The organism is Kitasatospora sp. NPDC004531 (genome assembly GCF_053602195.1).
The window spans coordinates 1-45049 of the sequence record NZ_JBSGDD010000065.1 but is presented as its reverse complement, the minus strand read 5'-3'; the positions used below and the strand labels follow the sequence as shown (position 1 = coordinate 45049).

Below are 45049 nucleotides of genomic sequence, written 5' to 3'. Positions count from 1 at the left end.
GGGGCCTGGCTCGGTGGTCCCTGTCCCCGGCCTGCTGCGCGCCGATTCCGTGTCGGGCGCGGTCGGGCGAAGCCCTGGCGCGCGGGGCGTGCCCGCCGGGGGCCCGGCTCGGCGGTCCCGGCCCCCGGCCTGCTGCTGCGTGTCGATTCCGTTCCGGGCCGCGCTGTCTCTCCGTTCCTCTTCCCTCGCGCCCCGTCGGTCCTCGGTCCTTCCCCGGGTCAGGCCGCGAAGCGGGTGATCCCGGCCGGGGTGATCACCGCGTGGACCGGGAGGTCGTGCGGCTCGGCGGGGACGGCGGGCAGGAGCTCGTGCGGGTAGAGGAGGGTGGCGAGCAGGGGGCGGGCCCCGGCGCGGGCGAGGCGGGCGAGGACGCGGTCGTAGGAGCCCCCGCCGCGGCCGAGGCGGATGCCGCGGGTGTCGACGGCGAGGCCGGGCAGCAGGACGACGTCGGCGGTGCGGACGGCGTCGGGGCCGAGGCGCTCGGCGAGGGGTTCGAGCAGACCCCGTCCGGCGGGTGCGAGCCGGGCCTCGCTCTCGTAGGGGGCCCAGTCCAGGTCGTTGTCGGGCAGCAGGACGGGCAGCAGGACGCGGGCCCCGGCGGCGGCCAGCGCGGCAAGCAGCGGCCGGGTGCCGGGCTCCGCGCCGACCGAGACGTACGCGGCGACGGTGCCGCCCGCGGGCACCAGCTCCGTCGCGTGCGCCGCGATCCCCGCCGCCGCCGAGGCCCGCTGTTCGGCGGTGAGGGCCCTTCGTTCGGCGAGCAGCCGTGACCTCAGCGCCGCCTTGTCGTTGGACAGCTGATCCGCAGACACCACCCGTATCCCTTCAGCTCTGTCGTTCGCAGTGACACGAGCCTGACACGTCGAGGCCGCCGCATGTCCACCCCGCTCCTGCTCCAGGCCCTGGCCGTGCTCGGCGCGGCCGCCCCGGTCGCCGCCGGCGTCACGGTGCTGCGCCGCCGCCGGGCCGGGGGCGGGTGCGGCGGCCGGGAGGCGGAACTTCTGGCGAAGATCGCGGAACTGGTGGCGGAACGGGACGAGTTGCGCCGCACCGCGTCCTGCGACCCGCTCACCGGGGTGTGGAACTACCGGCACCTGCAGCTCACCCTCGACCAGGAGATCGAACGGGCCCGCCGGGCCGAGGCGGCCGCCGCCGAGCCGCGCCCGCTGTCGGTGCTGATGGTGGAGCTGGTCGGCTTCGAGGCACTGGTCGCCGAGCACGGCCGCTCCCGCGCCAACGGCATGCTGCGCGACCTCGCCCAGCGGCTGGCCGTGGAGATCCGCAGCAGCGACACGCTGGGACGATACGGCGGCGAGGAGTTCCTGGTGCTGCTGCCCGACACCGCCCCGGAGGGCGCCGCGCAGGTCGCCGAGCGGCTGTGCTGGTCGGTGCGCCGCCACCGCCTGACGGACCGTCACCCGGGCGAGCCCGCCGACCCGGAGGCCCGCAGCGGGCTGACCGCCGCGATCGGCCTGGCCGTGCTGCCCCGGGACGGCGCCCACGCCGCGGTCCTGCTGCGGGCCGCCGACCGCGCCCTCGCCGAGGCCAGGGCTGCCGGCGGCGACTGCTGGCGCCCCGCGCCGCCCGTCCCGCCCGGGTCGAGCGGCTCGGACGCGTCATCCGTGCCCGGTAAGGTGTCTCTCGGCCCCGCCGGGGAGCCCCTCACCCCGCGTGCGACCACCGTCGGCCCCCTCACGACCGGTGACAGGCCCTGAGAACCGATTCACCCGCCTCTCAGCAGGGTGGAATCCCTGCCTTAGTAAGGTCGACGCATGACGAACAAGCACGCCCGCACGCCGGTCACCAAGGCAGTCGTCCCCGCTGCCGGCCTCGGCACCAGGTTCCTCCCCGCCACCAAGGCCACGCCGAAGGAGATGCTCCCGGTCGTCGACAAGCCGGCCATCCAGTACGTCGTGGAGGAGGCCGCCTCCGCCGGCCTGTCCGACATACTGATGGTCACCGGTCGCAACAAGCGTGCTCTGGAAGACCACTTCGACCGCGCCTACGAGCTGGAGGAGCTGCTCACCCGCAAGGGAGACCACGACCGCCTGCGCCGCGTCCAGGAGTCCGTGCAGCTGGCGAACATGCACTACGTCCGCCAGGGCGACCCGAAGGGCCTCGGCCACGCCGTCTCGGTCGCCGAACAGCACGTCGCCGGCCAGCCGTTCGCCGTCCTGCTGGGCGACGACCTGATCGACCCCCGGGACCCGCTGCTGGCCCGCATGATCGAGGTGCAGCAGGAACTCGGCGGCTCCGTGGTCGCGCTGATGGAGGTCGACCCCGCGCAGATCCACCTCTACGGCTGCGCCGCCGTCAAGCCCAACGGCTTCGGCGAGGACGTCTTCCAGGTGACCGACCTGGTCGAGAAGCCCGACACCGCGGACGCCCCGTCCAACTACGCCGTCATCGGCCGCTACGTGCTCGACCCGGCCGTGTTCGACGTGCTGCGCGAGACCCCGCCCGGCCGCGGCGGCGAGATCCAGCTGACCGACGCCCTGCGCGAACTCGCCACCCGCGACGAGAGCGCCGGCGGCCCGGTCTACGGTGTGCTGTTCAAGGGCCGCCGCTACGACACCGGCGACCGCGCCGACTACCTGCGGGCGATCGTCCGGCTGGCCGCCGAGCGCGACGACCTCGGCCCCGAATTCCGCACCTGGCTGCGGCAGTTCGTGGCCGACGAGATGCAGGGCTGACCCACCACGAAGGCGAGTGTGAGGCGATGACCGGGAAGCACGACCCCTGCGACGAGGGCGCCGGCTCCCCGGCCTCGCCGCGCCTGTGGAGCGTCGACGAGCACCTCGCCGACGTGCTGTTCGCCGCGGCCCCGCTGCCGCCCATCGAGCTCAAACTGCTGGACGCCCAGGGCTGCCGGCTCGCCGAGGACGTGCGGGCCGGCGCCGACCTGCCGCCGTTCGACAACAGCTCGATGGACGGCTACGCGGTGCGCACCGCCGACACCGTGCGCGCCACCGAGCAGTACCCGTCGGTGCTCGCCGTGGTCGGCGACATCGCGGCCGGCACCGGCGAACTGCCGAAGGTCGGCCCCGGACAGGCCGCCCGGATCATGACCGGCGCCCCCGTCCCGCCCGGCGCCGAGGCCGTCGCCCCGGTCGAGTGGACCGACGGCGGTGCCGGCACCGGGCAGGCCGCCGACGCCATGGGCACCGGCGAGGGCGGCGACGGCGGCGCGGAGGTGCGGGTGCTGCGCCCGGTCGCCGAGGGCGCGTTCATCCGCCGCCGGGGCAGCGACGTCACCGCCGGAGACACCGTGCTGGAGGCCGGCGCCGTCCTCGGCCCCACCCAGCTCGGCCTGCTGGCCGCGATCGGCCGCGCCACCGTCCGGGTCCGCCCCCGCCCCCGGGTGGTGGTGCTGTCGACCGGCAGCGAACTCGTCCAGCCCGGCGAGGAGACCGGCCCCGGCCTGATCCACGACTCCAACTCCTTCACCCTGACTGCCGCCGCGATCGCCGCCGGCGCGGTCGCCTACCGGGTCGGCGGCGTACCCGACGACGCGTCAACTCTCCGCGCGGTACTGGAGGATCAGCTCGGTCGGGCCGACCTGATCGTCACCAGCGGCGGGGTCTCGGTTGGCGCGTACGACGTGGTCAAGGAGGTGTTCGCCGACTACGCCGGAGTGGACTTCCGGCGGCTGCGGATGCAGCCCGGCAAGCCGCAGGGCTACGGCCGGATCGGCGGCGACCGGGGCATTCCGCTGCTCGCGCTCCCCGGAAACCCCGTGAGCGCCTACATCTCCTTCGAGTTGTTCGTCCGCCCCGTCATCCGCACCATGCTCGGCGCCGCCGACGTGCACCGCCCCGTGGTGCGCGCCGCCACCACCGCCTCGCTGCGCTCCCCGGCCGGACGCCGCCAGTACCTGCGCGGCCGCTACCGCCCGGCGGACGGCACCGTCAGTCCGGTCGGGGGCGAAGGATCGCACCTGGTCGGGGCGCTGGCGCAGGCGGACTGCCTGATCACGGTGCCCGAGGAGACCACCGCCCTGCCGGCCGGCAGCACCGTCGATGTGGTCCTTCTCACGGACTGACCCGTACGGGGCGGTACCGTAGCGCGAGATTCGCACCGTGTTACTGGAGCCCATTCGTGACCGACACACCCCCCGGCGACCGCCTCACGCACGTCGACCACACCGGCGCCGCCCGGATGGTCGACGTCTCCGAGAAGGCCGCCACCACCCGGGTCGCGGTGGCGGCCGGACGCGTCCGGGTCGCCCCCCGGGTGGTCGAACTGCTGCGCGGCGAGGGCGTCCCCAAGGGCGACGCGCTCGCCGTGGCCCGGATCGCCGGCATCATGGGCGCCAAGCGGACGCCCGACCTGATCCCGCTCTGCCACCCCATCGCGCTCACCGGCACCACCGTCGACCTCGCGGTCACCGACACCGCCGTCGAGATCACCGCCACCGTCCGCACCGCCGACCGCACCGGCGTCGAGATGGAGGCGCTCACCGCCGTCGCCACCGCCGCGCTCACCGTCATCGACATGGTCAAGGCCGTCGACAAGGCCGCCGCCATCGAGGACGTCCGGGTGCTCAGCAAGACCGGCGGCAAGAGCGGCGACTGGGTGCGGGAGGGCGAGCAGTGAAGGCGCTCGCCGTCACCGTCTCCAACCGGGCCGCCGCCGGCGTCTACCAGGACCGGGGCGGGCCGCTGCTGGTCGCCGGCCTGCGCGAGCTGGGCTTCACGGTCGACGGCCCGACGGTCGTCCCCGACGGCGACCCCGTCGAGGCCGTGCTGCGCGAAGCCGTCGCCGCCGGGTACGACGTGGTGCTCACCACCGGCGGCACCGGCATCTCCCCGCAGGACCTCACCCCCGAGATGACCGCCCGGGTGATCGACCGCCCGATCCCCGGCATCCCCGAGGCGATCCGCGCGTACGGCCGCGAGAAGGTCCCCACCTCGGCGCTCTCCCGGGGCCTGGCGGGCTGCGCCGGACGCACCCTGATCGTCAACCTGCCCGGCTCCACCGGCGGCGTCCGCGACGGCCTCGCCGTCCTCGCCCCGCTGCTGCCGCACGCCGTCGACCAACTCGCCGGCGGCGACCACCCGCGACCCGCGGGCGGTGCGCACTGAACGCGGGCTGGCCGGTCGAGCTGGCCGAGGGAGACATCGTGCTGCGGCCCATCCGCCGCCGCGACCAGGCCGAATGGCAGGAGGTCAGCCGCCGCAACCGCGACTGGCTGCGCCGCTGGGAGGCCACCGTCCCGCCCGTCCCGCCCGGCCGCGCCCCGCTGCCCCGCCCCACCTTCCGGCAGATGGTCCGCTACCTGCGCGCGGAGGCCGCCGCCGGCCGGATGCTGCCCTTCGTCGTCCTCCACCAGGGCCGCCTGGTCGGCCAGTTGACCGTCGGCGGGATCACCTGGGGCTCGATGTGCTCCGCCAACGTCGGCTACTGGGTGGACGAGGCCGTGGCCGGCCGGGGCATCATGCCCACCGCCGTCGCGCTCGCCGTCGACCACTGCTTCCGCGACCTCGGACTGCACCGGGTCGAGGTCTGCATCCGCCCCGAGAACCGGCCCAGCCGCCGGGTGGTGGAGAAACTCGGCTTCCGCTCCGAGGGAATGCGCCCCCGCTATCTGCACATCGACGGCGACTGGCGCGACCACCTGGTCTACGCGCTCACCGCCGACGAGGCCGCCGACGGGCTGCTGCGGCGCTGGCGCTCGCTCAGGAGCGGGCCGGCACAGGGAAATTGAATAAGTGTTCGAAAAATAGATATCGATATGGCATCGGTGGGCCTGCCGGGCCGGGGCGAGCCGTCACAAATACCGGCAAAATAGTCTGAGAATCAGCTTGATCGGACGACACGCCGTCCCAAATTGCTGCAGCGCCTTACCCCGCGCCCGTACCGTGTGAAACGTGAGCAGCAGCGGCCTTATCTACGCGGTCATCGTAGGGGCCTGGGCCGCCTATCTGGTGCCGATGTGGCTCCGCAGGCAGGACGAGCTCAACGAGTCGCGTCCGACGGAACGCTTCAGTACCGCGATCCGCCTGCTGGCCGGACGATCGGCCATGGAACGGCGCGCGGCCCGAGCCCTCGGCGAACAGACCGCCGACCAGCAAGACCCCGCCGGGGAACCGGACGGGGCCGTCGTCGATCCCGCGGAACCGGAGCCTGCGTCGGCTCCGGCCGTGCCGGCTGGTCCGGTCGTTCCGGCCGTCCCGGCTGCTTCGCCGGCTTCGGTGGCGGAGACCGCGCCGGCTGTCGAGGCGGGCGGGAATCGCGGGCGCGAGCGGGGGGAGCAGGACGAGCGGCGCTCCGCCGAGCGGCGGGCCCGCCTGCTGGCCCGGCGGCGGCGGATGGTCACCCTGCTGTTCCTCGCCTTCGCGCTCGGCGCGGTCGTCGCGGCCGTCGCCGGTTTCGCGTTCCTCTGGGTGCCGGCCGTGCCCGGCATCCTGCTCACCCTCTACATCGGGCACCTGCGGCGGCTCGAACGGCAGCGCTACGAGGTCAAGTTCGACCGGGCCCGGGCCGCGCAGGCCGCCGAGCGCCTGCGCGAACGCGAGCGCGCCCGCGCCGCCGAACCCGCGACCGCGCCCCAGCCCACCGACGTGGCCACCGAGCCCGCCACCCGGGCCAGCGCCCTCGCCGACGCGACCGAGCACGAGGAGTGGGTCGACGGCGTCCGCGAACGCGCGGCGGCCGGGCCCGACTCCTGGGAGCCGGTGCCCGTTCCGCTCCCCACCTACGTCACCGCCCCCGTCGCCCCCCGGGTGCCCCGGGGCCTCGACCTCTCCGGCCCCGGCACCTGGGACTCCGGGCGGCCCGCCACGCCGCTCTTCGACCAGTACGGCGAGACGGGGGCGCAGGCGGCGCAGGAGTACCGGCCGCCGCGGGCCGCGAACGAGTAGGGCCCCTGCGCCCACCCACCCACCCGTGCACCCGCCTGCTGAGGTGCGGCCGGGACGGACGGTGCGCGCGGGTCGGTGGTGGGGCACTTTCCGAGGCAGTGGGGGTCGGGCCGCAGGCGAGATGAGGGTGCAGGCGGTGGCTGGCCCGCCGGCGGGCTTTCGTTTCCGTGTGGGCTCGCAGCGGCCAGGTGCCGGGGACTCTCGCGATGGCGGGGGGTTGGACGGCCGCTTGCGATGGCTCGCGGCACGCGGCGGCCTCGGTGCGGGCTGGTCGTCCGGTGGCCGGCCACGGGCTGTCGCCGTTGCGAGGGTTCGCCCGCCGCAGGCGCGGTCTTCCGGCGGCTTCCCCGCGCTCGCTCGGTCTGGGCGGGGCAGCTGGGGCGGGGGTCGAACGTGGTGTCACGGGGTCCGGCGACCATGGTCATGAGTACCTCTCCAGGGGTGATAGAGTTCTTTCTTGTTGGGGCTGTGGCGCAGTCCGGTAGCGCACCTCGTTCGCATCGAGGGGGTCAGGGGTTCGAATCCCCTCAGCTCCACCAACAGAAGTCCCGCCCGGGTTACCGGGCGGGACTTCTTGCGTTGTCGGGGCGAATCGGGCGGCGGGCGCGGCGTCGGCCTGGGGCGGGAGATGTACGTGATCTGTCTGTCTCGGGCGGGCGTTCCCGGGGTGGGTGGGGTGGCGTGGGTGGGCTGACGGAGGGGGGTGTGCAGGCTACCGTTGGCGCGTCAGGTGGGGTGCGGCGCGCACGGTTTTGAGGGGTGGGCATGATCGATCCGCTGTCGGTCACGGCGGTCGCGGGGGTGCTGAGCGCGGTCGGGTCGGCGATGGCCGGGGAGGCCGGGAAGTGGGCGTGGGAGTCGATCGGCAACCTTGCTCAGCGGGTCACCGGCCGCCAGCTCGCGCTGCCCTCGGGGGACGAGGAGCGGGAGGAGCTGGCCCGGCTGCTGGTCGAGGGCGCCCGCCGGGATCCGGCGCAGGCCCGGGCGCTGGCCGCCTGGCTGAACGGCCTGGCCGACGGGGACGAGAAGGCCGCGCAGGAGGCGCCGCGGCTGCTGCCCGCCTCGACCCGGTACTTCACCGACCGCAAGGGCCCGCTGACCGCGCTCGACAAGGAGGCCGGGCGGAAGGCCGACGGGCGGCCCCGGCAGGTGCTGCTGCACGGCCCGGACGGCATCGGCACCAGCGCCGTCGCGATCCACTGGGGCGGCCGGGAGGCCCACCGCTTCCCCGACGGGCAGCTGTACGCCGACCTGCGCGCCGCCGGACCGCAGGGCGCCGCCGACCCGGCGATCGTGCTGCGCCGCTTCCTGCAGAAGCTCGGCGTGCCCGCCGACCGGATGCCCGCCACCGTCCAGGACCGCGCCGAGCGCTTCGCCCAACTGGTGGGCGGCAAAAGGATGTTGGTGGTCCTGGACCACGCTCACACGGCCGCCCAGGTGCGGCCGCTGCTGACCGCCGCGCCCGGCGTGGTCACCGTCGTCACCGCGCGCCGGCCGCTGGCCGGGCTGGACATGCTGAACGTCCCCGTCGGGCCGCTGGCCGACAAGGACGCCCGCCGGCTGCTCACCGACCTGGCCGGGAAGCACGCCGTCGGCGCCGCCAAGGCCGCCCTGCCCGGGGTGCTGGAGCGCTGCGCCGGCTCGCCGTTCGCGCTGCGGGCCGCCGCGCCGGTGCTCGGCGACGCCGTGCCCAGGGCGCTCGGCGGGGCGTTCCCGGCCGACCCGGTGCAGGCCGCCACCGCCGACCGGTACGCCCGGGTCGCCCCCGATTCCGCGCTGGTGTACCGGAGTTGCGCGCTGCGCCGGTGGCCGGCGATCGGACCGGCCGCCGCCGCGGCCGCCAGCGGACTGACCGAGTCGGCGGCCGCCGAGGCGCTGGCGGAACTCGCCGACGCCGGACTGCTGGAGACCGCCCTCGACGGCCGTCACCGCTACCGGCCGGCCGTCCGTCGGCACGCCGAGGAGCTCGCCGTCCGGGAGGACGGGCTGGCGGCCTGCGCCGGGGCCGTGCGGCGCACCGTCGAGCACTACCTGCGGCTCGCCGTCCGTGCCGACCACGCGGCGCTGCCGCAGCGTTGGCACCTCGGGCCGCTGTACGCGGAGCTCGGGCCGGACGGCTACCCCGGGGAGGCCGAGGCGCTGGCGGCGCTCGGCGCCGAACTGCCCAACCTGGTGGAGGCGGTGGCCGCCGCCGAGGAGTTCGCCGCGCCCGAGCTGGTCTGCCAGCTGGTCGAGGCGCTGTGGGCGGTCCAGTTGAAGGCGGGTCGGCACGACGAGCTGCTGCCCGCCCTGCGGGCCGGGGCGCGGGCCGCTGCGGACGGCCGGACGGCGGCCCGAATGCACGTCCAACTCGCGCTGGCGCTCACCGAGTTGCAGGAGTACGGCGAGGCCGAGCAGCAGCTCGAACTGGCCGCCGAGGCCGAGCGGGAGGTCGGGCACCTGCGCGGGCAGGCCACTGCCGTGGAGACTCTCGGGCTGCTGCGGCTGCGGCAGTGGCGGTACACCGAGGCGCTCGCCTGTTTCGAGGAGGCCGCCGGGCTGCTGGACGGGATCGGGGCCGGGGACAGCGGGCGGGCCGACCTGCCGCGGGCCCGCGCGCTGCTCGCCCGGCACCGCGGCCGGGCGCTGCGCGGGGCGGGACGGTTCGAGGAGGCCCGGGCGTCGATCGAGCAGGCGGTGGCGTTCTTCCGGGGCACCGGCGAGGACTACAACGCCGCCCGGGCGCTGACCGACCTGGCGCAGACCCTCCTCGACCAGGGCCGCGGGCCGCAGGCGCTGCCGCTGCTGGACGAGGCCGGGGCGCTGCTGGAGCGTGGCGGCGCGGTGTTCCACCTGATGCCGATCGCGGTGCTGCGCTCGCTGTGCGTCAACGAGGGCGAGTGACCGTCACCCGGTGAACCGCCCCGCCGGTGCGGACCGTCAGCACCCCCGGGGCGGGGCCGGCGGCGAGGAGCGCGCAGGCGGCGGCGAGCGGGTCGAGGCCGTCGAAGTCGGTGCTCAACTCCAGTTCGGCGCCCGAGCGGTGGCGGACGGTGCAGGTGGTCGGGCCGGTCGCCTGGACGGCCAGCGTGCAGCCGCCGTGCCGGGCCAGCGTCCGCTTCGCCCAGGCGAGCGGCGGGCCGAGCCGGGGGTCGGTCGGGGCGCCGTGCCGGACGATCACGTCCGCGAGGGGCAGCACGCTCGGGTCGAGGGTGTCCTCGTGGACGACCAGTAGGCCTGCGCCGGGGCCGTCCGGCTCGTGGCGGGCGCCCGCGAACCGGCGCACCTCCACCGCGCCGTCCGGCAGGACGCGGGTCAGCGCGCGGACGGGGGCCGTCACCTCGGACGGCTGGTGGTCGGGCAGCGCCAGCAGGTCGAGCAGGGCGGGCGCGGGCGGCTCGGGCAGGTCCAGGCAGCGGTAGAACAGGGCGCGGAGCAGGGCCGCCGACCCGCCCGGGCAGGAGGTGGTCGACTCGGCCGGGCCGACCGGCACCCGGCCCCGTTCGAGCAGCCGGGCCAGCTGCGGGCCGAGCGCCGCGTGCGGATCCAGCTTCGGGGCGTCCCGGACGAACGCGGCGACCTGCGACCCCTCGTCCAGCACCGACGCCCCTGCCGCCGCCAGCAGCACCGGGGTGCCGAGCGCCGCCGCGTAGTAGCTCACCGAGCCGAAGTCGCCGATCACGGCGTCGGCGGCGATCAGCGCCTGCCGCCAGTCCGCGACCGGATCGACCAGCGTCAGCCCGGCCCGGCGCGCGCCGTCCAGCCACAGGCGGACCTGCCCCGGGCCGTGGCCGTGCCAGACGTTGGGGTGCAGCACCACGGCGACGCGGTACTCGTCCAGTGGCAGCTCGGGCAGCCGGGACAGCAGCAGCGGCAGGACGTCCTCCGGGCCGCCGTCGCCGAACAGCGAGGACGGGTTCCAGGTCGAGTTCAGTACCAGCAGCCGCCGGCCCGTACGCACTCCGAACGCCCGGCGGAACGCCTCCCGGCGGGGGCGGGCCGCGAGGATCCGGTCGAAGCACGGGTCACCGCCGAGCACCGCCGTGTGCGCCGCCTCCGGGCAGGCCGCCGCGAGTCGGACGAACTGGTCGGGGTGGGACAGCACCAGCGCATCGGCGACCGGCACGCCCTCGTGCAGCAGCCATTCCCGGGACATGCCGAACGTCGGCACCTCGGCCGTCCGGTGTCCGGTGTCCGGTGTCCGGTGTCCGGTGTCCGGTGTCCGGTGTGGCGAGCTTCTTATTGTAGCCAACGCCGTGCGAGAGGACGGCCAACTGTCCATTCAATTCGTGGAGTTGGCCGCCGAAGCTGGCCGATATCGCCAACTCGGGCGCGAGCGACAGCGCCTGCTCCCAGGGGACGACCGGGATGCCCAGCGCGGTGAGGAGTTCGGACAGGCCGGCGCGGAACGGCGAGCTGCCCGGGCAGGTGGCCAGCAGCTGCACCCGCAGGTCGTCGCGGAACAGGCCGACCACGTCGAGCAGCCGGGTCGCCGCGGTGACGTTGTGCACCACCAGCAGGACCCGCCGGCACTCGCCCCGGGTGGTCCACCGGGCGGAGTCGTCGCCGACCGGCACCCTGATCCACTCGCCCTGCAAGCCGTTCCTCCGTGATCGCTCCACCGCCGCCCCGGCAGCTTAGCGACCGGCCGTACGCCGACGGCGCGGTTCCGCGAACCGCCCGGACGAACGCGGCTACCGGCGCAGCAGCAGACCCAGGCGCGGGGCCAGCAGCGGGCGCAGCGGGCGGGTGACCGGGGGAGTGGAGAGCAGCAGGGCGAGTGCGGCGGCGCCGGCGGTGAGGGCGAGCCGGCCGGCGGGGGAGGCGAGGAACCCTCCGGCGTAGGCGCCGCTGTGGACCATGGCGAGCTGCAGGAACGGGTGCACCAGGAAGGCGGACATGCCGGCCGCGCCGAGGGCGGTGAACCAGCCGCGGCGGGTCGGCGTGAGGGCGAGGAAGGCCGCGCCGAGCAGCGCCCCGGCGGCGTTGACGGCCAGCGAGAGGGCCGCCCAGCGCAGGTAGCCGGAGTGCAGGCCGGCGGCGCTCGCGCTGCGGTACAGCCAGGCGGCGTCCAGGCGCGGCGCCGCCCAGTACGCGGCGACGGCGGCGAGCGCGAACAGCACGGCGGCTGGCACCCGCAGGGCGCGGCGGCCGCGCAGGGCGAGCACCCGGTCGCGGTCGAGGGTGAGGCCGGCGACGAAGAACGGCAGGAACTGCAGGGTCCGGCCGATCGACAGCTGCGGGGTCAGCGGGAGCGCCCCGGCGAGCAGCGAGATCGCGACGGCCACGGTGACGGGTGCGCGCACCTGCCGCCACAGCGGGGCGCTCAGCCGCCACAGGAACAGCGACAGCAGGAACCACGTCACCCAGGCGGGCGTGAGCAGGTCCGGTGCGAACGGGCGGCCGTCCAGCCAGGACGTGTACCCGCCGAGCAGCGTCGTCCACAGCAGGTAGGGCACCAGGACGCCGCCGATCAGCCGGTTCAGTTGCTGCGGCCGGGCGGTGAAGGAGCGGGAGAACCAGCCGGAGACGAACACGAACACCGGCATGTGGAAGGCGTACACCAGCAGGTACGCGGCGTGCACCGCCCGGTTGCCGGGCTGCCGGGCGAGCGGCTCCCAGAAGTGCCCGCACACCACCAGGACCAGGGCCAGCAGCTTGGCGTTGTCGAAGAACGCCTCCCGGCCGCCGGTCCGCTCGCCCGTGGCGGGCGGCGAGGACGGCGCGGCGGACGGTTCGGCGAGCAAGGAGACCTCCGGGTTCGGCGGGCGGCGACCTTCAGACTCTACGAGCCCGGGGCCGCCGCGCCCGTCAGCGGCCCGTCAGCGCTTCAGGTAGGCGAGCACGGCCAGCACCCGGCGGTTCGCGTCCGGCGTGTTGTCGATCCGGAGCTTGGCGAAGATCGCGGCGGTGTGCTTGGCCACCGCGCTCTCGCTGATGTGGAGTTCGGCCATCACGGCGGCGTTGGAGCGGCCCTCGGCCATCAGCCGCAGCACGTCGAGCTCGCGGGGCGAGAGTTCGGCGGTGGTGCCCCGGGCGGTGGAGCGGGCCATCAGGCGGGCGATCACCTGGGGGTCCATCACGGTGCCTCCGGAGGCGACGGTGCGGACGGCGTCGATGAACTGCGCGGTGTGCGTGACCCGGTCCTTGAGCAGGTAGCCGACCGCGCCCTGCCCGTCCGCGAGCAGCTCCTGCGCGTACAGCTGCTCCACGTACTGGGACAGCACCAGCACCGGCAGCGCGGGCCGCTCCCGGCGGACGGTCAGTGCGGCCTGCAGGCCCTCGTCGGTGTGGGTGGGCGGCAGGCGGATGTCGACCACGGCCACGTCCGGGTTCAACTCCCGCAGGGCGCGCAGCAGTTCGGGGCCGCTCTCGACGGCGGCGGCGACCTCGAAGCCGTGCTCGGCGAGGGTGCGGCTCAGGCCGTCACGGAGGAGGAAGAGGTCTTCGGCGAGGACGACGCGCACGGGAGCTCCAGGGTCGCGGTGGTCGGTCCGCCCGGCGGGCTGACCAGGGCGAGGGTGCCGTCGAAGGCGGCCAGTCGGCGGCGCACCCCGGCCAGGCCGGTGCCGCGCTCCGGGTCGGCGCCGCCGCGGCCGTCGTCGGTGACGGTGGCCCGCAGCAGGTCGCCGGTGCAGCGCAGCCGGATCCGCACGGTGCTGCCGCCGGAGTGCTTGCCCGCGTTGGCGAGCAGTTCGGCGATCGCGAAGTAGGCGGCGCCCTCGACGGCGGCGGGCAGCCGGCCGGGCAGTTCGGCGTCCACCTCGACGTCCAGGAAGGCGTCCAGGGCGAGCGAGCGGAGGGCGTCGGGCAGGCCGCGGTCGGCGAGCACCGGCGGCAGGATGCCGTGCACCAGGTCGCGCAGCTCCTGCAGGGCCCGCTGGGAGCCGGCCCGGACCTCGCCGAGCAGCAGGCGGGCCGCCGCCGGGTCGCTCTCCAGCAGGCGCTCGGCTCGGTCGATGGTCAGGCCGAGGGCGACCAGCCGGGCCTGCGCGCCGTCGTGCAGGTCGCGTTCGATCCGGCGCAGTTCGGCGGCCTGGGTGTCCAGCGCGTCGGCCCGGCTGTCCGTCAGCTCGCCGATCCGCCGCTCCAGCCGGGTCGCGTACGGGTCGCCCAGCAGCCGCCCGGTCCACTTGCCGTAGCGGACCAGCAGCGGGACGGCCAGCCACAGGCCGGCCGCGATGTAGCCGAGGCCGAGGGCGACGGCGGCGAGCATGGCGCCGGTGGAGCCCACCGGCAGGAATCCGTACTGGTTGCCCGGGCCGAGGTGCCGCCACACGAACGGCTCCACCAGCACGCCGAACAGGCCGTGGCCGACCAGCGTCGGCGGGACGGCGACCAGCAGGCCGGCGCTGCACGGGCCGAAGCAGCACCAGGCGAGGTCCCGCCAGAACGCGGTCGAGCCGAGCACCGCCGCGGCCCGGCCGGTGACGGTCCACGCGTCGGGCGGCGGCTCCGGCGCGTCGAGCACGGTGCCCGTCCAGCGGGCGGTGCGCTCGCGCTCCTGGTCCGCGGCCCGGCGCAGCATCCGGGCGGTGGGCGGCAGCAGCCACAGGCCCACGCCGACCGGCAGCAGGGCCAGTGCGCCGAGCACCGCGAGCGAGCGCAGCGACGTCACCAGGGAGGCCAGCGACAGCCGCGAGCAGCGCCAGAGGGCGACGGGCGGCCCGGCGAAACGATTCTGTCGATCCGTCATGTCGTGGCGAGCCTATCCGTGTGCGCCGGGCGGCGGTCGGCCAGGACCCAGGGCAGCGCGACCAGCACGCTCGCCGCGCCGAACAGCACCATCGGCTCCACCGCGCCGGACTCCTCGTCCAGGAACAGCAGCATGCCCAGGTTCACCAGGGTGTGGAAGCCGCCGGCGAGCAGCAGCCGGTGCGAACCGATCCGCTCGCAGGCCAGGCCCAGCAGCACCGACATGGCGACCGCCGCCGCCAGGAACCCGACTGCGAACGCCGGGGCCTGCGTGAACACCTGCACGTGCCAGGCGCCCCACAGCAGGCCCACCGTCACGGACGAGGCGATCGGACCGAAACGGGTGCGCAGCAGCGGCTGCAACAGGCAGCGCCAGCCGATCTCCTCGCCGCAGGCGCCGAGCAGTTGGGCCGCGACGATCACTCCGAACGGCGCGGCCAGCGCGCCCGGATCGCGTGCCGCGACGCCGCCGTGCAGCAGCAGTGCGCCGGCCACCGCCAGCGCCGTGATGGACAACGCGCTGAGCAGCAGCTTGCCGCGCGGGCCGCGAGGTCCGCCCGCGTGGCCGGCCGCCAGCAGGCTCCGCACCTGCGCGGGCCGCCACAGGGCGACCGCGGCCACGCCCAACGCCGGTCCGAACTGGGTCAGTTGGAGGACCTCGTCGGGCAGGCCGGTGTACGGCTGGAGCGAGCCCAGCATCCCGGCGGCCGGGAAGGCCACCGAGAGGAACAGGGCGGCCGGACCGAACCAGGTGGGCCGTTCTTCGTGCATCGGAGTTCGCCTCTCGGGACGGATCGTGGTGTCACCCACGACGATCCCGTTCCGGCGCGTCCGTTCCACTGCACCCACCTGCCCGACCGGGGTGCAGCTGGGTACACCCCTTGATCGCTACGCGGCCTGCGCGGGCAGCCGGGACGCCAGCAGGGCGAGCTGCACCTGCGAGCTGACACCGGACTTGGCGCGGATCCGGCGCAGATAGGTGTCGACGGTGTGCGGGCTCAGCCCCAGCCGGCGGGCGATCGCCGCGTAGCTGGCGCCTTCGCCGACCAGGTGCAGCACCTGGAGCTCACGGCGGCTGAACTCGACTTCGGCAACAGGGCGTTGGACGGTGACAGCGTGCATGGGAACTCCCGGGGGCGAGGGGGCGGAAACGGGGGGACTACTGCCAGGGCTCGCAGTGCGGGGTCTCGCAGGCGCCGCCCCACGAGGTGTCGCCGTTGAGCACGGCGTCCGCCGGCACGACCGCCGCCGGCCCCTGCGGGGCGGACCCGGCGGTGGCCGAGGCCTGCGGGACGACGGCGATCAGGGCCGCGGCGGCGACGGCGGCGAGAGTGAGGGCGCGCTTCATGAAGGCCTCCGAGGGCGAGGGTGGTTGCGGGGTGCCGGGGAGCGTGGCCTGCGTGCTCCGGCCTGCATCCAGCATGTCCGCGTCGATCGCCCCTGGACCACCGGCAGCCCACCTCATCAACTGCGTTGGCAGCAAGGTGAACCGAGATCAAAAGGGATTTCGCGCAGCAAATCGCGGCAAACGGAGCCCTGTTGGATGCGGACGATACGCTTCGCTTGGTGTTCGAAGCATCGAACTGCGGTGCGGGGAGACGGGAGACGCAGCATGGGGGACCGCATGGAGGCATCCGGATGAGCGACTGGCATCCGCCGGCGCCGCCCGGGCTGCACACCGGCCCGTTGCGGCGGCGCTCCGCGCTCGGGCTGTGGCTGCAGTTCGGGCTGCAGTGGTTCTGGCTGCCGATCCGGATCACCTACGACTTCCTCAACGGATCGTCGGCGTTCGACGGCACCGCCGAGCCCGGCGCCTCCAAGTTCGTGCTCACGCCCAGCCGCTACCGCCTGGAGCGGCACGGCACCCGGGAGGAGTGGGAGGCCTGGGCCGCGCGGGCACTCGACCGGGGCATCGAGCGCGGACTGGGCGTGGTGCGGCAGAACCTGGACTTCAACAAGGCCAAGTACCGCTACAAGTTCAAGGGCAGGGCCCTGGTGCCCACGACGACCGTGCACCGGCGCTACTACCGCGGCATCGGCCTGGAGGGTCTCGCCGCCCTCGCCGCCGCCCGGGGCTGGCAACTGGAGTGGAACAACGTGGACTTCGGGGAGGCCACGCTCAGCATTCGGCAGCCCTGACGACCCGGCCGTCCCGGCCACGACAGTGCCGGGCGGGTCAAGTCTCCCTGATGATCACGCGGCTCCCGCAGAGCTTCGACCAGTCGTCGCGGTCGGAGGTCAGGACGACAACGGGGGCCGGGGCGCGGAGCGCGAGCGCTGCGACGAGGGCGTCGATGGCGTACTTGTGCCCGTGCAGGCCGCCGGCGTCCCGAAGGAGCGCCACGGCGGTCAGCGAGTCGTCCTGGGTGACCGGTTCCACGCGCAGGCGGGAGAGGAGCCAGTTCAGACGGGCGGAGTCCGTCCGGTCGTGGACCGCCTCGACGATGGTCAGGACGGAGACGAGGACGGGGACCCCCGACTGTCGGGACGCTTCGAGGCGCGCCGCCATCCTGCGGTCGTTGCGGAGCAGGAGCGAGAACGCCTGGGAGTCGAGGACCAGCGAACGGGCGGGCTGGTCCTTCACGCAGCGTCCCGGCCGGTCTGCCGGGAATGCTCGTCCGCTCCGAACAGCTCGCGGCGGGCCTCCTCCACTTCCTGCTCCGTCAGCGCTCCGTGCTCGGCCTCGTGCGCCGCGACGATGTCGGCGAGGCCGTCCATGGCGAGCTGATGACGGAGGGCCTCGGTGATGTAACCGGACACGCCGCGGTGCCCGGCCCGTGAGCGGAGCTCCGACAGGAGGTCGGTGGGCAGGGAGACGGAGACGTTCTCGGTGCCTCCGGCGCGAGTGGGCTTCATGCCGCCAGTGTACGACTGGAACTATTACAAACGGGTGCGCATGCGCGAGGCCCGAGCGGTTCACTCGTTCGGGTGGATTGTGGTGGGTGGGCGGCGGATTCGGGGGTGGGTGACCGAGGGTCGGAGGGCTCGTTAGGCATGTGCGCCGAATCTCTGTCGTCGATGGTCGGAAAAAGGGGCGGGACCCAGTGGCTCAGCCGTTCGAACTGCCGGACTTCTACGTGCCGTACCCGGCGCGGATCAACCCGCACTACGAGAAGGCGCGGGTGCACACCAAGGAGTGGGCGCGCGGCTTCGGCATGCTGGAGGGCTCGGGGATCTGGGAGGAGCACGATCTCGACTCGCACGACTACGCGCTGCTCTGCTCGTACACCCACCCCGACTGCGACAGCGAGGCGCTCGACCTCGTCACCGACTGGTACACCTGGGTGTTCTTCTTCGACGACCACTTCCTGGAGATCTTCAAGCGCACCCTCGACCGCGAGGGCGGCAAGGCCTACCTGGACCGCCTGCCCGCCTTCATGCCGATGGACCTCGCCGACGGGTTCCCCGAACCCACCAACCCCGTCGAGGCGGGCCTGGCGGACCTGTGGCAGCGCACCGTCCCGCACATGTCGGCCGACTGGCGGGCCCGGTTCGCCGAATCGACCCGGCACCTGCTGAACGAGTCCCTGTGGGAGCTCTCCAACATCAACGAGGGCCGGATCTCCAACCCCGTCGAGTACATCGAGATGCGCCGCAAGGTCGGCGGCGCCCCCTGGTCGGCCGGTTTGATCGAGTACGCCGCGCACGCCGAGGTGCCGGAGGCGGTCGCGTACTCCCGGCCGCTGCGGGTGCTGCGGGACGCCTTCTCGGACGGCGTCCACCTGCGCAACGACCTGTTCTCGTACCAGCGCGAGATCCAGGAGGAGGGCGAACTCTCCAACGGCGTCCTGGTGTTGGAGACCTTCCTCGGCTGCTCCACCCAGCAGGCCGCGGACGCCGTCAACGACCTGCTCACCTCCCGGCTCCAGCAGTTCGAGAACACCGCGCTGACCGAACTCCCCGGCCTGTTCGCCGAGTACGCGCTCGGCCCGGAGGAGATCGCCCGCGTCCTCGCCTACGTCAAGGGCATGCAGGACTGGCAGTCCGGCGGCCACGAGTGGCACATGCGCTCCAGCCGCTACATGAACGGCGGCGGCGCCGCGGCCCCCGTCCTCGGCCCCAAGGGCCTCGGCACCTCCGCCGCCAACATCCGCCTTGCCGCGGGCATCCGCGGCCTGCGCAGCTTCACCAACGTCCCGCACCGCAGGGTCGGCCCGTCGCTGATGCCCGACTTCCCGATGCCGTACCCCGTCTCGATCAACCCGCACCTGGACGCCTCCCGCGAGTACGTCGTCCGCTGGGCCCGCGAGTTCGGCCTGCTCGACCCCGAGCCCGGCGTCCCCGCCTCCGACATCTGGAACGAACAGCAGCTCCGCGACTACGACTTCCCGCTCTGCGCCGCCGGCATCGACCCCGACGGCACCCCCGCCGAACTCGACCTCAGCTCCGCCTGGCTCACCTGGGGCACCTACGCCGACGACTACTACCCGCCGGTCTTCGGCCGCCCCCGCGACCTGCTCGGCGCGAAAGCCGCCAACGAGCGGCTGTACGCGCTGATGACGCTCGACGGCAGCCTCCCGTTCGAGCCGCGCAACGCCCTCGAAGCCGGCCTCGCCGACCTCTGGCAGCGCACCATCGTCCCGTTCTCCGACACCGCCCGGGCCAAGTTCCGCAAGGCCGTCGGCGACATGATCGACAGCTGGCTGTGGGAGCTCGCCAACGGCGCGCAGAACCGCATCCCCGACCCCGTCGACTACATCGAGATGCGACGCGCCACCTTCGGCTCCGACCTGACGATGAGCCTGTCCCGGCTCGGCCGGGGCGAGACCATCCCCGACGAGGTGTATGCGAGCGGCACCATGCGGGCGATCGAGAACTCGGCGGCGGACTACGCCTGCCTGGTCAACGACCTGCACTCGTACCAGAAGGAGATCGAGTACGAGGGCGAGGTGCACAACCTGGTCCGGGTGGTGGAGAACTTCTTCTCCTGCGAGTACCCCGTGGCGGTGGACATCGTCGCCGACCTGATGAACTCCCGGCTGAGCCAGTTCCAGCACGTCGTGGACGGTGAACTCCCGCTGCTCAAGCAGGACTTCGCGATCGAGGGCGAGACGGCGGACGCCCTCGACGGGTACGTCCGCGAGCTGGAGGACTGGATGGCCGCCGTCCTCAACTGGCACCGGCAGTGCAGGCGTTACACGGAGGACGTGCTGAAGCGGCACTTCGCCCAGGAGGTCCCGGTGACGGCGGACCTGGGGATGTCGGCGGCGCGGATCCTCGCCACGCTCGGCCGGTAGGCGCGAAACGCAGGCGGGCGCGACAGCAGTCTTCGCGCCCGCCTGCGTGGTGCTCACGCCCCTACGGGTGCTGGTGCTGGTGCGGCCGTTGGCCGCGGGGGTGGCGGGTGAGGGTGTAGCCCAGGACGCCCGCGAGGGCGGCGAGGATGCCGCCGGCGGCGGTCCACCACCAGCGGGTGTTCCAGCCGGAGAAGAGGTCGGAGTACCAGTGGGTCTCCTCCGCGGCGGGGCCCGCCGCGTACGCGGCGCTGGCGCTGGGGGCCGGGGTCGCCGCGTTGCCGCTCGCGGTGGAGCCGGCGTTGACCGGCGGGACGAGCGGGGCCTTGAGCGAGCCGCCCTCGGGCTGGGCGTCGTTCACGCCGCCCTTGGTGGCGACGTGGACGCGGACCTGGGAGGCGAGGCCGAGGTCCTGCTGCGGGATGTCGCTGGTGGACAGCCGGATGTAGTAGGTGCCGGGCAGCGGGTCGCCGGACCAGGGCTCGGCCCAGGAGCGGATCTGCCGCAGGGTGCAGCTCAGGTCGAGCGTGGTGGCGCTCTGCTCGGCGGTGCCGTTCTGCGGTCCGGCGGTGCAGGCCTGGCGGCGGCGCAGGCCGTCGAAGAGCTCGACGGTCCAGGTCTGCGCGCCGTGCCGGTCGGCGGCCTCCGGCAGGGTGACCTTGACCTGGACGGTGGCGGTCTGGCCCTCGGCGGCCGGGAACGCCCAGTACAGGTAGTCGCCGGTGGAGACGGGAACGTCCGCGTCCTGCCCGGCGGCCAGCGTGGTCGCCGTCAGGAAGCTGGTGCCGACCGAGTTGAGCACCGGCTTGGCGCTGCCACTGGCGGACGGTGACGGCGAGGGCGAGGCCGCGCTCGCGCCGGGCGCCAGCAGCAGGAGGCCGGTCAGCGCGGCCGCGGGGGCCGCGAGGGTGAAGAGCTTGCGCATCGTCAGTTCTCCCGCCAGACGGCGATCCGCCAGCGTGCCAGCCAGCCGAAGACCAGACCGGCGAGCAGGCCGGCCAGGGTGAGGACGCCGAGCAGGATCCAGCCGCGGCCGAGGCCCATCGCGGGCCCGTCGGGCGCGGGGGAGGCGGCGGTGACGTCGACGGTCAGCTCCAGCGGCAGGCCGGCGTCGGCCTGGACGGCGCCCTGGCCGGCGAAGGAGTTGCTGACGATCAGGCAGACGGTGCGGTCGGTGCTCGCCGCGCCGCTCTTGGAGCTCGGCGACGGGGAGGCCGATTCGCCGCCGGGCGCGGACCAGCGGACGCCGGTGGACGCCACGTCGGTGCGGCCGGAGCCGGCGTCGTTGCCGCGGACCAGTTCCTGGCCGCTGGTGTCGGTGGCCTGCAGCATCACCCCGTAGTCGCGGGCGACGGCCCGGTCGGGCGTGACGCTGACCGAGGCGCGCAGTTCCTGGCCGGCCTTCACCGGCACCCGGTACACCCGGTGCTCGGAGAACTTCTCCCGGTCGCTGTACACGCCGGGCGCCAGGATCGGCGCGCTCGCGCACTGCTCGGCGCCGGCCACCTTGGCGGGCGTGATGGTGTGGGTGTCCTGGGCCCGGGTGACGATCTGCTTGACCCGCTGGGTCAGCTGCTCCTGGGTGCGGACGTCGGTGAAGGTGCCGCCGGTGGCGTTGGCGATGCACAGCAGCTGCTGGCGGGTCTTGTCGTCGTGCGCCAGGCCGAGGGTGTCGATCACCAGGTGGATGCCCTGGCTGGCGAGCTCGCGGGCCACGTCGCACGGGTCGGGCGGGGCGCAGGTGTCCTCGCCGTCGGTGATCAGCACGATCCGGCGGGTGGTCGGCCCGGTGCCGAGGTCCTGGGCGGCGGCCCGCAGCGCCACGCCGATCGGGGTCCAGCCGCTCGGGCGGACGGTGGCGACGGCGGTCTTGGCCTCGACCTTGTTGGTCTTGCCGACCGGGAAGAGCTGCTGGGTGTCCTTGCAGCCCTCCTTCTGGTCGTTGCCCGGGTAGGTGGCGCCGAGCGTGCGCAGGCCGAACTCGGTCTCGGCGGGCAGCGCGTCGATGACCTCGTTGATGGACTGCTGGGCGACCGAGATCCGGCTCTTGCCCTGGATGTCGGTGGTCCGCATCGACCCCGACCCGTCGAGGACGAGGTCGACCTTGGGCGCTTCGATCGCGGCGGGCGGGGCCCCGGGTTCGTCGGCGAACGCGGGCAGGGTGCTCAGCACGGTGCCGGCGACTATCGTCAGCGCCCCGAGCAGGGCGGCGCCGCGGGCCGTCCGTCGTTTCTTGGTAAGGGTGATCACCGCCGCATCCTAGGGACCGTCAGTTCCAATCGCCCAATGCGGGTGGTGAGCGCGACGTACCCTGAACTGGTCGGCACAGCAGGCGGGGAGAGCACATGACGGTGCGTCTGGCGGGCGTCGGGAAACGCTACGGGCGCGGCGGCGCGTGGGTGTTGCGAGACGTCGATCTGACGCTCGGCGCGGGCGCGCTGGTGCGGATCGAGGGCGCCAACGGCAGCGGCAAGTCGACGCTGCTGAAGCTGCTCGCGGGCATCGAACGCGCCGACCGGGGCACGGTCGAGGCCCCGGCGGGCCGGGCGTACGTCCCCGAGCGGTTCCCGCCCGCGCTGCCGTTCGACGCCCGCGACTACCTGTGCCACCTGGGCCGGATCCGCGGCCTGGCCGCCGGGGAGGCATGCCGGCGGGCCGACCACTGGCTGGAGCGCTTCGGCATCACCGGCTACGCCGGCACCCCGATCGGCCGCCTCTCCAAGGGGACGTGCCAGAAGGTCGCGGTGGCCCAGGCCCTGCTCGCCGAGGCCGAGTTGCTGCTGCTGGACGAGGCGTGGACGGGCCTCGACCAGGGTGCCAGGGCCGAGCTCGACGCCGCGGTCGCCGAGCGCGCGGCCGCCGGCGGCCTGGTGGTGTTCGTCGACCACGACCCGACCCGGCTGGCGGGCCTGGCCACCGGCGGGCACCGGGTCCGCGACGGCGTGCTGCACGAGGCGCCGGTGCGGGCCGTCGACCCGGACGGGCCGCGCACCGTGCTGGTGGTCGAGGCGGAGGCGCTCCCCGAGTGGCTGCCCGGCCGGCCCGAACGCAAGCCGCTGGCCGACGGCGCCACCCGGCTGGACGTGCCGGCCGCGCACTCCGACGCGCTGCTGCGCCGCCTGCTGGCCGCGCACCCGCCGGTGCACATCAGGTCCGTCCAGGAGGAGAGCGGGCGATGACGCTGCGCATGCTGACGCGCTACCACCTGGAGCTGCTGCTGCGCTCCCAGCGCTGGCTGGCGCCCGGGCTGTGCTACCTGGTGCTGCTGGGCCTCGGGGTGTCCGGCGGCGACGACGTGCTGGCGGGGGCGGCGTTCTCGGCGGGCCTGCTGGTGCCGGTGACGGGCTGGCTGGTGCGCGCGGCGGTGACGGCGGAGCCCGCGCAGTCCCGGGCCTGCCTGGTCGCGGCGGCGGGCTGGCGGCGGGTGCACCTGTCGGCGCTGCTGGCGGCCGCGCTGGCCGGGCTGGCGCTGGGCGCGGCGGGCCTGGCGGCGGTGCTGCTGATGGGCGGCGGCGACGTCGGCCCGGCCGTGGCGGGCGGCCTGGCGGCCACCGTGGTGTGCGCGCTGACCGGCGCGGCGGTCGGCGCGGTGTGCAACCGCCCGGTGGTGGCGGCCGCGCAGTACGCGGTGCCGCTGGGCCTGGGCGCGGTGGTGCTGGTGCTGCTGGTGCCGGGCTCGCCGGCGAACGCCGTGGTGCGGGCGCTGGTGCTGGGCGCACGGCACCACGTGCTGTCCGTGCCGTGGTGGACGCTGCCGGGCGCGGCGGCCCTGGCGGCGGCCGCCTGGTGGGCGGCGGTGACGGCGGCGACGCGCCGCGGCGAGTGAGCGTCCGGCGGAACCGGACACACCGCAGGGGATCGAATTAAATATGGCGAATCCTGGCTAGGGTGCTGGGGACGTGCCCGAATGCCCTGCTGGAAGGACCTGCTGTGAGCAACCTGTTCGCGATCGCCTACCCCGATGTCGCCACCGCGCAGAACGTCCGGGACGAGCTGATCGGCCTGCAGAAGCAGCGGCTGATCGACCTGGAGGACATCGTGGTGGTCGAGCGCCGCGACGACGGGAAGATCAAGCTCCACCAGGCGGTGTCCAACACCGGCCTCGGCGCGGCCTCCGGCGCCCTGTGGGGCGGCGTCATCGGCCTGCTGTTCCTGATGCCGGTGATCGGCGCGGCGATCGGCGGCGCGACCGGCGCGGCCGTCGGCGCCTCCACCGACACCGGCGTCGACGACAACTTCATGCGCCAGGTCGGCCAGAAGCTGGCCCCGGGCAGCGCCGCCGTGTTCGCGCTGGTGCGCACCGCCACCCAGGACAAGGTGATCCCGGCCGTCGCGAAGTTCGGCGGCGAGCTGATCCAGACCTCGCTCAGCCACGAGGAGGAGGAGCACCTGCGGGAGATCGCCCGCGCGGCGAACCCCGCTTCCACGCTCTGACGCTCTCCCAGGCTGTACCGGCGGGGTGCCGGGCGGTGGTCGCCCGGCACCCCGCCGTCCCTGCCCGTACGAGCCGGCGAGGACGGCTGTGGCCACTGACTCCGCGACCCGGACATCCGGCCCGCGACGCTCCCGCCGGTGGACCGAACTGCTGCTGGTGGTCGCCGCGGTGGGGCTGGCGGTGTTCGGGTACGTCGAGGTGGGCGTCGACCTCGACGGCCAGGCCCCGCCGGACGCCGCCCAGTACGGCGCCGCACTGGGGGTGTTGGCGCTGCTCGCGCACGGCGCGGTGCGCTGGCGGGCGCGGTGGGCGGACCCGCTGCTGCTGCCGATCGCGGTGCTGCTGAACGGCATCGGACTGGTCGTCATCTACCGGCTGGACCGCAACACCCCGCACCACGAGGCCGCCCCCACCCAACTGCTCTGGTCCACCCTCGGCGTGGGCCTGTTCATCGCGGTGCTGCTCCTGCTGCGCGACCACCGCAGGCTCCAGCGCTACGCGTACATCGGCGCGTTCGTGGCCCTCGTCCTGCTGGTGCTGCCGGTGTTCTTCCCGCCCGTGTACGGCTCGCGGATCTGGGTGACGCTCGGTCCGCTGTCGTTCCAGCCCGGCGAGTTCGCGAAGGTCCTGCTGGCGGTGTTCTTCGCCGCCTACCTGGCCCGGCACCGCGACGCGCTCGCCCTGACCGGCCGTCGGGTGCTGTGGTTCCGGCTGCCGCTCGGCCGGGTGCTCGGGCCGGTGCTGCTGATCTGGGCGGCGTTCGTCGGGGTGCTGGTCCTGGAGACCGACCTCGGCACCTCGCTGCTGTTCTTCGGCCTGTTCGTGGTGATGCTGTACGTGGCCACCGCCCGCACCGGCTGGATCGTCATCGGCCTGCTGCTGTCGGCGGTCGCCGCCGTCGGGGTGGGCTGGCTGTCGCCGCACGTGCACAGCCGGGTCACCGACTGGCTGCACCCGCTGGCGTCGATCGAGGCCGGGCAGGGCGCCAACCAGATCGCCCAGTCGCTGTTCGCGTTCGCCTGGGGCGGGCAGCTCGGCACCGGCCTGGGCCTCGGGCACTCCGCGCTGATCGGCTTCGCCACCAAGTCCGACTTCATCCTCGCCACCATCGGCGAGGAACTCGGCCTGACCGGCCTGCTCGCGGTGTTCCTGCTGTACGCCGTGCTGGTCTCCCGGGGCTTTCGCACCGGCATCGCGCTGCGCGACCCGTTCGGGCGGCTGCTCGCCATCGGCCTGGCCGCGCTGGTCGCCATCCAGGTGTTCGTGGTGGCCGGTGGCGTCCTCGACCTGATCCCGCTGACCGGCATGACGCTGCCGTTCATCGCACAGGGCGGCTCCTCGGTGGTCACCAACTGGATCATCGTGGCGCTGCTGGTGCGGATGAGCGACCTCGCCCGCCGCCCCGACCCCGCGGAGGCGGCATGAGGCTCACCCGCCCCGACGGCGCCGACGGCGGGCCGCAGGACCTGCCCGGCATCTCCACCACCGGCCGCCGCGCCGCCACCTTCTGCATGCTGCTGATCATCGTGCTGGCCGTCCAGGGCACCCGGGTGCAGGTCTTCCAGAAGGACGAACTCGACCACAACAGCGCCAACCAGCGCGCCGTCATCCAGCGGTACGCGCAGCCCCGGGGCAACCTGATCGTCGGTCGGCCCGTCACCGGCTCCGCCGCCACCGGCGGCCGCCTCGCCTACCGGCGGACCTACACCGACGGCCCGCTGTACGCCGCCGTCACCGGCTACTCCTCGCAGCTCTACGGCAACACCCAGCTGGAAGGCGTCTACGACGACCTGCTCACCGGCACCGACCCCCGGCTGGCCGGCTGGGCGGTCTGGGACGCCATCACCCGCCGGCAGCAGCCCGGCGGCGACGTGGTCACCACCATCGACCCGGCCGTGCAGCGCGCCGCCATGCAGGGGCTCGGCGGCCAGCAGGGCGCCGTCGCCGCGATCGAACCCGCCACCGGCCGGATCCTCGCGCTGGCCTCCGCCCCCAGCTACGACCCCGGCTCCATCGCCGGCGCCAACGGCCAGGACGCCTGGGCGAAACTCCAGGCCGACCCCGACCAGCCGATGCTCAACCGGGCCCTGCGGCAGATCTACCCGCCCGGCTCCACCTTCAAGGTGGTCACCGCCGCGGCCGTCCTCGCCAACGGCACCGTCGGCGACATCCACACCCCCACCGGCGCGCCCTACCCGTACGTCCTGCCCGGCACCACCACCACGCTCAACAACGACACCGCCGCCTGCGACCGGGAAGGGCTGTCGCTGGACGAGGCGATGACGCTGTCCTGCAACAGCGTGCTGGGCTGGCTCGGCGAGCAGACCGGCCTCGACCGGATGGCCGCGATGGCGGAGAGGTTCGGCTTCAACGACGCCAAGCTCGACACCCCGGTACGGGCCGCCCGCTCCAACTTCGACACCGACATGAACAGTTCGCAGCTGGCGCTGTCCTCGATCGGCCAGTACGACACCGCCGCCTCGCCGCTGGTGATGGCGATGGTCGCCGCCGGGGTCGCCGCCGGCGGAGAGGTGATGCATCCACAGCTTGTGGACAGACTCACCAAGGCCGACGGCACCCAGGTCCAGCTGATGCGCCCCACCCTGTACCGGCAGGCCTTCGGGCCCGGCGTCGCCGCCCAGCTGCGCCGGCTCATGGTGGACGTGGTGGAGAACGGCACCGGCGGCAACGCGCGGATCCCCGGCGTCGAGGTCGGCGGCAAGACCGGCACCGCCGAACACGGCGTCGGCAACACCGGCACCCCGTACGCCTGGTTCATCGCCTGGGCCCGCCCGGCCGGCTCCACCGACACCCCGCCCGTCGCCGTCGCCGTGGTGGTCGCCGACAGCGAGGCCACCGACGTCACCGGCGGCGGACTGGCCGCGCCCATCGCCAAGGCGGTCATGCAGGCCGCGCTCGGCCGGTGACCGGCGCATTCGTCGCACAGCTCACATAATTATGCAAAGCGTCGTATTTGATACAGTCCCTCCCTGATCCCCACCAGAAGGACACCGATGAGCACCACCCGCCTGCTGCGGCGCAAGCCCGTGGACACCCTGATCGCCGAAGCGGGCGGAACCGGAGCCGGCCACCTGCGCCGATCCATCGGCCTGTGGCAGCTCTCCGCGATCGGCATCGGCGCCACCGTCGGCACCGGCATCTTCTTCGTCCTCACCACCTCCGTCCCGATCGCCGGGCCCGCCGTGGTGCTGTCCTTCGTGATCGCCGCCGTCACCGCCGGCCTCACCGCGCTCTGCTACGCCGAACTGGCCTCCGCCATCCCGGTGGCCGGCTCCTCCTACTCGTACGCGTACGCCACCATGGGCGAAGCGGTCGCGTTCGGCGTCGGCGTCTGCCTGCTGATGGAGTACGGCGTCTCCGCGTCCGCGATCGCCGTCACCTGGGGCCAGTACCTCAACCAGTTCGCCGACCTGGCGTTCGGCCTGCACCTGCCCGCGGCGCTCACCGCGCCGCCCGGCGAGGACGGCATCTTCAACCTGCCCGCCGTGGTGCTGGTCGCCCTGGTCACCGTGCTGCTGATCCGCGGCGTCGGCGAATCCGCCAAGGTCAACGCCGTGATGGTGACCATCAAGCTGGCCATCCTGGTGCTGTTCGTCGCCATCGGCCTGACCGGATTCCACTCCGGCAACTTCACCCCGTTCGCCCCCGAGGGCTGGGGCGGCGTCCAGACCGCCGCCTCCACGATCTTCTTCTCCTTCATCGGCCTGGACGCCGTCTCCACCGCCGGCGAGGAGGTCCGCGAACCGCGACGGACGCTGCCGCTGGCCATCCTGATCTCGCTCACCGTCGTCACCCTGCTGTACATCGCGGTCGCCGTCACCGCGATCGGCGCGCAGCCCTGGCAGCGGTTCGAGGGCCAGGAGGCCGGCCTCGCGCAGATCCTGCAGGACGTCACCGGCCAGTCCTGGCCCGCCCTGGTGTTCGCCGGCGGCGCGATCGTCTCGATCTTCTCCATCACCCTGGTGGTGATCTACGGCCAGACCCGGATCCTCTTCGCGATGGGCCGCGACGGGCTGCTGCCGCGCCGCTTCACCCGGGTCTCCCCGCGCACCGGCACGCCCATCTGGAACACCGTCGTGGTCGGCGCCGCCGTCGCCCTGCTGGCCGCGGTCTTCCCGCTGCGGCTGCTCGCCGACATGACCTCGATGGGCACCCTCGTCGCCTTCACCGCCGTGTCCATCGGCATCATCGTGCTGCGCCGCACCCGGCCGGACCTCCCGCGCGGCTTCAAGGTCCCGTTCTACCCGGTCACGCCCGTGCTCAGCGCCGCCTTCTGCGTCTACCTGGTCACCAAGCTGCACCGCGACACCTTCATCGCCTTCGCGATCGTGCTGGCCCTGGCCGCCGTCCTGTACTTCACCTACAGCGCCAAGCACTCCCGCCTCGCCGCCGGCCGGAGCGAGGAGCCCGCCGCGAGGAAGTGACGCTCCGCGCGGGCCCGCCGGGGGCCCTCTTCGAGCTGGTCGTCGACATGATCTGCGTGAGCACGTTCGTCGCCTTCGCGGCTGTACGCGTCGGCGCCGGTCCGCCTGCCTGTCCCCCCGCGCCGGTCGATGCTGCGCGGGCCCGCCGGGGGCGAGAATCGGACGGAAGCGCGGAAACCGGCGCAAAGTCCGCGACAGGGCGGGGCTTTCGGCCTAGCCTTCCAGCCATGGCGAGCACCCGGGGGGTCCTGCGACTGGTGCGGCGTCGCGGGGTGCGGGCCGTCGGGTGGGCGGGGGCAGCGGGGTGGGCGGGGGCGATCGCGGCGGGGTCGGACCTGGTGAACCAGGCGGCGTGGGGGCGGTTCGCGGCGCCCGGGTACGCGCTGGCCGCGGTGCTCGGGCTGGCGCTGCCGCGGCGGGCGGCGGCGTGGGCGGCCGCGGTGGCGGCGGCGCTGGGAGCGGTGCTGGCGCCGCTCGGGGTGCTGGCGGTCGCCGGGCGGCACCAGTCCGAGGTGACGGTGGTGGAACGGTCGGCGGCGCTGCTGCTGCACACCGGCAGCCCGTACCTGCCGCACCCGTCGCACGTCGTCGACTACAACCCGTACCTGCCCGCCATGTCGCTGTTCGGCCTGCCCCGGCTGCTGCTCGGCGAGGCCGGCGCGGCGGCGCGGGTGCTCGGCGACGCCCGGGTGTGGTTCGCGGTCGCGTTCCTGGCCTGCCTGGCGGCGGGGTGGCGGGTGCTGCGCCCGGGGCCGCTGCGGAAGGCGGCGCTGCCGCTGACGGTGCTCACCGCCTCGCCGCTGATCGCGCTGGCGCTGGTGGTCGGCGGCGTCGACCTGCCGCTGATCGGGGTGTGCTGCCTGGCGCTGGCGCTCGCCGAACGCGGGTGGCCGCTGCGCACCGGCCTGGTGCTGGCGCTGGCCTGCGCGTTGAAGTGGACGGCCTGGCCGGCGCTGCCGGTCGCGCTGCTGCTGTTGCACCGCCGGCACGGCCCGCGCCCGGCGCTGCGGGCCGCCGGGTCGGCGCTGGCCGTCGGCGGGGCGGTGATCGGGCCGTTCGCGGTGTGGCACCGGCGCGAGCTGTGCGAGCAGGTGGTGCGCTTCCCGCTGGGCCTGACGGCGCTGCGGACGCCGGCCGGAAGTCCGCTGCCGGGCAAGGTGCTGGCCGGTCTCGGCCCGTTCGGCCACGCCCTGTCGCTGGCGCTGCTGTGCGCGGGCGCGCTGGCCGTCGCGGGGTGGCTGGCGACCCACCCGCCGGCCACCGCCGTGGCCGCCTGCGACCTGCTGGCGGCCGGTCTGACGGTGGCGTTCGCACTGGCCCCGGCCGGGCGGTTCGGGTACCTGGCGCTGCCCGCCGTGCTGGTGCTGTGGCCCCGGCTGGCGGCCGGGCCCGGACGGCTGGTTGCGGTGCCGGGGCGCAGGCCGTCGCAACGGCGGGCGTCCGCAGTGCCTAAGGTGGCCCGGGACACCGTTCGAACACGGGAGTGATCTTGGGCGCCACCGGACGACGCCGCTTCCTGGGCCTGGCCGCCGGAGCGGCCGCCTCGCTGACCGCCTGCGGCCCGAGCCGCACCGGCGCCGCCGCACCCGCCGCCGGCGCCACCGGTGCCACCGCCGCCGCGCCGAGCCCCGCGCCCTCCGGCACCGCCGCCGAGAACGCCAGGCCCGGCAACGCCGACTGGGCGATCACCCACGCCGGCCCGGCCGACGCGATCGAGGGCTGGGCGGACCGGGTCAGCGTGCTGCCCGGCGAGCAGGTCGGCCTGCACGTCTCCACCACCGCGCCCGGCTTCACCGTCACCGCCTACCGGATGGGCTGGTACGGCGGGGCCCGCGCCCGCCAGGTGTGGAAGTCGGAGCGGCTGCCGGGCGGCAGGCAGCGGCCGTTCACCGTCGAACAGACCACCCGCACGGTGATCACCGACTGGCCGCGCACCACCGCCGTCGACACCACGGGCTGGCCGGAGGGCTGCTACCTGCTGCGGCTGGACGCGGACGGCGGCGCCGGGCAGCGGTACGTGCCGCTCACGGTGCGCTCGCGCAGCACCGCCGGCACCACCGTGGTGGTCAACTCCGTCGCCACCTGGCAGGCCTACAACGAGTGGGGCGGCTACAACCTGTACAACGGCCCGTCCGGCGGGCTGCCCACCCGCTCGTACCAGGTCAGCTTCGACCGGCCCTACCAGTACGACGACGGCGCGGGCCTGTTCCTGGTCTACGAGGCCCCGCTGATCGCGCTCGCCGAGAAGCTCGGCATCCCGCTGTCGTACGCCACCTGCATCGACGTCGCCGCCGACCCGAACCTGCTGCGCGGCGCCAAGGCCGTCCTCTCGCTCGGCCACGACGAGTACTGGTCGCCCGAGCAGCGCGCCCACGTCACGGCGGCCCGCGACGCCGGCACCCACCTGGCCGTCCTGGGCGCCAACTGCTGCTTCCGGCGGGTGCGTTACGAGCCGTCGCCGACCGGGCCGGACCGCACCGTGGTGTGCTGGAAGGGCGCCTGGAAGGACGACCCGGGCTACCGGGCGGGGCACCCGGCGACCACCGACTTCCGCTCCGCGCCCGGCGCCGACCCGGAGTCCTCGCTGCTCGGCGTGATCTACGACGGCTACCCGGTGGACGCCCCGTACGTGGTCACCGCGCCCGACCACTGGCTGGTCGCGGGCACCGGCGCCAAGGCCGGCGACAGCTTCCCGCACCTGGTGGGCGTCGAGTACGACCGGGTGAACACGTCCTACCCGACGCCGCAGGGCATCGAGGTGCTGTCGCACTCCCCGGTGGTCTGCGACGGCCGGCCGTCCTTCGCGGACACCGCGCTGTACACGGCGGGCAGCGGCGCGATGGTCTTCGCCACCGGCACCATGCGGTGGGTGGAGTCGCTGGAGGCGACCGGCCAGGGCGGCATCCACGGCATCGACGGCCGGGCCGGGGCGTTCACCCGCCAGGTCACCGAGAACCTGCTGCGGCGCTTCGCCCAGTAGCCCCGGCCGGGCCGGGCGTCAGCCCTTGTTGCCGACCGCCAGCACCTTGGACGAGGCCGGCCCGGCCGCCGCCGAGCCGTGCCCGGCGCCCTCGAACTCGGCGGCGACCGCGAGGTTGCCCGAGTAGGAGGTGAACCAGGAGTTCGAGCCGGAGTTGTCGACCTCGGCGGTGCCGGTCTTCGCCCCGGAGCCGGCCGGCAGGGCCGGCTTCACGGCGGCGGCGGTGCCGGACTTGACGGTCTGCGTCATCAGCGAGCGCAGGCTGTTGAGCACCTCGGGGGAGAGCGTCCGGGCGGCCTTCTTCTGCTCCATGCCGGGCACCAGGATCGGCTGCCGGAACACCCCGGACTGCACGGTCGCCGCGATCGACGCCATGCCCAGCGGGTTGGCGCGGATCTTTCCCTGGCCGATGAACTCGCTGGCCGCGCCCGCCATGTTGTTCTCGACCGGGATCTGGGTGTCGAAGTTGGACAGGCCGGTCTTCCAGACCAGGCCGATGCCGAACACGTCCTTGGCGAGCGCGGGCAGGGTGTCCGGCTTGAGGACGTCCTTGCCCTTCTCGATGAAGGAGGTGTTGCAGGAGTTGATGAACGCGTCGGTGAGCGTGTAGTCCGGGTGCGAGCCCGGGAAGTCGTTGCTGATCGACTTGCCGGTGACCATGGTGGTCTCCGGGCAGGGCATCGAGGTGCCGGGCGTGACGCCGGCCTCCATCAGCGCGGCGGCGGTCAGCACCTTCATGGTGGAGCCGGGCGCGGTCGCCCCGGAGAACGCCCGGTTCTGGCCGGTGACGGGGGAGAAGGCGTAGGCCAGGATGCCGCCGCTGCTGGGCTCGATCGCCACCAGCGAGCCCGGCTTGCCCTGCGCGGCGACGGCCGACTCGGCGGCCGCCTGGAGGTCCGCGTCCAGGGTCAGCTTCAGGTTGGGGACGGGCTTGGGCTCCTTGAGCGTGAACAGCTTCTCGGTGGCCCCGTTGCCGGACGCCGGGGAGATCACCACGGCCGTTCCGGCGTCCTCCGGCTTGCCGCCCTGCGGGGCGGCGCCCTTGAGCTGGGTCAGCAGGCCGTTGAGCGAGGCGTAGCCGGCCAGCGGCTTGCCCTTGCGGTCGGTGATGGCGGCGGGCGCGGCGTACACCGGCTTGACGCCGATGGTCTCGGTGCCGTCCAGCTTCGGGTGGATCACCGAGGGCGCCCAGTGCACGGCGGCGGTGCCGTCGCTCATCTTCACCACCCCGAGCACGCCGTCGTAGGTCCACGGGGAGCCGGTCTCGGGGAACTCCATCGACGCCTTGAAGCTCTGCAGCACCCCGGTCGGTCCGGCGGAGGCGGTCGCGGAGGGCGGGGCCGTCACGTCGCCCACGCCGGCGGCGGAGGACTTGGAGGCGGACGGGCTGGGCGCGGTGGTCGGGCCGCCGGCGTTGAGGTGGACGGCGCTGGGCTTCAGGTCGTTCTGGAAGGCCTGCAGTGCGCTCTGCGCCTTGTCCGGGTCGTCGGTGAGCTTGGCGGCGGCGGTCAGGTCGCCCTTGGCCCAGGCCTCCAGGAAGGCCTTGGCGCCGGACGCGGCGAGCTCCTGGCTGGGGGGTTCGGCGACCACGGTGCGGGGCTTGGCCGCCTCCTTCTCGCCGCCCGAGTCGCCGGAGACCAGGGCGTACGCCCCGTAGCCGCCGGCGAGGAGCAGCACAGCGGCGGCCGAGGCGATGCCGATCTTCGCGCCGTTGTTCACGTGGAGCCCCCCAGGATGTGTCGTGGCCGTAGGAAATCAGCGGCCACAACACCATAGGCAGACACCATCCGTGCACTCACGACACAGGGGTGGTTTGTGACAGTTCCGGTACACGCCCTCCGGCGCGGCTCAGATCCAGGTGCTGAGCCACATCCGGCCGTTCCAGTCCGGCATCGGGATCGTCTGGCCGGTGTAGATCGGATAGAAGTACAGGAAGTTCCACATGATCGCGGCGATCAGCAGTCCCGCACCCGTCGCGCCCGCCAGCCGGCGGTCCGGCGAGGCGTCGGCGGGGCCCAGCATCGCGCCGATCATCATCGTCACCGCCAGCACCAGGAACGGCACGAAGCACACCGCGTAGAACAGGAAGATCGTCCGCTCCTGGTACATGAACCAGGGCAGGTAGCCGGCCGCCACGCCGCTCAGCAGCGCCCCGGCCCGCCAGTCGCGGCGCATCAGCCAGCGGTACAGGCAGTACAGCAGCGCGGCGATGCCCGCCCACCACAGCAGCGGGGTGCCGATGGCCAGCACCTCGCGGGCGCAGTCGGAGGCGGTGCAGCCGTCCTGGCCGGCCTTCGGCGACTCGTAGAAGAACGAGACGGGCCGGCCCAGCACCAGCCAGCTCCACGGGTTGGACTGGTAGGTGTGCGGGCTGTGCAGGTTGGTGTGGAACTCCCACATGGTGGCGTGGTAGTGCCACAGGCTGCGCAGCCAGTCCGGGCCGAAACCGCCCGGGTTCTGCACCGCCCAGTCGCGGAAGTAGCCGCCCTTGCCGGGCTGCGTTGAGGACAGGATCCAGCCGGTCCAGCTGACCAGGTAGGTGGCCAGCGCGGTGAGGCCGATGCTCAGGCCGGAGGAGACGAAGTCCCAGGTGTGCCGCAGCAGGCGCCCGCCCTCGGTGACCGGCCGGCCGTCCGGGGTGCGCATCCGGCCGGCCAGCCGGCGGGCCGAGGAGTCCCAGAACGCGGTGAGCAGCACGAACGCGGCGATCGCCGGGGCGCCGCTCCACTTGGTGCCCATCATCAGGCCGAGGCTGACGCCCGCCGCCAGCCGGTACGGCCGCCAGCCGAGCTGCCACCAGCCGGCGTCCAGGCCCGCGTCCAGGCGCTTCGCGATCAGTGCCCGGGTGCGGTCCCGGTCGATCAGCAGCAGGCCGAACGCGGCCAGGAACCAGAACATCACGATCAGGTCGAGGATCGCGGTGCGGCTGAGCACGAAGTGCAGGCCGTCGACCGACAGCAGCAGGCCGGCCACGCAGCCCAGCAGGGTGGAGCGGAACAGGCGCCGCCCGATCCGGGCCAGCATCAGCACCGACAGGGTGCCGAGCACGGCCATCATGAACCGCCAGCCGAACGGGTTCATGCCGTAGAGCTGCTCGCCCAGGCCGATGATCCACTTACCGACCGGCGGGTGCACGATGTACGCCGGGTCGGTGCGGAACGGGACGGTCGGGTTCGCGCCGGTGATCAGCGCGTTGGCGTCCTCCGACCAGTTGGTCTCGTAGCCGACCTGCCAGAGCGAGTACGCGTCCTTCGCGTAGTACGTCTCGTCGAAGATCAGCGCGTGCGGCCCGCCCAGGTTGACGAAGCGCAGCACGCCCGCGAACACCGCGACCGCGACCGGGCCGAGCCAGCCCGACCAGCGGCACAGCCACGACCAGAGCGCGTCCGGCAGCCGGATGCCCAGCCGGGCCAGCACCGGGGACGGCGCGACCCGCTCCGGCGTGACGCCCGGGCCGTCCGGCATCGGGGGCGCCAGCTGCTCGTCCACCGGCATGCGCCGCGGCGCGCGGTAGCCCACGCCGGACAGCGCCCGGGCCCACCGGGAGGCCGGTTCGGGCTCCGGGCGCGGGCCCGGAACGGCGGCCGGATCGGCCGGTTCCAGCACGGTCACGCCGCCCCGCTCGGGGTGGTCCATACCACTGTCGATGTCGCCGCTCACGGGCCACATCGTAGGGGCAATGGCGGAAGTCACAAGGGGTCCCGGCACGGCCCGCACCGCACCGCGCCGCGTCCGTCCCGGTGAGGACCCCCGCCGGTAGGGGAGGATGGTCCCGTGACTGGTGTTCTCGTACTGGCAGGTACCCCCATCGGCGACGTCGAGGACGCGCCGCCCCGACTGCGCGCCGAACTCGCCGAAGCGGACGTCATCGCCGCCGAGGACACCCGGCGGCTGCGCCGGCTCACCCAGGCGCTCGGTGTGACGCCGACCGGCCGGGTGGTGTCCTACTTCGAGGGCAACGAGGTCGGCCGCACCCCCGAACTGGTCGCCGCGCTCCAGGGCGGCGCCCGGGTGCTGCTGGTCACCGACGCCGGCATGCCCTCGGTCTCCGACCCCGGCTACCGGCTGGTCGACGCGGCCGTCGCCGCCGGGATCAAGGTCACCGCCGTGCCCGGCCCGTCCGCCGTGCTCACCGCGCTGGCGCTGTCCGCGCTGCCGGTCGACCGCTTCACCTTCGAGGGCTTCCTGCCCCGCAAGGCCGGCGACCGCTCCCGGCAGCTCGCCCAGATCGCCGCCGAGCCGCGCACCATGGTCTTCTTCGAGGCCCCGCACCGGATCGCCGAGACCCTCGCCGCGATGGCCGACGCCTTCGGCGCCGAGCGCCCCGCCGCCGTCTGTCGCGAGCTCACCAAGACCTACGAGGAGGTCAGGCGCGGCCCGCTCGCCGAGCTCGCCGCTTGGGCCGCTGAGGGCGTCAAGGGCGAGATCACCGTTGTGGTGGCCGGCGCCCCGCCCGCCGCCCCCGAGGAGGTCGGCCCCGCCGAACTGGCCCGCCGGGTCGCCGCCCGCGAAGCGGCCGGGGAACGCCGCAAGGAGGCCATCGCCGCCGTCGCCGCCGAACTCGGGCTGCGCAAGTCCGTGGTCTTCGACGCCGTGGTGGCGGCCAAGCACGCCGGCTGAACCGCCGCCCGGCGGCCGCCGGGCCGTCGTGTGCTGATGGCCGAAATCGGTCGTACGTTGGAATGAGCACCCCAGCGGAGGGCCAATTCGGAACCAAGACTTGGCAAGCCGGGCATCGGACGGACCCTCCCGGGCATTCCCTGGGATGGAAAGACCCGCGCCGGGCCCGCCAGGTCGGGCGACGGGCTCCGAGCGAAGCGAGGTGGCGCATGAGCGACACGATCGACAGCCCCCTGGACGGCGGAGCACCCAGCGGCCTCGGGCTGACCACCCGGCCGCGCATCCCCGTGGAGACGGTCCGCGAGGCCTACTCCTTCGTCTGCCTCAACTGCGGCTACGGCTGGGAGCAGGCGTACGACATCGAACACCACACCGGCAAGGACGGACACACCGTCGTCGAGTACAAGGCCAACGGGGTCAAGGTGCCGTCCCCGCTGCGCGAACTGGTCTGCCCCGGCTGCGGCGGCGAACGGGTCCGGATCATGCGGGCCGGCCGGGTCGCCGAGGTCGCCGCCAACATCGCCCCCGGCTACGCGCCCACCGCCGAACCCGAGGGCCCGCAGCGGGCCCGCAAGCCGCGCGTCCGGCACTGGTGGAACCGGCTGTTCCGGCGCCACCGCACCGACTGACCACCCCCTCGACCGCACCCCGCCGGCCCCGGACCGCCACCCGCGACCCGGGGCCGCGGCACGCCCGGGGACGTAGGATTCGCCGCGACCCTCCCCGTTCTCCCGACCCCGAAGAGAAGACCGCGCTCCGATGGCCGCCAAGAAGAACGACGACCGCTCCACCCCGCCGCCGCTCCCCGAGCCGCTCGCGGTGCCCGTCGCCGACTCGCACACCCACCTGGACATGCAGTCCGGCACCCCCGCCGAAGGGCTGGCCCGCGCCGCGTCCGTCGGCGTCACCACCGTCGTCCAGGTCGGCTGCGACGTGCCCGGCTCGCAGTGGGCCGCCGACCTCGCCGCCGAGTTCGAGCAGGTGCACGCCGCGGTCGCGCTGCACCCCAACGAGGCCCCGCGGATCTTCCTCGGCGACCCCGACGGCTGGTCCGGCCAGCGGCGCGCCCCCGGCGGGCAGAGCGCCCTGGACGAGGCGCTCGCGGAGATCGACCGGCTGGCCGCCCTCCCGCACGTCCTCGCCGTCGGCGAGACCGGCCTCGACTACTTCCGCACCGGGCCCGAGGGCGTCGACCTGCAGAAGGAGTCCTTCCGCCGCCACATCGAGATCGCCAAGCGCCACGGCAAGGCCCTCGTCATCCACGACCGCGAGGCCCACGAGGACGTCATCGCCGTCCTGCTCGAAGAAGGCGCCCCCGAGCGGACGGTCTTCCACTGCTACTCCGGCGACGCCGCCATGGCCAGGACCTGCGCCGAACACGGCTGGTACCTCTCCTTCGCCGGCCCCGTCACCTACAAGGCCAACCACGCCCTGCGCGAGGCCCTCACCGCCACCCCCCTCGACCGCGTCCTGATCGAGACCGACGCCCCCTTCCTCACCCCCCACCCCTACCGCGGCCGCCCCAACGCCCCCTACCTGATCCCGGTCACCCTGCGCGCGATGGCGGCCCATCTGACGCTGGGCGAGGACGAGTTGGCGACGGCGATCGCCGCCAACACGGCACGGGCCTTCGGCTACTGAGCGCATCCCTCCGGCATATCCGCTCGTCAGCATGGAGGCGCGGGCCGTCCGCCTCCCGGTCGGCGTGCACGAAGGAGTGCTGCGGACTGACCTGCCGTTGCCCGTCGAGATCGATCTCAAGCGGCTCGTCCGGCGGTGACCCGTATCCTTGGCGGGTGAGCACCACCGAACCCACCTCCGACGGCCACCTGCTGGGGGCTGCCGACATTCGTGCGCTGGCCGAGGCGTTCGGCGTGAAGCCGACCAAGCAGCGCGGGCAGAACTTCGTCATCGACGGGAACACCGTGCGGCGGATCGTGCGGGCGGCGGAGGTGACGGAGCGGGACGCGGTGGTCGAGGTCGGGCCGGGGCTCGGGTCGCTGACGCTGGCGCTGCTGGAGGTGGCGCGGCACGTCACGGCGGTGGAGATCGACCCGCTGCTGGCGCGGCACCTGCCGGACACCGTCAAGGGCCGGATGCCGGGCAAGGCCGACCACTTCGACCTGGTGCTGAGCGACGCCATGGAGGTCACCGAGCTGCCCGGCCCCGAGCCGACCGCGCTGGTGGCGAACCTGCCGTACAACGTCGCCGTCCCGGTGCTGCTGCACATGCTGGAGACGTTCCCCAGCATCGAGCGCACGCTGGTGATGGTGCAGAGCGAGGTCGCCGACCGGCTCGCCGCCAAGCCCGGCAACAAGGTCTACGGCGTGCCGTCCGTGAAGGCCAACTGGTACGCGGACGTGAAGCGCGCCGGCGCGATCGGGCGGAACGTGTTCTGGCCCGCGCCGAACGTCGACTCCGGCCTGGTCTCGCTGATCCGCCGCGACCCGCCGTCCACCACCGCCACCCGGCGCGAGGTGTTCGCCGTCGTGGACGCCGCGTTCGCGCAGCGCCGCAAGACCCTGCGGGCCGCGCTGGCCGGCTGGGCCGGCTCGCCCGCCGCCGCCGAGGAGGCGCTGCGCGGCGCGGGCATCGATCACACGCTGCGCGGCGAGATGCTGACGGTGGAGCAGTTCGCGGCGATCGCCGAGCACAAGCCGAAGACTCCGGAGCAGTGATGGTCACCGTCCGCGTACCCGCCAAGGTCAACGTCCAGCTCGGCGTCGGCGGGGTCCGCCCCGACGGCTACCACGACCTGGCGAACGTGTTCTTCGCCGTCGCGCTCGGCGACGAGGTCACCGCCACCCCCGGCGACGGCGTCACGCTGACCTGCACCGGGCCCGACGCGGACGCCGTCCCGCTCGACGACACCAACCTGGCCGCCCGCGCCGCCCGGCTGCTCGCCGCCCACCACGGCCTGGCCGACCCCGGCGTCCACCTGCACATCGCCAAGGCCATCCCGGTGGCCGGCGGCATGGCCGGCGGAAGCGCGGACGGCGCCGCCGCGCTGCTCGCCTGCGACGCCCTGTGGGGCCTCGACACCCCGCGGGAGACCCTGCTGGAGCTGGCCGCCGAACTCGGCTCCGACGTCCCGTTCGCGCTGCTCGGCGGCGTCGCGCTGGGGCGCGGGCGCGGCGAGATCCTGGAGGCGCTGCCCGTCAGCGGGACGTTCCACTGGGTGTTCGCGGTCGCCGACGGGGGGCTGTCCACCCCGGCGGTGTTCCGCGAATGCGACCGGCTGCGTGAGGAGTCCGGAATCGGCGCCACGATCGAGGACGTCCCGACCCCCGACGCCGACCCCGAGCTGCTCGCCGCCCTCGCCGAGGGCGACCCCGTCGCGCTGGCCGCCGCGCTCAGCAACGACCTCCAGGCCGCCGCGATCTCGCTGCGCCCGTCCCTCGCCGACACCCTGCACGCGGGCACCGAGGCCGGCGCGCTGGCCGCCCTGGTCTCCGGCTCCGGCCCGACCTGCGCCTTCCTGGCCAAGGACGCCGACGCCGCCGCCCAGATCGCCGCCGCCCTCCGCACCTCCGGCACCTGCCGCACCGCCCACCCCACCCACGGCCCGGTCCCCGGCGCGCAGGTGGTTCAGACCTCTGCTTGACCTGGAGCGCGCTCCGGGTTCGAGACTCGTGGCTGTGGCCCGCGATCGGGCGGGCTGCGGAGACGAGGGGGAATCGGATGCGCACGCGCACCATCGGAACCGACCCGCGGACCCGGCGTGAGGTCAGTGTGCTGAGCCTCGGGGCGATGCTGTTCGGGACGCTGACGGACGAGGCGACGTCGTTCGCGGTGCTGGACCGGTACGTCGAGGCCGGGGGCACGTTCATCGACACGTCGAACAACTACGCGTACTGGCAGGACGGCGGCCAGGGCGGTGTCAGCGAGGAAGTGCTGGGCCGGTGGCGGGCCAGCCGGGGGATCACCGACGAGGTGGTGATCGCGACCAAGCTCGGGGCCCGGCCGAAGGCGCCGGGGACGGGGTTCATCGAGAACGGCGAGGGGCTGTCCGCCGAGGTGATCCGGGCGTCCTCCGAGGCCAGCCGGAAGCGGCTCGGGGTGGAGAAGCTCGACCTGCTGTACGCGCACGTCGAGGACACCAAGGTGCCGCTGGCCGAGACGGTGCGGGCCTTCGGCGAGCTGGTCGAGGAGGGGACGGTTGGGCTGCTCGGCGTCTCCAACCACTGGTCGTGGCGGGTCGAGCGGGCCCGCAACCTCGCCGCGCAGGCGGGGCTGCCGGGCTACGAGGTGCTCCAGTACGGCCACACCTACCTGCGGCGGCGCGGCGACTGGCCGGGGCTGCTCAGCGCGGACGGCGACCAGGCCGCCGTCCAGGGCGACCTGATCACGTACCTCAAGGAGAGCCCGGAGCTCACCCTGGTCGCGTACTCCCCGCTGCTCGGCGGCGGCTACGTGCGGGACGACAAGCCGCTCGGCCCGTCCTTCGACCACGCGGGGACGCCGGCCCGGCTCGCGGCGCTCGACGCGGTGGCCCGGGAGACCGGGGCGACCCGCAACCAGGTGGTGCTGGCGTGGCTGCTCGGCGGGGAGCTGCCGGTGATCCCGCTGGTGGGGGCGTCCTCGGTGGCGCAGCTGGAGGAGAGCCTGGGGGCGCTGGACCTGGAGCTGACGGCGGAGCAGCGGGAGCGCCTGGACAGTGCCAGGTAGGCGCGCCGCCAGGGGCTCGTGGGGGTGCCCCCCGGCCCGCCGGGGCTGGGGGTGTCCCCGCACCCGCTCGCACTAGGCTGGGAGTGTTCTTCCCCCCTTTTCCTTCCCCAGGAGTGCAGCTTCGTGGCCGTCAACCTCGCCACCATCGAGTCCGTCAGCAAGGTGTACGGCACCCGGGCCCTGCTGGACGGGGTGAGCCTCGGCGTCAGCGAGGGCGACCGGATCGGGGTGGTGGGGCGCAACGGCGACGGCAAGACGACGCTGATCCGGATGCTGGCGAAGCTGGAGGAGCCGGACAGCGGGCGGATCACCTGGTCGGGTGGTTTGCAGATGGCCGTGTTGACGCAGCACGACTCGCTGGACCCGAAGGCGACCATCCGGCACGAGGTGATCGCGGACCGCGCGGACCACGAGTGGCTGGGCGACGCGCGGATCCGGGACATCATCCAGGGCCTGTTCGGCGGGCTCGACCTGCCGGGGTTCGCGGACGGGCTGGACACCGTGATCGGCCCGCTGTCGGGCGGTGAGCGCCGCCGGATCGCGCTGGCGAAGCTGCTGCTGGGCGAGCCGGACCTGATCGTGCTGGACGAGCCGACCAACCACCTGGACGTGGAGGGCATCGCCTGGCTGGCGAAGCACCTGCAGAACCGGCGCTCGGCGCTGGTCTGCGTCACCCACGACCGGTGGTTCCTGGACCAGGTCTGCACCCGGATGTGGGACGTCCAGCGCGGCGAGGTGCGCGAGTACGAGGGCGGCTACTCGGACTACGTGTTCGCGCGCGCCGAGCGCTCCCGGATCGAGGCGACGGAGGAGCAGAAGCGGCAGAACCTGGCCCGCAAGGAGCTGGCCTGGCTGCGCCGCGGCGCCCCGGCGCGGACGTCCAAGCCGCGGTACCGGATCGAGGCGGCGAACGCGCTGATCGCGGACGTGCCGGAGCCGCGCGACAAGTCCGAGCTGATGAAGTTCGCCAACGCCCGGCTGGGCCGGACGGTCTTCGACCTGGAGGACGTGACCGTCAAGGCGGGCGAGAAGCTGCTGCTGGAGCGGCTGACCTGGCAGCTCGGCCCGGGCGACCGGATCGGTCTGCTGGGCGTGAACGGCGCGGGCAAGACCTCGCTGCTGCGGGCGATGCAGGCCGCGTACGCGACCGAGGGCGACGTGCAGCCGGCCGGCGGTGTGATCAAGGTCGGCAAGACGGTGCGGCTGGCGTACCTCTCGCAGGAGGTCGCCGAGCTGGACCCGACCACCCGGGTGCTCCAGGCCGTCGAGCAGGTGCGCGGCCGGGTGGACCTCGGCAAGGGCCGGGAGATGAGCGCCGGGCAGCTGTGCGAGCAGTTCGGCTTCGGCAAGGACAAGCAGTGGACGCCGGTCGGCGACCTGTCCGGCGGTGAGCGCCGCCGGCTGCAGCTGCTGCGGCTGCTGATGGACGAGCCGAACGTGCTGTTCCTCGACGAGCCCACCAACGACCTGGACATCGAGACCCTGAACCAGCTGGAGGACGTGCTCGACGGCTGGCCCGGCTCGATGGTCGTCATCAGCCACGACCGGTTCTTCATCGAGCGGACCACCGACACCGCGTACGCGCTGCTCGGCGACCGCCGGATGCGGATGCTGCCGGGCGGCGTGGACGAGTACCTGGAGCGCCGCACCGCGATGGCGGAGGCCGCCGCGGCTGCCGCTGCCGCGCAGGTCCCGGCCGCCGCCGAGGCGTCCGCCGGCCTGTCGGCGGGCGATGTGCGGGCGGCGAAGAAGGAGATGCAGAAGCTGGAGCGGCAGATCGCCAAGCTGGACCAGCAGGAGTCCAAGCTGCACGTCCAACTGGCCGAGCACGCCGCTGACTTCTCCAAGGTCGCCGAGCTGGACGCGCAGCTGCGCAAGGTCCGCGAGGACAAGGAGGAGCTGGAGATGAGCTGGCTGGAGCTGGCCGAGCAGGTCTGAGGTTCAGCCGAGCAGGACGTCCAGTTCGTCGGCCGCGCGGGCCAGCGCGCTGCGGGTCGGGTCGTGCGGTCCGGTCGGGCGGGCGGCCCGGCCGGCCGGCGGCCGGTGGGCGCGGGCGGCGTCGGTGAGCCGGTCCAGCGAGCGCAGCACGCGGTCGATCACCTCCGGCTCGGGTTCCCGTCCGCCGTACCGGAGTTGGGCGGCGTACGCGGCGACCGCGCCGGAGAGGCGTTCCAGTGCGGCGGTGGCGGGCAGCCACTGCTCGGCGAGGCGGCCGGCGGGCGGGGGTTCGGCGAGGCCGAGGTCGACCTGCCGGCGGGTGTCGGCGAGCGCCCGGTAGGCGGTGCGGCGCAGCCACACCTCGGCGACCGGCTCGACCCGGGCGACGGCGGCCAGGTACTCGCGGACGGTGGCGGCGGCCGTCACGATGCCGGGCTCGATCCGGTGCGGGGCGCGTTCGGGCCACAGCAGGTAGCCGAAGACCAGCACGATGGCGCTGGCCAGCGTGGTGTCCAGCACCCGGGGCCAGAACTCGGCGGCGCCGCTCTCCCCGCCGAGCTGCACCAGGATCAGCGCCACCGGCGTCATCACGGCGGTGTTCAGCCCGTAGTGCGCGGCCGTCGAGTACGGCAGCAGCGCCACGCACAGCGACACCGCGACGCTCAGCGCCCACGCGTCGGTGGTCAGGCCCAGAAGGACGGCCGTCGCCGCGATGCCGAGCAGGGTGCCCAGCACCCGGCTGACCGCCCGCTGGAACACCGAGCCCAGATCCGGCTTGAGGACGAACGCCACCGTCAGCGGCACCCAGTAACTGCGGCTCAGCGTCAGCGCGTTGACCGCGGCCTCGGCGACCGCCACGCACAGCGCCACCCGCAGGCCGTAGCGCACCGAACCGGCCGACAGCAGGCGGGCGCGCAGCCGCCACGGGTCGGGCGGGGGCTGAGCGGCGGTGTCCAGCGGGGCCCAGCGGCCCGCGACGGTCTCGGCGGCGGCCCGCAGCGCCGTGTCGAAGGCCGTCCGGGACGGCGTGTCCGGCTGCCAGTCGGGGTACTCGGGCTCGGGGCCGCCGGTGATCTGCCGGGCCAGCTCCGCCGGGAACGCCGCGAGCTCGGGCGGCACCGGGCGCCACGCCCAGAGCAGCCCGGCGGCGGCCTCGGTGGCGCCGAGCGCGGCCTCGTACGAGCGGCGCAGCCGGCGCAGGCGCTCCGACTCGCGGCGGCCCGGGCGGGCCGGCGGCAGCAGGTCCTGCATCAGGTTGAGCCGGCCGGTCAGCACCCGGCGGGCCGCCGCGCCGTCCGGGGTGCCGAGCGCGGCCAGCAGGCCGCCGAGCGCCCGGTAGACCTCGGCGAGGGCGACGGTGCGCGGGTCGGTGCGGACGTCGGTGCGGTAGCGCACGCCCAGCAGCAGGACCAGCGCCGCGCCGCACGGCATCATCACGGGCGCCGCCCACCACGGGTGCGGCAGCGCCATGCCGCCGCCCAGCGAGGCCGACACCAGCAGCAGCATCCCGGCCGCCGAGCCGCGCGGGCCGGTCGCGGACAGCGCGCCGCCGACGAAGCCGAGCACCGTCAGCGCGACGCCGACCCGCAGGCCGCCCGCGCCGAGGTGCTGGAGCGCGGCGCCGATCAGCATGCCCGTGGTGGACGCGGTCAGCGCCAGCGCGATCCGCGGCGCGCGCAGCCGCAGCGGCTCCACCCGGTCGTTCATGGTGGCGTGCATGGCGCCCAGCGCCGCGAACACGCCCAGGTCCAGCCGTCCGGCCAGCAGCCCCGTCAGCAGCGGCACCGCCATCCCGACCGCGGCCCGCACGGTCTGCCGCCACGGCACCGGCGGCCGGGCGGGCCGCAGCGCCAGCGCCCACCAGGCGGAGCGGGCAGGACCGGAAGCACGACTGCGGCCGGGGGCTGACACGGGATCACGCGCCTTTGCTGCACGGGAGTTCGCGGCTGCTGGGCGACATTGCACGGCAGATCGGGTCTTCTCGGGCAGTTTAGCCCTGTGGCCTGGGCAGGGCCGATTTCCCAAGGGGTCCGCGGACCATGTAATGTTCTCGACGTCGCAAGGGGAACCGCGAGGAACCCGGAGCAACAAGCCCCTATAGCTCAGTCGGTAGAGCGTCTCCATGGTAAGGAGAAGGTCTGCGGTTCGATTCCGCATGGGGGCTCAGCAGAACGAAGGCCCCGCCACTCGGC

General features: G+C 74.1%; 40 protein-coding genes and 2 tRNA genes. 27 read left to right on the top strand and 15 right to left on the bottom strand.

Translation table 11 applies throughout. From position 1 onward, the window contains the following. Positions 1-218: 218 nt before the first annotated feature. Positions 219-812: a 5-formyltetrahydrofolate cyclo-ligase gene (locus ACWEMJ_RS23845; protein WP_452139136.1), complete on the bottom strand. Its 594-nt coding sequence runs from the start codon at positions 810-812 to the stop codon at positions 219-221. 63 nt (positions 813-875) lie between these two features. Here ACWEMJ_RS23845 and ACWEMJ_RS23840 point away from each other — a divergent pair, with 63 nt between their 5' ends. The 9 genes from ACWEMJ_RS23840 (at position 876) to ACWEMJ_RS23800 (ending at position 9746) form a co-directional block, all read left to right on the top strand. Then, positions 876-1715, top strand: coding sequence for a GGDEF domain-containing protein (locus tag ACWEMJ_RS23840; protein WP_452139135.1), 840 nt, complete (start codon positions 876-878; stop codon positions 1713-1715). A gap of 57 nt (positions 1716-1772) precedes the next feature. Continuing rightward, complete coding sequence (galU, locus tag ACWEMJ_RS23835; protein ID WP_452139134.1) at positions 1773-2693, top strand: UTP--glucose-1-phosphate uridylyltransferase GalU; 921 nt, start codon at positions 1773-1775, stop codon at positions 2691-2693. Positions 2694-2719: 26 nt separating this feature from the next. After that, positions 2720-4042 carry a molybdotransferase-like divisome protein Glp gene (glp, locus tag ACWEMJ_RS23830; protein ID WP_452139133.1) on the top strand — a complete coding sequence of 441 codons (1323 nt, stop codon included), beginning with the start codon at positions 2720-2722 and terminating at the stop codon, positions 4040-4042. Positions 4043-4158: 116 nt separating this feature from the next. Further along, the gene (moaC, locus tag ACWEMJ_RS23825) at positions 4159-4596 is read left to right on the top strand and encodes a cyclic pyranopterin monophosphate synthase MoaC (protein WP_452139139.1); all 438 of its coding nucleotides are present in this window, start codon (positions 4159-4161) and stop codon (positions 4594-4596) included. Beyond that, positions 4593-5084, top strand: a complete 492-nt coding sequence (locus ACWEMJ_RS23820) for a MogA/MoaB family molybdenum cofactor biosynthesis protein (RefSeq protein WP_452139132.1) — start codon at positions 4593-4595, stop codon at positions 5082-5084. The genes moaC and ACWEMJ_RS23820 overlap by 4 nt, the downstream gene beginning before the upstream one ends. Further along, complete coding sequence (locus ACWEMJ_RS23815) at positions 5081-5707, top strand: GNAT family N-acetyltransferase (protein WP_452139138.1); 627 nt, start codon at positions 5081-5083, stop codon at positions 5705-5707. The genes ACWEMJ_RS23820 and ACWEMJ_RS23815 overlap by 4 nt, the downstream gene beginning before the upstream one ends. A 163-nt stretch (positions 5708-5870) precedes the next feature. After that, entirely contained in the window at positions 5871-6863 is a 993-nt protein-coding gene (gene sepX / locus ACWEMJ_RS23810) for a divisome protein SepX/GlpR (RefSeq protein ID WP_452139131.1), read from the top strand. Positions 6864-7325: 462 nt separating this feature from the next. Beyond that, positions 7326-7402 (top strand) — tRNA-Ala (locus tag ACWEMJ_RS23805). A gap of 226 nt (positions 7403-7628) precedes the next feature. Continuing rightward, positions 7629-9746: a tetratricopeptide repeat protein gene (locus tag ACWEMJ_RS23800; RefSeq protein WP_452139130.1), complete on the top strand. Its 2118-nt coding sequence runs from the start codon at positions 7629-7631 to the stop codon at positions 9744-9746. Here the strand turns inward: ACWEMJ_RS23800 and ACWEMJ_RS23795 are convergent. From ACWEMJ_RS23795 to ACWEMJ_RS23765, 7 genes are all read right to left on the bottom strand, one after another. Beyond that, on the bottom strand, positions 9730-10998 hold the full coding sequence (locus tag ACWEMJ_RS23795) for a hypothetical protein (protein WP_452139129.1): 1269 nt from the start codon (positions 10996-10998) through the stop codon (positions 9730-9732). The genes ACWEMJ_RS23800 and ACWEMJ_RS23795 overlap by 17 nt on opposite strands. 538 nt (positions 10999-11536) lie before the next feature. After that, positions 11537-12589 (bottom strand): acyltransferase family protein, encoded by a 1053-nt coding sequence (locus ACWEMJ_RS23790; RefSeq protein WP_452139128.1) that lies wholly within the window; start codon positions 12587-12589, stop codon positions 11537-11539. A 75-nt stretch (positions 12590-12664) separates the two neighbouring features. Continuing rightward, the gene (locus ACWEMJ_RS23785; protein ID WP_452139127.1) at positions 12665-13309 is read right to left on the bottom strand and encodes a response regulator transcription factor; all 645 of its coding nucleotides are present in this window, start codon (positions 13307-13309) and stop codon (positions 12665-12667) included. Further along, the gene (locus ACWEMJ_RS23780; RefSeq protein ID WP_452139126.1) at positions 13261-14538 is read right to left on the bottom strand and encodes a sensor histidine kinase; all 1278 of its coding nucleotides are present in this window, start codon (positions 14536-14538) and stop codon (positions 13261-13263) included. Before ACWEMJ_RS23780 ends, ACWEMJ_RS23785 begins: the two co-directional genes overlap by 49 nt. Next, entirely contained in the window at positions 14535-15308 is a 774-nt protein-coding gene (locus ACWEMJ_RS23775) for a CPBP family intramembrane glutamic endopeptidase (protein WP_452139125.1), read from the bottom strand. The genes ACWEMJ_RS23780 and ACWEMJ_RS23775 overlap by 4 nt, the downstream gene beginning before the upstream one ends. Before the next feature lie 117 nt (positions 15309-15425). Then, positions 15426-15659: a response regulator transcription factor gene (locus tag ACWEMJ_RS23770; protein ID WP_452139124.1), complete on the bottom strand. Its 234-nt coding sequence runs from the start codon at positions 15657-15659 to the stop codon at positions 15426-15428. Positions 15660-15696: 37 nt separating this feature from the next. Next, positions 15697-15885: a hypothetical protein gene (locus ACWEMJ_RS23765; protein WP_452139123.1), complete on the bottom strand. Its 189-nt coding sequence runs from the start codon at positions 15883-15885 to the stop codon at positions 15697-15699. A 290-nt stretch (positions 15886-16175) separates the two neighbouring features. Here ACWEMJ_RS23765 and ACWEMJ_RS23760 point away from each other — a divergent pair, with 290 nt between their 5' ends. Next, entirely contained in the window at positions 16176-16676 is a 501-nt protein-coding gene (locus tag ACWEMJ_RS23760) for a hypothetical protein (protein ID WP_452139122.1), read from the top strand. A 37-nt stretch (positions 16677-16713) separates the two neighbouring features. Here the strand turns inward: ACWEMJ_RS23760 and ACWEMJ_RS23755 are convergent, their stop codons facing one another. Then, a complete protein-coding gene (locus ACWEMJ_RS23755) occupies positions 16714-17121 on the bottom strand; it encodes a PIN domain-containing protein (RefSeq protein ID WP_452139121.1) in 408 nt (135 codons plus the stop codon). Beyond that, a complete protein-coding gene (locus tag ACWEMJ_RS23750) occupies positions 17118-17393 on the bottom strand; it encodes a hypothetical protein (RefSeq protein ID WP_452139120.1) in 276 nt (91 codons plus the stop codon). Before ACWEMJ_RS23750 ends, ACWEMJ_RS23755 begins: the two co-directional genes overlap by 4 nt. Positions 17394-17581: 188 nt before the next feature. Here ACWEMJ_RS23750 and ACWEMJ_RS23745 point away from each other — a divergent pair, with 188 nt between their 5' ends. Next, positions 17582-19774, top strand: a complete 2193-nt coding sequence (locus ACWEMJ_RS23745) for a terpene synthase family protein (RefSeq protein ID WP_452139119.1) — start codon at positions 17582-17584, stop codon at positions 19772-19774. A 61-nt stretch (positions 19775-19835) separates the two neighbouring features. Here the strand turns inward: ACWEMJ_RS23745 and ACWEMJ_RS23740 are convergent, their stop codons facing one another. Both ACWEMJ_RS23740 and ACWEMJ_RS23735 read right to left on the bottom strand, forming a co-directional pair. Continuing rightward, positions 19836-20696 carry a peptidase gene (locus ACWEMJ_RS23740; protein ID WP_452139118.1) on the bottom strand — a complete coding sequence of 287 codons (861 nt, stop codon included), beginning with the start codon at positions 20694-20696 and terminating at the stop codon, positions 19836-19838. Positions 20697-20698: 2 nt separating this feature from the next. Continuing rightward, on the bottom strand, positions 20699-22021 hold the full coding sequence (locus ACWEMJ_RS23735) for a VWA domain-containing protein (protein ID WP_452139117.1): 1323 nt from the start codon (positions 22019-22021) through the stop codon (positions 20699-20701). 95 nt (positions 22022-22116) lie between these two features. Between ACWEMJ_RS23735 and ACWEMJ_RS23730 the strand changes: the two genes are divergently transcribed. The 8 genes from ACWEMJ_RS23730 (at position 22117) to ACWEMJ_RS23695 (ending at position 31631) form a co-directional block, all read left to right on the top strand. Then, complete coding sequence (locus ACWEMJ_RS23730) at positions 22117-22950, top strand: ABC transporter ATP-binding protein (protein WP_452139116.1); 834 nt, start codon at positions 22117-22119, stop codon at positions 22948-22950. Beyond that, positions 22947-23597, top strand: a complete 651-nt coding sequence (locus ACWEMJ_RS23725; RefSeq protein ID WP_452139115.1) for an ABC transporter — start codon at positions 22947-22949, stop codon at positions 23595-23597. The genes ACWEMJ_RS23730 and ACWEMJ_RS23725 overlap by 4 nt, the downstream gene beginning before the upstream one ends. Positions 23598-23701: 104 nt before the next feature. Next, positions 23702-24205 carry a DUF1269 domain-containing protein gene (locus tag ACWEMJ_RS23720; RefSeq protein ID WP_452139114.1) on the top strand — a complete coding sequence of 168 codons (504 nt, stop codon included), beginning with the start codon at positions 23702-23704 and terminating at the stop codon, positions 24203-24205. An 88-nt stretch (positions 24206-24293) separates the two neighbouring features. Next, positions 24294-25631: an FtsW/RodA/SpoVE family cell cycle protein gene (locus ACWEMJ_RS23715; RefSeq protein ID WP_452139113.1), complete on the top strand. Its 1338-nt coding sequence runs from the start codon at positions 24294-24296 to the stop codon at positions 25629-25631. 86 nt (positions 25632-25717) lie between these two features. Beyond that, positions 25718-27133, top strand: coding sequence for a penicillin-binding transpeptidase domain-containing protein (locus ACWEMJ_RS23710; RefSeq protein WP_452139137.1), 1416 nt, complete (start codon positions 25718-25720; stop codon positions 27131-27133). 87 nt (positions 27134-27220) lie between these two features. After that, positions 27221-28651: an amino acid permease gene (locus ACWEMJ_RS23705; protein WP_452139112.1), complete on the top strand. Its 1431-nt coding sequence runs from the start codon at positions 27221-27223 to the stop codon at positions 28649-28651. 227 nt (positions 28652-28878) lie between these two features. Further along, positions 28879-30138, top strand: coding sequence for a hypothetical protein (locus tag ACWEMJ_RS23700; protein ID WP_452139111.1), 1260 nt, complete (start codon positions 28879-28881; stop codon positions 30136-30138). Between the two features lie 2 nt (positions 30139-30140). Next, positions 30141-31631 carry a N,N-dimethylformamidase beta subunit family domain-containing protein gene (locus ACWEMJ_RS23695; protein WP_452139110.1) on the top strand — a complete coding sequence of 497 codons (1491 nt, stop codon included), beginning with the start codon at positions 30141-30143 and terminating at the stop codon, positions 31629-31631. Between the two features lie 18 nt (positions 31632-31649). Here ACWEMJ_RS23695 and ACWEMJ_RS23690 read toward each other — a convergent pair whose 3' ends face one another. Together ACWEMJ_RS23690 and ACWEMJ_RS23685 are read right to left on the bottom strand one after the other, a co-directional pair. Beyond that, the gene (locus ACWEMJ_RS23690; RefSeq protein ID WP_452139109.1) at positions 31650-33350 is read right to left on the bottom strand and encodes a penicillin-binding transpeptidase domain-containing protein; all 1701 of its coding nucleotides are present in this window, start codon (positions 33348-33350) and stop codon (positions 31650-31652) included. Positions 33351-33479: 129 nt separating this feature from the next. Beyond that, positions 33480-35300 (bottom strand): dolichyl-phosphate-mannose--protein mannosyltransferase, encoded by a 1821-nt coding sequence (locus ACWEMJ_RS23685; protein ID WP_452139108.1) that lies wholly within the window; start codon positions 35298-35300, stop codon positions 33480-33482. Between the two features lie 105 nt (positions 35301-35405). Between ACWEMJ_RS23685 and rsmI the strand changes: the two genes are divergently transcribed. The 7 genes from rsmI to ACWEMJ_RS23650 all read left to right on the top strand — a co-directional run bounded on the left by rsmI (position 35406) and on the right by ACWEMJ_RS23650 (position 42857). Then, the gene (gene rsmI, locus ACWEMJ_RS23680; RefSeq protein ID WP_452139107.1) at positions 35406-36251 is read left to right on the top strand and encodes a 16S rRNA (cytidine(1402)-2'-O)-methyltransferase; all 846 of its coding nucleotides are present in this window, start codon (positions 35406-35408) and stop codon (positions 36249-36251) included. Between the two features lie 209 nt (positions 36252-36460). Next, positions 36461-36880, top strand: a complete 420-nt coding sequence (locus ACWEMJ_RS23675; protein ID WP_452139106.1) for a hypothetical protein — start codon at positions 36461-36463, stop codon at positions 36878-36880. A 130-nt stretch (positions 36881-37010) separates the two neighbouring features. Beyond that, positions 37011-37892, top strand: coding sequence for a TatD family hydrolase (locus tag ACWEMJ_RS23670; RefSeq protein WP_452139105.1), 882 nt, complete (start codon positions 37011-37013; stop codon positions 37890-37892). 155 nt (positions 37893-38047) lie between these two features. Beyond that, positions 38048-38929 (top strand): 16S rRNA (adenine(1518)-N(6)/adenine(1519)-N(6))-dimethyltransferase RsmA, encoded by an 882-nt coding sequence (rsmA, locus tag ACWEMJ_RS23665; protein WP_452139104.1) that lies wholly within the window; start codon positions 38048-38050, stop codon positions 38927-38929. Continuing rightward, positions 38929-39855, top strand: coding sequence for a 4-(cytidine 5'-diphospho)-2-C-methyl-D-erythritol kinase (locus ACWEMJ_RS23660; RefSeq protein WP_452139103.1), 927 nt, complete (start codon positions 38929-38931; stop codon positions 39853-39855). Before rsmA ends, ACWEMJ_RS23660 begins: the two co-directional genes overlap by 1 nt. 77 nt (positions 39856-39932) lie before the next feature. Then, positions 39933-40919: an aldo/keto reductase gene (locus ACWEMJ_RS23655; RefSeq protein ID WP_452139102.1), complete on the top strand. Its 987-nt coding sequence runs from the start codon at positions 39933-39935 to the stop codon at positions 40917-40919. 123 nt (positions 40920-41042) lie between these two features. Then, on the top strand, positions 41043-42857 hold the full coding sequence (locus tag ACWEMJ_RS23650) for an ABC-F family ATP-binding cassette domain-containing protein (protein ID WP_452139101.1): 1815 nt from the start codon (positions 41043-41045) through the stop codon (positions 42855-42857). Positions 42858-42860: 3 nt separating this feature from the next. On the opposite strand, the gene ACWEMJ_RS23645 is transcribed toward ACWEMJ_RS23650, so the two are convergent. Continuing rightward, positions 42861-44768 (bottom strand): FUSC family protein, encoded by a 1908-nt coding sequence (locus tag ACWEMJ_RS23645; RefSeq protein ID WP_452139100.1) that lies wholly within the window; start codon positions 44766-44768, stop codon positions 42861-42863. A gap of 180 nt (positions 44769-44948) precedes the next feature. On the opposite strand from ACWEMJ_RS23645, the gene ACWEMJ_RS23640 reads away from it, so the two are divergent. Continuing rightward, positions 44949-45021, top strand: a tRNA-Thr gene (locus ACWEMJ_RS23640). Positions 45022-45049: the final 28 nt, after the last annotated feature.

Excerpts from the sequence above, each read along its gene's own strand:
- ACWEMJ_RS23740 (WP_452139118.1), bottom strand. The coding sequence starts at position 20,696 with ATGCGCAAGCTCTTCACCCTCGCGGCCCCCGCGGCCGCGCTGACCGGC.
- ACWEMJ_RS23710 (WP_452139137.1), top strand. The coding sequence starts at position 25,718 with ATGCTGCTGATCATCGTGCTGGCCGTCCAGGGCACCCGGGTGCAGGTC.
- ACWEMJ_RS23675 (WP_452139106.1), top strand. The coding sequence starts at position 36,461 with ATGAGCGACACGATCGACAGCCCCCTGGACGGCGGAGCACCCAGCGGC.
- ACWEMJ_RS23770 (WP_452139124.1), bottom strand. The coding sequence starts at position 15,659 with ATGCACGCTGTCACCGTCCAACGCCCTGTTGCCGAAGTCGAGTTCAGC.
- ACWEMJ_RS23760 (WP_452139122.1), top strand. The coding sequence starts at position 16,176 with ATGAGCGACTGGCATCCGCCGGCGCCGCCCGGGCTGCACACCGGCCCG.
- ACWEMJ_RS23780 (WP_452139126.1), bottom strand. The coding sequence starts at position 14,538 with ATGACGGATCGACAGAATCGTTTCGCCGGGCCGCCCGTCGCCCTCTGG.
- ACWEMJ_RS23800 (WP_452139130.1), top strand. The coding sequence starts at position 7,629 with ATGATCGATCCGCTGTCGGTCACGGCGGTCGCGGGGGTGCTGAGCGCG.
- ACWEMJ_RS23685 (WP_452139108.1), bottom strand. The coding sequence starts at position 35,300 with ATGTGGCCCGTGAGCGGCGACATCGACAGTGGTATGGACCACCCCGAG.
- ACWEMJ_RS23670 (WP_452139105.1), top strand. The coding sequence starts at position 37,011 with ATGGCCGCCAAGAAGAACGACGACCGCTCCACCCCGCCGCCGCTCCCC.
- moaC (WP_452139139.1), top strand. The coding sequence starts at position 4,159 with ATGGTCGACGTCTCCGAGAAGGCCGCCACCACCCGGGTCGCGGTGGCG.
- ACWEMJ_RS23775 (WP_452139125.1), bottom strand. The coding sequence starts at position 15,308 with ATGCACGAAGAACGGCCCACCTGGTTCGGTCCGGCCGCCCTGTTCCTC.
- galU (WP_452139134.1), top strand. The coding sequence starts at position 1,773 with ATGACGAACAAGCACGCCCGCACGCCGGTCACCAAGGCAGTCGTCCCC.
- ACWEMJ_RS23700 (WP_452139111.1), top strand. The coding sequence starts at position 28,879 with ATGGCGAGCACCCGGGGGGTCCTGCGACTGGTGCGGCGTCGCGGGGTG.
- ACWEMJ_RS23725 (WP_452139115.1), top strand. The coding sequence starts at position 22,947 with ATGACGCTGCGCATGCTGACGCGCTACCACCTGGAGCTGCTGCTGCGC.
- ACWEMJ_RS23840 (WP_452139135.1), top strand. The coding sequence starts at position 876 with ATGTCCACCCCGCTCCTGCTCCAGGCCCTGGCCGTGCTCGGCGCGGCC.
- ACWEMJ_RS23705 (WP_452139112.1), top strand. The coding sequence starts at position 27,221 with ATGAGCACCACCCGCCTGCTGCGGCGCAAGCCCGTGGACACCCTGATC.
- glp (WP_452139133.1), top strand. The coding sequence starts at position 2,720 with ATGACCGGGAAGCACGACCCCTGCGACGAGGGCGCCGGCTCCCCGGCC.
- ACWEMJ_RS23765 (WP_452139123.1), bottom strand. The coding sequence starts at position 15,885 with ATGAAGCGCGCCCTCACTCTCGCCGCCGTCGCCGCCGCGGCCCTGATC.
- ACWEMJ_RS23795 (WP_452139129.1), bottom strand. The coding sequence starts at position 10,998 with ATGTCCCGGGAATGGCTGCTGCACGAGGGCGTGCCGGTCGCCGATGCG.
- ACWEMJ_RS23730 (WP_452139116.1), top strand. The coding sequence starts at position 22,117 with ATGACGGTGCGTCTGGCGGGCGTCGGGAAACGCTACGGGCGCGGCGGC.
- ACWEMJ_RS23655 (WP_452139102.1), top strand. The coding sequence starts at position 39,933 with ATGCGCACGCGCACCATCGGAACCGACCCGCGGACCCGGCGTGAGGTC.
- ACWEMJ_RS23750 (WP_452139120.1), bottom strand. The coding sequence starts at position 17,393 with ATGAAGCCCACTCGCGCCGGAGGCACCGAGAACGTCTCCGTCTCCCTG.
- ACWEMJ_RS23660 (WP_452139103.1), top strand. The coding sequence starts at position 38,929 with ATGGTCACCGTCCGCGTACCCGCCAAGGTCAACGTCCAGCTCGGCGTC.